Below are 55,933 nucleotides of genomic sequence, written 5' to 3'. Positions count from 1 at the left end.
TCTCGCCGGGGTCGAGCGCCGGGAGGCCGCTGCGGCGGGCCGCGGCCTCCGGCGACAACGGGTCCGGATATCGGCGCAGCTCGCGCGTCGTCACCTCGGGCCCGGCGAGGCGGACGACGTCCTGCAGGTCACCGGGCTCATCGGGGCGGACACCGGTCTGGGCCGGTTTCAGCACCGCCGCCCGCTGCCCGCCGGCCACCGCCAAGGCCGCGATCGCCGCCGTGGTGATCGTCTTGCCGACCCCGGTCCCGGTCCCCGTCATCACCAGCATGGTCACGACCAATCAAGATAGTGACCCCGGCTGACGGGCGACGACCGGGTCAAGCCGGGCAGAACGCGTCCCCGGCCGGGCGCACCCCCTCGGCGAGGTAACGGGCCACCGCGGCGTTCGCGCAGGCGTTGGTGCCGAACAGGTAGGCGCGGTGCCCGCCCTGGTCGACCGTCAGCAGCTTGGCCCGGTGCCCCAGTGCCGCGCGCATCTCGACGCCGCCCGGGTAGTCGGTGCCGTTGTCGCGCGGGTTCTGCACCATGAGGATCTTCGACGGGCCGCGGTCGGTGATGCGCACCTGCGGTTCGGTCCGCTTCGCCGGCCAGAACGGGAACCGCCGTTCGGGCTACTGCCCGGCGGCGACGAACGTGCGCGCCTCCCCGTCGAGCAGGTGCACGCTCGCCGCCCCGACATCGAAGTACATGCCGGTCAGCTGCAGTTTCCCGGCCGTCTCGGCCGCCGTGACCAGCGGGTACTCCCGCAGGTGCTCGAGCTGTTGCAGAACGTTGCGCAGGGCCAGCCGGTCGGCCTCGCGGGCGGGCCGGACGCCGTCGACGGTGAGCGCGCCGGACCGCTGCGTGCTCGGCCCGACGTGCCGCAACCAGTCGCCCAGCGACCCCTCCGGCGCTCCGTCCGCGACGGCTTTCATTGCGCCGCAGGAGGAATGACCGCAGACGACGATCTCCGACACGCCGAGCACGCCGACCGCGAACTCGATCGACGCGTTCATCGACGGGTCGGCTTGCCCGGGTGGGACGAGGTTTCCGATGTTGCGGATGGTGAAGAGGTCTCCGGGCCCGCTCGTGGTGATGAGATTGGGCACGATGCGAGAATCGCCGCACGTGATGAACAGCGTGCGCGGCCGCTGGCCGTCCGCGAGCCCGGACAGCGTGTCCTTGAGCAGCGGCGCGGCCCGGCGGTGGAACTCCGTGGCCCCGCGGCGGGTCTGCTGGGCCGGGATGTCGACCCCTTCCGCCGCCTGCCACTCCGACCAGGGTGCGAGCCAGCGCGGCACGGCGCTGCTCGCGGCGAGCCGGGACCGCGTCGGGCGGCCCGCCTTGCCTTCGCCGAACCAGGGGTGGCCGACCTCGTCGATCTCCACCGTGCCGCCGGCGCGCTCGTGCGCCTGCTGCCAGGTGTGCAGGCTTTCGAACGCGGCGTGGTCGAGGTAGTCGACGACCAGCTCCAGCCGCACGGTGACACCGCCGGGGATGCTCCCGAGCACCTTCGACAGCCGCGGCACCGACAGGAACGTCAGGACGCCTTCGACGACGACGCGCCAGTCGTCGCCCTCCCGTCCTGTGCTTTCCCTTTCGATGTGGATGCCCGACCAGACCGTGCGGCGCAGCATCAGCACCAGCGCCAGCCCGATGCCCGCCAGCACGCCGGTGAGCAGGTCGAACACGACGACCCCGGCGAGGGTGAGCAGGTACACCGGCAGGTCGCCGTGGGCCAGCACGGTCTTCATGTGCCCGGGGTTGACCAGCTTCGCGCCGACGTGCACCAGCAGCCCGGCCAGCGCGGCCAAGGGGATGCTCTGGATCAGCCCGGCGAGCAGGACGACGAACAGCAGCACCCAGACGCCGTGCAGCACCGCCGACGCCCGGGACTTCGCCCCGGCGGTGACGTTGGTGGAGCTGCGGACGATGACGCCGGTGACGGGCAGGCCGCCCAGCGCACCGGAGAGCATGTTGGCCGCGCCCTGGCCGACCAGCTCGCGGTCGAGCTTGGCGCGCGGCCCGGTGTGCATGCGGTCGACCGCGACCGCCGAGAGCAGGCTCTCGACGCTGGCGATCAGCGCGATCGTGACGACGGCGAGCGCGAACCCGCTCCAGCCGCCGTCCGGCAGCTGCGGGACGAGGTGGATGTTCAGCAGGTCCCCGGGCAGTTCGACGCGCGGGAGCGTCATCCCGAACGCGACCGACACCACCGTGGCGACCGCGATCGCGGCGAGCGGACCCGGCACCTTGCGGACGGCTGCCGGCAGCTTCGGCCAGATCAGCAGCAGGGCGATGGTGAGCAGGCCGACGATGGTGGCGGCGCCGTGGTGGGCGACGATCTGGGCGGGCAGCTCGGCGACGTTCTTCATCGCGGAGCTTTGCGCCTTGCCGCCGAGGATGACGTGCAACTGGCCGAGCACGATCGTGACGCCGATGCCGGCCAGCATGCCGTGCACGATCGCCGGCGAGATGGCCAGCGCGGCGCGGGCGATGCGGCTCAGCCCCAGCAAGATCTGCAGCGCGCCGGCGGCGACGGTGATCGCGCAGGTGACGGCCCAGCCGAACGTCTGGATGGTTTCGGCCATGACCACGGTCAGGCCGGCGGCGGGCCCGCTGACTTGCAGCACGGAGCCGCCGAGCGCGCCGGCGACGATGCCGCCGACGACGGCGGCGACCAGCCCGGCGGCGACCGGGGCGCCCGAAGCGAGGGCGATGCCCAGGGACAGGGGGACAGCTACGAGGAAGACGACCAGTGAGGCCGGCAGGTCGTGTCGGAGCACGGCGAGGGGTCTCATGATCACCATGCAACCGGAAATCGAGTGAAATGTCCGCTATGCACCACCCGTTCGAGTGAATAACTGGCGATATTTCACCCTTTTGTCACAAATCGGACATGTCGTTAACGCACCCGTAACACCCCGCCGCCTGTCGCTTGACAGTTGAATCCGGGACTATATAAGGGTTTCCCGGCCACGAAGCGCGGGCGAGCGACACCTCCCGAAGAGAGGTACGTAGCCGATCGAACGCGGAGCGTGATCTGGCTCTCGTCCGGCTGAAAGCGCTTCCCCCGGGCGACGTCATGAGGGGCACCCTCATGGACTTCACAGCCATGAGGGTGCCCCTCATGGCTAATGCTCCAGCGCCCCCGCGGGGACGAACCCGCGCGCGGCGTCGTCCAAAAGGGACACCTGCGCGGCGCCGACGTCGAAGTACATCCCGGTGAGCCGCAGCGCGCCCCGCGCCAGTGCCTCGGCGACCACCGGGTAGCCGCGCAGGGTTTCCAGCTGCTGCACGACGTTCTGCAGCGCGAGCTGGTCGGCCTCGGCGGCCGGCCGTTCGCCGCCGAGCAGCAGCGGTGCCTCGCGGCTGCGGCGCCGGAGCGTCGCTTCGCCGTGGCGCAGCCAGCTGCCGAGCTGGTCGAGCCCGTCCGGGGCCCGGCCGAGCAGCGCCTTCATCGCGCCGCAGGAGGAATGCCCGCACACCACGATCTCGGCGACCTCGAGCACACCGACGGCGTACTCGATCGCCGCACCGACCGACGAGTCGGTGCCCTCGGCCGGCGGCACCAGGTTGCCGATGTTCCGCACGGTGAACAGGTCCCCCGGCCCGCTGGTGGTGATCAGGTTCGGCACGATCCGCGCGTCACCGCAGGTGATGAACAGCGTGTGCGGCTGCTGGCCGTGCGCCAGCCCGTCCCACGTCTCGCGCAGCAGTGGCGCGGTGCGGCGCTGGAACTCCGAAGCGCCACGGCACAGCAGCGAGCTGGCGGTGCGCTGGGCGGGCACCGCGACGTGCTCGGCCTGCCACTGCGACCACGGCGCGAGCCACCGCGGCACGACGCGCGCGGCGACGCTGCGGCGCACGGTCGGCTCCCCCGAGCGGCCGCGTTCGAACCACGGGTGCCCGATCTCGTCGACCGTGACGCACCCGGCGTGCGCCTGCTGCCAGCCGCGCAGGCAGTCGAACGCGGCGTGGTCGAGGTAGTCGACGAGCAGCTCGAGGGTGACCTCGGCGTGCGGTGGCACGCCGGCGAGCACGCGGGTCAGCCGCGGCACGGACAGGAACGTCAGCGCGCCTTCGATGACGACGCGGTGGCGGTCACCGTCCTTCTCGACGTGAATCCCGGAAAAGATCATCCGCCGCAGCATCATCGCCAGGGCCAGCAGGATCCCCGCCGCGACGCCGGTGAGCAGGTTGACGGCCACGGCACCGGCCAGGGTGACGGCGTAGACGGGCAGGTCGCCGTGGCGCCGGACCTCCTTCAACGCCGGGAGGTTGACCAGCTTCATCCCGACGTACACCAGCAGCGCGGCCAGCGCGGCGAGGGGGATCAGCCGCAGCACGCCGGTGAGCAGCAGGCAGGCGGCGAGGATCCAGGCGCAATGCAGGATCGCCGACGCCCGGGTGCGCGCGCCGGCCTCGAAGTTGGTCATGCTGCGCACGATGACCCCGGTGACGGGGAACCCGCCGAGCGCGCCGGCGGCGACGTTCGCCGCCCCTTGCCCGATCAGCTCGCGGTCGAGGTCGGTGCGCGGGCCGCCGCGGAGCTTGTCCACCGAGACGGCGGACAGCAGGCTCTCCAGGCCGGCGATGAGCGCGATGGTGAGGGCGGCGGCGGCGAAGCTGCCCCAGCCGCCGTCCGGCAGCCGCGGGACGATGTGCAGGGCCGGCAGCCCGGCGGGGAGGTCGACGCGCGGCAGGTTCATGCCGGTCGCGACGGACAGGCCGGTGGCCAGCGCGACGGCGGCCAGCGGCGCGGGCACGCGGCGGACGGCGTTCGGCAGCCGCGGCCAGGCCAGCAGGACGCCGAGGGTGACGATGCCGACGAGCACGGCCTGGTCGTGGTGCGTGGCGATCTGCGCCGGCAGGGCCAGCACGTTCGCCAGTGCGGAGCCCTGCGCCGAGCCGCCGAGGACGACGTGCAGCTGGCCCAGCACGAGGGTGGCGCCGATGCCGGCGAGCAGGCCGTGCACGATCGCCGGCGAGACGGCGAGCGCGGCGCGGGCGGCCTTGGTGAGGCCGAAGAGGATCTGGAGCAGGCCCGCGGCGACGGTGATCGCGCAGGTGACGGGCCAGCCGTGGGTGGCGATCGTGTCGGCCAGTACCACGGTGAGGGCAGCGGAGGGGCCGCTGACCTGCAGCGGCGATCCGCCGAGGAGGCTCGCGACCAGCCCGCCGACGACGGCGGAGATCAGGCCGGAGAGCAGCGGTGCCCCGGCGGCGAAGGCCACGCCGAGGGACAGGGGGACGGCGACGAGGAAGACGACTATCGATGCGAGGAAATCGTGCTTGAGGTTCTCCCGGTGCTCGGAGTGCTTCGGGGGTCCGGTGTCGTGTTCGCCACGAACGATCTCGATCATGGGGGCAGGATCGCCGAAAGCGCGCGAAAAGTCCGCTACGCAAGCATTTCTCGCGTTCGCCCGGGCACAGGGTGGACCGGTCCACCGGCCCCATCACACTTACCGCCTCCGCCGTTCGCGTGGTTTCGATCTTCCGTTGCCACGCAGCGCGACGATGAGGGATCTTCGGGTCTCGGTGTGCCGGTGGTCACACCCGATGTGCTGAATTCAGGCCTTTTCCGCGACCGCGAGCATCGCCCGGGTGATCACGTCGAGGTCGTCGTCAGTCGAAACGTACGGCGGCATGGCGTAGACGAGGTCCCGGAACGGCCGCAGCCAAGCACCGTGCGCGGTGACGACGTCGGTCGCGGTGGCCATGTCGACGGGGTGGTCGAGCTGCAGCACGCCGATCCCGCCCAGCACCCGCACGTCGGTGACCGCGGGCAGGTCGTGCGCCGGGGCGAGGCCGTCGAGCAGCGCCTTCTCGATCCGGGTGATGTCGCCGCGCCAGCTGCCGTCGGCGAGCAGGCCGAGGGAGGCGTTGGCGACGGCCGAGGCGAGCGGGTTGCCCATGAAGGTCGGGCCGTGCGCGAGAACGGGCAGTTCGCCGCGAGCGATGCCCTCGGCAACGGCCGGGGTGCACAGGGCGGCGGCCATGCTCAGGTAGCCACCGGTGAGCGCCTTGCCGACGCACATGACGTCGGGCGTGACGCCCGCGTGCTCGGCGGCGAACAGCGCACCGGTGCGGCCGAAGCCGGTGGCGATCTCGTCGAAGACGAGCAGCACGTCGTGCGCTTCGGTGATTTCCCGGAGGGCACGCAGGTAGCCGGGGTGGTGGAACCGCATCCCGCCGGCGCCCTGCACGACGGGTTCGACGATCACCGCGGCGAGTTCGTCCTCGTGCCGCTCGATCTCCGCGGCCAGTATGTCCACATAGGACGGATCGGGTGGCGTGTCGAACCCGGACGGCGGCGCGGGCACGAAGATCTGTTCGGGCAGGACACCACGCCACAGCGAGTGCATGCCGCCTTCGGGGTCGCAGACGCTCATCGGGGTCAAGGTGTCCCCGTGGTAGCCGCCGCGCCAGGTGAGCAGCCGCCGTTTCCGGGGAAGCCCGCGAGAACGGTGGTACTGCAGGCACATCTTCGCGGCGACCTCGACCGAGACGGAACCGGAGTCGCAGAGGAAGACGTGCTCGAGGCCGTCGGGGCTGAGGTCGGCGAGCGTCTTGGCGAGGGTGATGGCGGGCTCGTGGGTGAGGCCGCCGAACATGACGTGGCTCATCCGCCCGGCTTGCGCGGCGAGGGCGGCATCGAGCACCGGGTGCCGGTAGCCGTGGATGGCCGACCACCACGAGGACATCCCGTCGACGAGCTCCCGCCCGTCGGCCAGCTTCAGCCGGACCCCGCTCGCCTCGGTGACCAGCAACGAAGGCACCTTCGCCGGCATCGGCGCGTAGGGGTGCCAGACGTGCTGGGCATCGAGGGCGAGCAGGTCGGCGGAGTCCATCCTCGAATTAAAACAGTGGCGCGAAGCGCCTCCGCTGAGGGTGGTGGCGGGGAGGAAGGCGGAGCCTACGACACCGCCTCGGCCGGGTTTCCGCCCCTCGGCGGCGAGGTGGGACCGACCTGCCGCAGCCTCTCCCCCGACCGTCCCTGGCCCTGGCCCACCTCACAACCGGACCGGCAGCACCTCCAAGCCGTGCACCAGCGAACTCGTCCGGTAGACCAGCTCATCCGCCTTGGCGTCCAGCGCGATGTCCGGGAACCGCGCCAGCAACCCGCCGAGCGCGATCTCCGCCTCGAGCCGGGCCAGCGGCGCCCCCACGCAGTAGTGGATCCCGTGCCCGAACGCCAGGTGCCCGCCGGCCGCGCGGGTGATGTCCAGCTTGTCCGGCTCCGGGTAGCGCTCCGCGTCACGGTTCGCGCCCAGCAGCGAGACCAGCACGAACTCGCCCTCCGGGATCGTCACCCCGGCCACCTCCACCGGTTCCGCCGTGAACCGCAGCGTCGCCAGGTGGATCGGGCCGTCGAAACGCAGGAACTCCTCGACCGCGCCCGGCAGCAGCGCCGGCTCCGCACGCAGCCGGGCCAGCTGCTCCGGCTCGCGCAGCAGCGCCAGCACGCCGTTGGCGATCAGGTTGACCGTCGTCTCGTGCCCCGCCACCAGCAGCAGGAACGCCATCGAGACCAGCTCGGGCTCGGACAGCGAATCGCCGTCGTCGCTCGCGTGGACCAGGTCCGACAGCAGGTCCTCGGCCGGCTCGGCGCGCTTCTGGGCGATCAGCTCCGTCAGGTAGGCGAACATGCTCGCCGCCGCAGCCTGCATCCGCTCCGGGTGCACCGCCGCACTCAGCAGCGTCTTCGACCAGCCGGAGAACTCCGAGCGGTCCTCCTCCCGGACGCCGAGCAGCTCGCAGATCACCGTGATCGGCAGCGGCGCGGCGAACGACGCCACCAGGTCGGCCCGCTCCTGCCCGGCCAGCGCGTCGAGCAGCTCCCCGGTGATTTCCTCGACCCGCGGCCGCAGCCGCGCCACCGTCCGCGCGGTGAACGCTTTGTTGACCAGTTTCCGCAGCCGCGTGTGGTCCGGCTGGTCCGAGTTGAGCATGTGCTGGCTGAGGTCCTGCCCGAAGCCGCTCATCTGGGCCTCCGGCGGCAGCTTCACCTCGAACAGCTCCCGGATGCCCTGACTGTTCTTCCGCAGCCGCGGATCGGCCAGCAGCGCCCGTGCCTCCGCGAACCCGGTGACCAGGTAACACGGCAGCCCCCGCGGTGGCAGCCGCACCCGGCGCACCGGGCCGCCCCCGCGCAGCAGTTCCGAGAACAGGTGCGCATCCTGGGCGAAGTCCTCCGCCACCTCGACGATCTCGTCGGTCGTCACGTCAGCCCCCAAACTCCCGGCGTCAGCGTTCGGCGAGTGCCGCCACGACGCGCTCGGTCACGTCCTGCCAGTATGCCCGTTGTTCCTCGCGTTCTTCCGCGCCCGCAAGCCATTCCTGGTGGAAGCGCAGCGTCGTCTTCGCCCCCGAGCCGCTCAGCCGCACCTGCACCGTCGAGTCGTGGTCCCAGTCGCTCGGCCGCCACGTGAGCCGCACCCGGTCGCCGTCGACGAAGCTGCGGATCTCGCCGACCGTGCCGTTCGCCGTCTCGTACTCCGTGCCCGCTTCCGTCGGCAGCTCGACACCGGGGCCGAGCCAGATCGCGACGCCGTCCCGGCTGACCAGGAAGTCCCACACCGCCCCGGCCGGGTACGGCAGGGTCCGCGAAACACCGATGTTCCACCCGACATCGGCCGTCTTCCCCGTTGAAGAAGTCATGTCCTCATCCTCGCACCGGGGTACGACAAAACCGGCGGGCGGTCCGGGTGGAGGATGGCGACCCGTGCGCTACCGCCCGATCTCCCCCACCGTCCTCGCCGGCGAACTCACCGATCGCATCGACGCGCTCACCGCGCCGCGGATCGTGGTGGCCGTCGACGGCGCCGCGGGCGCCACCGGAACCGCGGAACTCGCCGACGCCCTGGTCGATCCGCTGCGCCTGCGCGGCCGCGCGGCCCTGCGCGTGTCGGCCCGCGACTTCCTCCGCCCCGCCTCCCTGCGCTTCGAGCACGGCCGCACGAACCCCGACGCCCGCTACACCGACTGGCTCGACCTCGGCGCCCTCCGCCGCGAAGTCCTGGAGCCGCTGAAGGGGTCCGGCGAGGTCCTGCCGTCGCTGTGGGACGCCGAACGCGACCGGGCGACCCGCGCCGGGCGGGTGCCGCTGCCCGAAGGCGCCGTCGTGCTCCTCGACGGCGAACTGCTGCTCGGCGCCGGGCTGGCCTTCGACCTGGCCGTGCACCTGTGGCTCTCCCCCGCCGCCCTGCGCCGCCGCGTGCCGGACGGCTGGGCCGTCCCGGCCTACGAACGCTACGAGGACGAGGTGAACCCGAGCTCGCTGGCCGACGTCGTCGTGCGCGTCGATGATCCCCGGCACCCGGCGCTGTACACGCCTTAACGGACGACGGCCACCGGATCGCCGTCCAGCAGGCCGGACAGCCGCCCCGCCATGACGTCCCAGCGCCAGGTCGCCGTCACCCACTCCCGCCCGGCCTGGCCCATCCGGCGCGCGCGCACCGGGTCGGCCAGCAGGCTGGCCAGGGTCTCGCTCAGCTGGACGACGTCCCGGCCCTCGACGACGTGCCCGGTGACCTCGTCGAGCACCGCCTCGGGCGCGCCGCCGGAGTTGCCGGCGACCACCGGCAGGCCGGTCGCCGAAGCCTCCAGGTAGACGATGCCGAGCCCCTCGACGTCGAGACCCTTGCCACGGGTGCGCGCGGGCATCGCGAAGACGTCACCCGCGGTGTAGTGCGCGGGCAGCTCGGCCCACGGCACCGACCCGGTGAGCACGACGTCGCGTTCCAGGCCCAGCCCGGTGACCAGCTCGGTGAGCTGCTTGCGGTACGGGCCGCCGCCGACGAGCAGCAGCGCCGCGTCCGGAACGCGCTCGCGGATCGACGGGAGCGCGCGGATCAGCTGGTCCTGGCCCTTGCGCGGGACCAGCCGCGACACGCAGACGACGGTCGGCCGGTCGCCGAGGCCGTGCCGGGCGCGGATCTCCGCCCGCGCGGCCGGATCCGGCCGGAACACCTCGGTGTCGACCCCGGACGGCAGCAGCTCCAGCCCGGCCATCGCGCCGAACGCCGCGGCGAAGCGGCCGCGGGTGTACCGGCTGACGTAGGTGACGACGTCGGCGGTGTCGCCGATGCGCCGCAGCGCCTGCCGCGAAGCCGGGAGCATCGACCAGCCGACCTCGTGGCCGTGCGTCGACGCGACGACGCGGCGCGCACCGGCCCGGCGCAGGGAGTGCCCCAGCAGCGCCAGCGGCGCCGCGGCCCCGAACCAGACGGCTTCGCAGTCCCGCGCGCGCATGATCTGCTTCGCCCGGCGGAGCACGTCCGGCGTCGGCAGCATCAGCGACGTCGGGTGCCGGACGACCTCGAACGGCGCCTCGGCGTCGAACTCCTCGTGCGACCCCGTCCGCGACTCCCACGAAGGCGCGTAGACGACCAGGTCGTCCGCCGGCAGCCGGGTGGCGAGGGAGTTCAGGTAGTTCTGGATCCCCCCGGGCCGGGGCGGGAAGTCGTTGGTCACGAGCAGGGTCTTGAGCACGCCCCAGAGGCTAACGGCGAAGGGGCGGCACCGCGTGTGCGGTACCGCCCCTTCGAATCGACGCAGCTGCGAAATCACGACGTCGGGCGTCGCGCTCCCGAGTACTGGCTCTGCAGCGGCGAGATCTTCACGACGTCACCGGTGTCGGGCGCGTGCACCATCTTGCCGTCGCCGATGTACATGCCGACGTGCGAAACGGGCGAGTAGAAGAACACGAGGTCGCCCGGCTGGAGCTGGTCCCGCGGCACCGCGGCACCGAAGGTGGACTGCTCGCGGCTGGTCCGCGGGATGGTCACCCCGGCCTGTCCGTAGGCCCACGACGTCAGGCCCGAGCAGTCGAACGTGCCCGGCCCGGTGGCGCCGTACTTGTACGGGCTGCCGAGCTTGCTCAGCGCGGCGGTCACGGCCGCCTGCGCGGCCGCCGTGGGCGCCTGGATGTTGGTGGGTGCGGACCCACCGCGGTCCTTCTGGGCGGCCTTGTCCGAGGCGCTGAGGTTCTTGTTGGCCGCGTCGAGCTGGTCGATCTGGTCCTGCAGGTTCTTCTTCTTGGCCTCGATGTCCTGGGTCAGCTTGAGCGCCGCGTCGCGCGCGTCCTGCGAGCGCTTCGTGGCGTCGCCGGCCTTGGCTGCGGCGTCGAGGGCCTGCTGGACGGCACCGGTGAGGTTGCCCATCGCGGCGTTCTTGCCGGTCGCGATGACCTCGAGCGCCGAAGAGCGGTCGAGGAAGTCCTGGGTGGACGTGCCCGCCAGCAGCGCCGACAGCTTGTTCAGCTGGACACCGCTGGTGAAGGACGCACCGGCGAACTTGTCGACCTCGGTCTGGTACTTCTTCTGGCCTTCGGACGCCTTGGTGGCCTCTGCCTTCGCGGCGGTGAGGTCACCGTTGGCCTTGTCGAGTTCGCCCTGCTTCTTGGCCAGGTCGTCTTTGGCCGAAAGCAGGTCCTCGTTGAGCTTCTCGGCCTGGGCCGCGAGGTCGCGGTACTTGGCGAGGGCGTCGGAACCGGCGGGCGGGGTCTGGAGAACGGGGACGGGGGCGGCGGTGGCCGTCGGCTGGGCCACGGTGACGAGGGTGATCACCGAGGCCGCGGCGAGGGCACCTGAAACCACGCGCCTGAGGGAATGCGACTGCACGGTCGCGCGGGTCTCCTTTGGTCTCGGCCGCCGAGGGGGACCGGGGCAAGAAGAGGTCGGGGATTTCCTCTTCTCCGCTGTCCCCGCCACCACGCGCCCGAACCGTGCGCTTTTGACATGCACGAGCCGCAACAGGTGAAGCACGCGGTGGTGGTTCCGGTTCCCAGCTTCCCGACAAAGCTGCGTCCGGCGGCGATCTCGCGTCGCCGCCTACATCGACGGCCGGGGGCCACGAGATCTCGGACAGGTTACGAAAAGACCGCCACCACGTCCACCACCTCTCCGCCAAAAACTCTGCGTGACGCCGCTGAACACCATCGGACCAGGGCGGGAAGAAACATGTGATGGGCGTTACACGCTGGGGTTTCTCCGCAGCGCTTTTCGGCTACCGACCGTTCACCGATTCAATCGACCATTCGGCGCGCCGCCACGAAACGGTGGAAATCAGGCGGTGCGCCGGATCGGTTCTTCGACCAGCCGCAGGTGTGGCACCATCCCGGCTTCGGCCAGCGCGTCGACCGCGCGCCGCTCGTCGGCGTCCCACACCACCGCGGGTGGCGCGCCGAGCAGGACGCTCACCACGCAGTCGTGGCACGAGATACCGCGCACCACGCACCGGTCGCAATCGACCACCAGGTTCTCCATGTCCGAAACGGCGATGTGCGAGACGTCCACTCCGGACAGCTCGGGGGTGTCGCTCATGTGGTCCTCCTCACGTCGGAACTGACTTGGGGAGGACGGTAGGCGCCACCACCGACAATTTTCGGCGGTCAGACCCTCGACAGGCGGCTGACCAGCACCGATGACGGCGCCGGGTGGGCGCCGCGACCCCGCACGGAGTCCGCGACCGCCCGGTCGGACGTCGCGACGACCATGGGCCGCCCCGCCGGCTCGGCCGCGACGAGGTTGCGGATGACGTCGTCGGCGAGCACCCCGCGGTCGGAGAACAGCACCCGCACCCCGCGCGGCACCGAGGCGGGGACGGAGAGCACGCCGGCGCCGTCGAACACCACGGTGACCTCGGCGGACGTGCGCGCGGCCAGCGCGGACAGCTGGTGGATCAGCCGGTCGCGCTGGTCGGCGAGGGCGAGCTCCGGGTAACCGGTCTTGGTGACGTTGTAGCCGTCGACGATCAGGTGCACGTTGGGCAGCGCGAGGTAGCGGTCCAGGGTGGACACGTCGGCGATCTTGCCGCCCTGCCCGATACCGGAGCTGGCGCCGCGGACCATGTCCGCCGGGCGGGCACCGCGCGCGCCGAGGGCGAGCTCGCGGCGCAGGCCGGTGACGGCGCCGTCGATGGTGTCGATGAGCAGGGCGAGCCGCACCTCGTCGGCCTGGCGGGCCTCGCGCGCGGACTGGCGGGCGATCTCGGCGTCGGCGACCGCGCGCTCGGCACGGGCACGTTCCCCGGCGACGCGCTGGCGTTCGCGCCCGAGCTGGGTGGTGAGGGCGGCGATCTCGGCGTTGCGGGCGGCGGAACCGCGTTCGGCGTCGGCCGACGCCTCTTCGGCCGAGTCCCTGGCCTGGCGCAGCTGGACGCCTTGTTCGCGGAGACGCTTCAGGAGCTTCTCGACTTCGCCCTCGCGCTCGCCCCGGACGTTTTCGGCGGCTTGTTTCGCCTCGGCGAGCTCGGCGCGGACCTGGGCGAGCTCGGCTTCGAGCCGCTGGGTGCGGGCGAGGGCGGCGTCGCGTTCGGCGCGCAGGGCGTTTTCCTCGGCGTTCCGGGCGACCAGGCGGACGCGCCCGGCGGCCCCGGACTCGCCGAGCAGGACCGCGGCGGCCGCCGCGGCGACGGAGTCGACGGCGTTGGGGTCGAGCGCGTCGGTGCGGTGCTCGCGCAGCCATTCGATGACGGCGGTCCGGAACTGGGACGAGTCGCCGAGGGCCGCGAGCAGGGCGGCGCCGCCGAGCTTGGCGCGCTTGGCCGGGGCGAACTTGGCGACCGGCCGCAGCTGGCGGGGCACGTCGGTGGCGGGCAGCTTGGCGACGGCGGCCGCGGCGAGCTCGGCGATGCGGTCGCGCACCGGTTCGGGCAGCGCGGGCCAGGTGGCGGGTTCGGGATGTCCGGCCTGGTCAGCGGGCTCCTCGGCCGGCTCGGGGCGCGACGCGACGCCCGAGGGACCCACGGGGTCCCCCGGCGGCTCCGGCACGAGCGGCTGCGGGTGCATTGGTCCAGGGTAGGCCCCGCCCCTGCATCCCGCCCCGCGCGCCACACGGACCGTCTCCGGATGCCCCGGGCACCGCGCCTGTCATGGCACCGAGCACTGCGCCCGTCAAAAACTGTCGGGGGTGGCACCTAGAGTCCCGCCCATGCGTTCGGTCCAGGCTCAGCTCGCTTTCGACGAGCTCGGAACTCCCTTGCGGGACACCACTTTCGTCGTCTTCGACCTCGAGACGACCGGGGCCCCGCCAGGGCCGTCGGGGATCACCGAGATCGGGGCGGTGAAGGTGCGCGCGGGCGAGGTGCTGGGCGAGTTCGCGACGCTGGTGAACCCGGGCGCGCCGATCCCGCCGCAGATCGTCTCACTGACCGGGATCACGCAGGCCATGGTCTACGACGCGCCGCCGATCGAGGAGGTGCTGCCGGCGTTCCTGGAGTTCATCGGCGGTGCGGTGCTGGTGGCGCACAACTCGGGCTTCGACACGTCCCACATGCGGGCGGCGTGCGAGGGGCACGGGTACGTGTGGCCGAAGCCGACGGTGGTGTGCACGGTCCGGCTGGCGCGGCGGGTGGTGCCGCGGGACGAGGTCGGGCGGTACAACCTGACCGCGCTGGCGCTGCTGTTCGGGGCGAGGACGCGCCCGACGCACCGGGCGCTGGACGACGCGCGGGCGACGGTGGACGTCCTGCACGGCCTGCTGGAGCGGGTCGGGAACCTGGGCGTGCACTCGCTCGAGGAGCTGATGGGGTACCTGCCGGAGGTGACCGTCGCCCAGCGGGCGAAGCGGCACCTGGCGGCGGACCTGCCGTCGGCACCGGGCGTCTACCTGTTCAAGGGACCGAAGGACGAGGTCCTGTACGTCGGCACGGCGAAGGACCTGCGGCGGCGGGTGCGGACGTACTTCACGGGTTCGGAGAACCGCAGCCGGATCCGGGAGATGGTCGCGCTGGCCGAGCGCGTCGACCACGTCGTGTGCGCGCACGCGCTGGAGGCGGAGGTGCGCGAGCTGCGGCTGATCGGAGCGCACCGGCCCGCGTACAACCGGCGGTCGAAGAACCGGCACCAGGGCTGGTGGATCGGCTTGACGGAGGAGGCGTTCCCCCGGCTCTCGGTGGTCCGCCTGCCGCGGCCGGGCGTGCTCGGCCCGTTCCGCAACCAGGCGGACGCCCGCACGACGGCGGACACCCTGGCCGGGGCATCGGGCCTGCGGACGTGCACGCAGCGGATCTCGCCGCGCTCGGCGAACGGGACCCCGTGCGTGCTGGCGGAGCTGGGACGCTGCGGCGCGCCGTGCGCGGGACGGCAGAGCGTGGCCGAGTACGGCCCGGTGGTCGAGTCGGTGTCGGGGCTGATCGCGGGCCTGGACGGCGGTCCCCTGCACACCGCGGCCGAGCACGTGGAGCGCCTCGCCGCGGGCCGGCACTACGAGCAGGCGGCCCGGCACCGCGACGAGCTGGCGGGGCTGATCCGGGCATTGGGCCGGGCGCACCGGCAGGCATCGCTGGCGTCGATCGGCGAGCTGATCGCGGCGGCCCCGGACGGCGAAGGCGGCTGGGAGCTGTCGGTGATCCGCTACGGCCGCCTGGCGTCCGCGGGCGTGGCCCGGCGCGGGGTGCCGCCGATGCCGGTGGTGGAGGCGCTGGTGGCGTCGGCGGAGACGGTGCTGCCGGACCCGGGCCCGCTCCACGGCGCGCCGCCGGAGGAGGTGGGGGTGCTGCTGCGCTGGCTGGCCCGCCCGGGAGTGAGGCTGGTCCGCACGACCCGCCCGTGGGCCGAACCGGCGGCGGTCGCGGGGTGGCGGGGCTGGCTGGATCTGGTCGCGGACGCCCATTCGCTGGAACACATCCACTGACACCCCCGAACAGCCCCTCCCGCCGGCAAATTCGGGTGCCCCCACTGACCCTCCGGAACGGCCAACTCACTGCCCGCAGTAGCCAACTCGCCGGAAGCATGGGCGAGTTGGCCGTTGCGGTGGATGAGTTGGCCGTTGCGGGCAGTGAGTTGGCCGCTCGCATTCGCCAACAGCACCCTCCAGGGGCGGGCTCGCGTATCTCGAAAGCGACTGGCTGGGTGGGAGGGGTCGCGGTCAGGCGGCTGAGGCGTCGAGGGCGTCCAGCAGCCACGTGTGGGCGAGACCCATCGGCGCCGCCTCACCGCTGACCTCGGCCGCCAAGTGCCAGTACCGGCGCAGGCGCGGGTTGCGGTCCGGTGCCGTCCGGTGGTTCAGCGCGCGGCGGAACGTCGGGCTGTCCCCCGTGCCCAGCGCCGCCGCGTGGGCCGCCACGAAACGGTCCAGCTCCGGCCCTGACGCCGGCCGCGCTCCGGCCGCCAGCCGCGCGCCCGCCAGGACGCACGCCTCGCCCACCTCCGCGTGGAGCGCGCCCAGGTCCGCGATGTGCTCGTGGCCGGCCAGCGTGCTCGCCTTCAGGTCGACCGCCAGCCGGGTGTCCGCCGCCAGCAACACCAGCTCCGCGTACGCCACCACCTGGGCCGTCGTCGGCTGGGGCGGGGGCTCCGGGGCGCTGATGTCCAGGAACATGCGGGCCGTGTCCGGTGGGATCGGGCCCGTGGTCATCGGGCGCCACAGGCGGACCAGCGTCTCGCGCGCCGAATACCCGTCCTGGACCGCGGACAGCAGCTCCAGCCGGGCCGCGCGGTCGACCGGTGGCGCCTCCGAGACCGCTCGGAGCACCGAACGCCGCCAGCTCAGCGCCGCCAGCTCGCGGTCCAGCGCCGTCCGCTCGGCCGCGACGGCGTCGTCGAGGGAACAGCGGCCGGCGAGGACGTCGGTGATCGGGCGCAGGCCGAGCCCGAGCCCGCGCAGCCGGCGCACCAGGGTGAGCCGGTCGATCGCCGCGCGGTCGAAGCGGCGGTGGCCGCCCGCGCTGCGCACCGGCTCCAGGACACCTTCGTCGCAGTAGAACCGGATCGTGCGGACGGGCACGCCGGTCCGGCGCGCCAGCTCGCCGATGCCGAGTGTGTCTCCGGTCACCTTCGGTCGAACCTCCAGCCGGGTGGAATTCCTACGGTACGGCCATGGACAACGCCAGACTCGCCCGAGGACTCCACGAGCACACCGCCGGGTTCGCCGCAGCAGCGGCGGGCGCCGGCCCGGACACGCGGGTGCCCACCTGCCCGGAGTGGCCGCTGCGGGTGCTCACCGGCCACGTCGGGCAGGCCCACCGCTGGGCCGCGAGCATCGTCCGGGACGGGCCGTCGCCGGTCCCGGACCCGTTCGACGCCGACCCCGGCTCGCCTGACAAGTGGGCCGACTGGCTGCGTGAAGGCGCCGTAGACCTCGAAGAGGCCGTGCGGGCCGCCGGTGACACTCCGGTGTGGACGTTCTTCGGCCCCCAGCCGGCCCGGTTCTGGCTGCGCCGGATGCTGCACGACACCACGGTCCACCACGCCGACGCGGCCCTGGCCACCGGCCGCGGGTTCACCGTGGCGCCGGACCTCGCCGCCGACGCGATCACCGAGTGGCTGGAGCTGCTCTGCGACCCGGTCACGGCGAGCCTCAAACCGGACTTCGCCGAGCTGCGCGGCACCGGCCAGACCCTCCGGCTGGCCCCGGACGCCGGCCCCGGCTGGCTGATCACCCGCGCCCCCGGCGGCGTCCGGTGGACGCGGGAACCCGCGGCCGCGGACGTGACGCTGGCCGGTCCCGTCGAGGACCTCCTGCTCGTGCTGACCCGCCGCCTGCCCCTGGACCGCCTCGCCGTCACCGGCGACGAAGCGCTGGCCGGGCACTGGCTGGCCCACACCGCGGCGTAGGGCTCACTAGGATCGCGGGCGACACCCGCAGACGAGTCTTGGAGGACCCAGGTGATCACCGCGATCGTGTTGATCCAGGTAGAGGCGGACGCGATCCCGGACGCGGCACAGGCGATCGCCGACATCGAGGGTGTCGGCGAGGTCTACTCGTGCGCCGGGGACGTCGACCTCATCGCCACCGTGAAGGTGTCCACGCACGAGGAACTGGCCGACCTGATCCCCGGCCGGATCGGGAAGGTGCCGGGCGTGCTGGACACCGTCACGCACATCGCGTTCCGGTCCTACAGCCGCACCGACACCGAATCGGCCTTCTCGATCGGCGTGGAGGACTAGCGCCCCAAGGCGGCCTTGGTTGCGTCTCACGCACCGAAGGCGGCCTTGGTTGCGTCTCACGCACCGAAGGCCGCCTTGGGGCGCTGGGGGCCGGGCTCACCCGCGACGAAGGCCACCTCCGCACGGAGGTGGCCTTCGTCGTTCGGTAGAGCTAGTGGTCCGACTGCTTCGCGGCCGACGCCGTCTCGGCGGAGTCGAACTCGCCGTGCTGGCCGTTCTCGGCTCCGGAGTGCCCGTTGCCGTTGGCCCGCTCCAGCGCGGCGGTCTCGTCGGCCGGGTCCGGCGACCAGAACGTGCCCGGCACCGCGTGCCCGGCCGAGCCCAGCTTGTTCATCTTCTTCGGCACCGACGCGCCCTGGTACTCGAGCGGGAGCGCGTGGCCGTGGCTGTCCACGCCGGCCAGCGGCTGGTGGATCTCGATGAACTCACCGTGCGGCAGCCGCTTGATGATGCCCGTCTCGACGCCGTGCTCCAGCACCTCGCGGTCGGCCCGCTGCAGGCCCAGGCAGATGCGGTAGGTGAAGTAGTAGGCCAGCGGCGGCACGATCAGGACGCCGATGCGGCCCGCCCACGTCGTCGCGTTCAGGGAGATGTCGAACTGGTCGGCGATGATGTCGTTGAAGCCGGACAGCTCGATGACCATGAAGAAGCCCAGCGCCATCGCGCCCAGCGCCGTACGGACCGGGGCGTCCCGGGGCCGCTGGAGCAGGTTGTGGTGCGCGGTGTCCTTGGACAGCTTCCGCTCGATGAACGGGTAGGCCAGCAGCAGGCCGATCAGGATCGGCATGCCGACCGCGCCCGGGAAGAACACCGCCGGGATCGTGTAGTTCCCGAGGTAGACCTCCCACGCGGGCCAGATCCGGAGCATGCCGTCGGCCCAGGCCATGTACCAGTCGGGCTGCGAACCCGCCGACACCTGTGCCGGGTTGTACGGGCCGAAGTTCCACACCGGGTTGATCTGGAACAGGCCCGACATCAGCGCCAGCACACCCACGACCAGGGTGAAGAACGCCCCGCCCTTGAGCGCGAAGTACGGCATGATCCGGACGCCGACGACGTTGGTCTCCTTGCGGCGCACGCCCGGGAATTGCGTGTGCTTCTGGTACCAGACCAGCGCCAGGTGCGCGCCGACCAGGGCAAGCATGATGCCCGGCAGCAGCAGGATGTGCAGCGTGTACAGGCGCGGGATGATCTGGTCGCCGGGGAACTCCCCGCCGAACAGCGCCCAGTGCAGCCAGGTGCCCATGACCGGCACCGAGAGCACGATGCCCGACAGCGTCGCGCGGATACCGGTACCGGAGAGCAGGTCGTCCGGCAGCGAGTAGCCGAAGAAGCCTTCGAAGCAACCCAGGATCAGCAGCAGGCCACCGATCACCCAGTTCGCCTCACGCGGGCGCCGGAACGCACCGGTGAAGAAGATGCGCAGCATGTGCACGGCCATGGACGCGACGAAGATCAGCGCGGCCCAGTGGTGCAGCTGCCGCATGAACAGGCCGCCGCGGACGTCGAACGAGATGTCCAGCGTCGTGCGGAACGCCTGCGACATCTCCAGGCCCTGCATGTTCTTGAAGCTGCCGTGGTAGACGACCTCCTGCATGGAGGGGTCGAAGAACAGCGTCAGGTACACACCGGTCAGCAGCAGGATGATGAAGCTGTAGAGCGCGATCTCGCCCAGCAGGAAAGACCAGTGGGTCGGGAACACCTTGTTCAGCTGGTGCCGCAGGCCCTTGGCCAGGTGATAACGCTGGTCGGCGTTGTTCGCGGCGTCGCCCAACGCCTTCTCGACAGCGCTCGACCCCTTGGTCGGCGTGGTGAGTGAACTCATGACTTACGCTCCCAAAAGGCCGGACCGATGGCCTCGTTGAAATCGCCTCGCGCGATCAAGTATCCCTCTTCGTCCACCGTGATCGGTAGCTGGGCCAGCGGACGGGTCGCCGGGCCGAAGATCGGCTTGGCGTAGTGGAGCGCGTCGAACTGCGACTGGTGGCACGGGCACAGGATGCGGTTGGTCCGCTGCTCGTACAGGGAGGTCGGGCAGCCGACGTGGCTGCAGATCTTCGTGTACGCGTAGTAGTCGCCGAAGTTGTAGTCCTCCTGGCCGGCCCGCTTGACCACCTTCGCGGCGTCGGTCGGGCGCAGGCGGATCAGCATGACCGGGTTGTCGACGCGGGTCAGTGCCTTGGCCAGCGCCTCCGCGTCGTTCCGCTCGGACTCGCGGAACGGGAAAACCGTCTCCATCGCGCCCGCGTCGAGGTCCTCGGCCTTGACCAGGGAGATCTCGGTCTCCTTGCCGTGCTCCACCTCGACCGGCTTGCCGGTGTTGCGGCGCAGGTAGACCTTCTCGCCGGGGAAGTTCGGCTGCCAGCCGGTGTGCCACAGCGAATCGCGGGTCTCGGTGTCCTTCCACGGGTCCTTGATGAAGGACGCGATCGGCAGCGCCGCGGCCGCGAGGCCGAGCGTGCCGGCACCGGCGATCGCCGAGCGCTTGATCAGCGACCGGCGGGCGATGGTGCTGCGGCTCCCGGCGTCGGCCAGGTGCGCGAGGATCGTCTGGCGGTCGACCTCGGGCGAACCCTCGCCGCCGGCGTCGCTGCGCTGCTGCACCGAGACCTCGGCGGGCACGAACTTCTTCGTGTACAGGATCACGCCGATGCCGAGGCCGAGAATGGCCAGGCCGAGCGTGAGGCCCAGCATCGGGGTGTAGAGGCTGTACCAGAAGTGGCCGCTCTCGTTGTCCGGCGCCTCGTACTTCCACGGCCACCAGATCAGCGAAACGACGAACCCGAGCCCGGCCAGCGTGGACAGGGCGAACCAGAACGCGACCAGGCGTTCGGCCCGCTTCTCCGCGCGGGTGCCCTCCACGGGCCACGGGGTCGGGTACTCGACGATCTCGACGCCGTCGAGCGCCCCGCCCAGCTTGACCAGCTGGTCCCGGTCCATTTCAGCCAGTTCCGCCTCCGTCGGCGGCTTCGGCCCCTCGGCACTCATGCCTTCGATCCAATCCACAACGTCACGCCGATCAGCGCGGCGATCCCGACGATGAAGGCGATGACGCCCTCCGAAGCGGGGCCGACCCCGCCGAGGCCGTTACCACCCGGGTCATTGTTGCCGTCGGACACCGACTTCACGTAGGCGACGATGTCCTTCTTCTCCTCCGGCGACAGCTGCCGGTCGGAGAACTTCGGCATGTTCTGCGGGCCGGTGAGCATGGCCGTGTAGATCTGCTCTTCGCTGGCCGGGTCCAGGTTCGGCGCGTACTTGCCGGCGGACAGCGCGCCGCCGCGGCCGGTGAAGTTGTGGCACGACGCGCAGTTGAGGCGGAACAGCTCGCCACCGCGGGCCGGGTCGTCGCCGCGCAGGGCCTCGCCCTTTTCGGCGGGACGCTGGACGCCGCCGCCGTGCGCCTGGATGTAGGCGCCGACCGCGTCGATCTCGGCCTCGGTCAGCTTCGGCGGCTTCCGCTCGATCTGCGCCTCCTGGCGCGCGGCGGGCATCCGGCCCGAAGAAGTCTGGAAGTACACCGCGGCGTCGCCGATACCGATCAGGCTCGGCCCGCGGTCCTGCACGCCTTCGAGGTTCGCGCCGTGGCACGCGATGCAGGTGTTGTTGTAGACCTGCTCGCCGAGGCGAAGCTGCGCCGGCGTGCCCTGGGCCTGCGCGGTCTGCGGCTCCGGCACGAGCAGGGCGTAGCCGGCGCCGGCGCCCACCAGCGCGATGCCGAGCGCGAGCAGGCCGGCGAACCGCCTCCGCAGCTTCGACCGCGCGCGGTAGCGGCGCTCCGAGGACTTGGTGCTGGTGGTCATCTTGCGGCAACCCTTGCTGTCAGTTCAGGCCGATGGTGAAGGTGGTGGCGGCTGGGGGTGAGCCCCTCACGGCAGGAGGTAGATCACACCGAACAGGCCGACCCACACGATGTCGACGAAGTGCCAGTAGTAGGACACGACGATCGCCGACGTGGCCTGGGCGGGCGTGAACTTGCTCAACTTCGTGCGGATGAGCAGGTACACGAAGGCGATGAGCCCGCCGATGACGTGCAGGCCGTGGAACCCGGTGGCGAGGTAGAAGACCGTGCCGAACGGGCCGGACGGGATCGTCATCCCCTCTTCGACCAGGTTGTGGTACTCGTTGGCCTGGCCACCGACGAAGATCGCGCCCATGATCAACGTGATGATGTACCAGCGGCGCAGCCCGTAGACGTCGCCGCGCTCGGCGGCGAACACGCCGAACTGGCAGGTCAGCGAGGACAGCACCAGGATCACCGTGAACGGGATCGCGTACGCCACGTTGAGCTTGAACTCTTCGCCGTGCAGCGGCGGCGGCCACGCACCGGTGGAGTTCTGCGCCTTGACGGTGAAGAACATCGCGAACAGTCCGGCGAAGAACATCAGCTCGCTGGAAAGCCACACGATGGTGCCGACACTGACCATGTTCGGCCGGTTCAGCGAGTGGACCCGCTGACTGATGGTGGGAGCTGCCGTTGTCACGCGTCGCATTATGTCCTCTCGCACCACCGCTCCGCCGGGTGGGTCCACGGCGGGTCGTCTGCGTAACCGATCACACCGGATGCCCGGGAAGGTGAGAGCTACTCATGGGTTTACTCGACCGCCTGCTTGACCTGGTCAAGAAGCGGGAAACGCCCGGTCTGAGCACCGACGCGCCCGGCTTGAAGATCGTCGCCGAGGCCTTCGACCCGGTCGTCGCGGACTCCGCCGTACTCGCCGGTTCACCCGCATGGGTCAGCACGGCACCGGCCGTCCTGCGGCACCACCTCCTGCTCCCGCCGGACCGGCTCGCCGAGGCGGCGTCGATCCTCGCCCAGGACGGCTATGAGCTGCGTGAACAGTCCGCGTCGGAGGGGCCGGCGCGCGTGCTCGCGGTCCGCGTCCAGGTGCTCGACGCCCTGCACTGCGCCCAGGAACGGGCCCGGATGGCGGGCCTGGCACAGCGGCTGGGTGGTGACGCGCTGGGCTGGGACGCGCTCCAGCCGGAGCCGACCGCGTGATGTCGGTCTCTGCCGATACGATCGGCAGGGTTCCTGTGGTGACGAGACGGAGGCGTGCCTGATGGGCGAGCGGTCGATGCGGGTCCTGGTGTTCAGCCACAAGGCGGAGGTGCGCGAGGCGATCGTGAACGCGGTCGGCCGGCGGCCCGCCGCCGATCTGGCGCGCGTGGACTACGTCGAGGCGGCCGGCATCGCGGACGTGCTGTCCGAGGTGGACGCGGGCCACGTCGACCTGGCGATCCTCGACGGCGAGGCGCAGCCGACCGGCGGTATCGGCCTCTGCCGCCAGCTGAAGAGTGAAATCACCGACTGCCCTCCGATCGTGATCGCCGTGCGGCGCAAGGACGACCGGTGGCTGGCGACCTGGTCGCAGGCGGACGCCGTGCTGGTGCACCCGCTGGACCCGCTGACCGCCGCGGAGACCGTCGCCGACGTGCTGCGCGCGCGACGGGTCGCCGTCGTGAACGGCTGAGCCCGGTGACCACCCCGGTCCCCCGCACCTGGCCAACCCTGCTCAAGCAGCTCGTCGCGGGCGTCGACCTCTCCGCGGAGGACACGGCGTGGGCGATGGACCAGATCATGAGCGGCGCGGCGAGCCCGGCCCGGATCGCCGGGTTCGCGGTCGCGCTGCGCGCCAAGGGCGAGACGCCCGAGGAGATCGCCGGCATGGCGGCCACGATGCTGGCGCACGCCAAGCGGGTCGAGCTGGACCGCGCGGCCGTCGACATCGTCGGCACCGGCGGCGACGGCTCCAACTCGGTGAACATCTCGACGATGGCGACGATCGTCACGGCGGCGGCCGGCGCGCCGGTCGCCAAGCACGGCAACCGCAGCGCGTCGTCGAAGTCCGGCGCGGCGGACGTCCTCGAGGCGCTCGGCGTCCGGATCAGCCTGCCGCCGGAGGATGTCCGGCGCAGTCTCGACGAGGTCGGCATCGGGTTCTTCCTCGCCTCGGCGTTCCACCCGGCGCTGCGTCACGCCGGCCCGGTGCGCAGCGAGCTCGGCATCCCGACGACGTTCAACCTGCTCGGCCCGCTGACCAACCCGGCCCAGCCGGGCGCGGCGCTGATCGGCTGTGCGTACCCGGACAAGACGCGGGTGCTGGCGGAGACGTTCGCCCGCCGCGGCACCCGGGCCCTGGTGGTCCGCGGCGACGACGGCCTCGACGAGATCACCACGACGACGACGTCGACCGTGTGGGTGGTCGCCGACGGCACGGTCACCGAGCGCAGCTTCGACCCGGCGTCCGTGGGCATCGCCCGCGCGACGGCAGAGGACCTGCGCGGCGGCGACGCGGCAGCGAACGCGGCGGTGGTCCGCGACCTGGTGGGCGGCAAGCCGGGCCCGGTCCGCGACGCGGTCCTGCTCAACGCGGCGGCGGCTTTGGCGGCCTTCACGGGCTTCTCGGCGTCCCTCGAGGATGATCTGCGGACGGGTCTGACGCGGGCGGCCGAGGCGATCGATTCGGGAGCCGCGGCCACGATGCTGGACCGCTGGATCGCCTTCAGCTGACCTTCACCCGCTGCTCTTCGGTCCGGCGGCTGCGCTGCGGTGCCAGCGCGGCCGCCAGGACCGCGAGCATGCCCAGCCCTTCGAGCCAGCTCGGACGGTGGCCGTAGAACGCGATGTCCACCAGCACCGCCACGACCGGGTAGACGTAGGACAGCAGCGCCACCGTCGTGGTCGGCAGCTTGCCGATGCTCGCGTAGATCAGCACGTACATCAGGGCCGTGTGCACCGTGCCCAGCAGCACCAGCCAGAGCAGTCCCGACGTCGTCGACGGCAGCGGCGTGATCAGCAGCGCGGGCGCCAGCACCAGCGCGCCGACGGTCGTCTGCACGGCGGCCAGGAGGTGCGGGCGGATGTGCTTCAGCTGCTTCGCGACGAAGGACGCTCCGGCGTAGAGGAGCGCCGCGCCGAGCGCCAGCACGATCCCCGCCAGTTGCACGGGTTTGCCGTCCTCGCCGTGGGCCGACAGCGAGATCAACGCCACCCCGCCGAACGCGATCCCGGCCCGGGCCAGGTGGCTCTTGGCGACCTTCTCGCCGAGGAACGCCGCCGCCAGGCCGACCAGGATCAGCGGCTGGGTGTGGTAGACGACCGTGCTGACCGAGATCGACGACAGCGCGTACGAGGCGAACAGCAGCACCCAGTTGCCGACCAGGAACAGCCCGCCCAGCACGGCGAGGCCGAGGTCGCGGCGGGACGGCCGCCAGGACTGCAGCCAGCCGCGGGAGAGGCACCAGAGCACGAGCAGCGCGCCGCCGACGAAGCAGCGGGCGAAGGCCACGGCGGGTGCGGCCGCGCCGCTCTCGAGGACGACGGCGCCGATCGTGCCGGACATCGCCATCGCCGCGGACCACTGGAGCAGAGGGCGGGTTTCCGAGTTCGTCATGCCGACCACGTTCGTCTCGTGGGCGGCGATCAACCAGTGTCAGAGATGACAACGGCCGCAAAACTTGTGACACACTGGCCGCCATGGACGTCAACCGGGTCGCCGTGCTGCTCGCCGACCGCGTTTCGCCGTTCGAGCTGGGCGTCGCGTGCGAGGTGTTCGGCACCGACCGCAGCGCCGACGGCATCGAGGGCTGGGACTTCGCCGTCTGCTCACCGGGCGGATCCGGGGTCTCCAGCTGGTCCGGCTTCGGGCTGTCGGGCCTGCGGGACCTCGACTTCGCGGCGTCGGCGGACCTGCTGATCGTGCCGACGTGCGCGCCACGGACCGCGCCGCCGCCCGAACCGGTGCTGGACGTCCTGCGCGACGCCGCCGGGCGGGGCGCGTGGGTGGCGGGGTTCTGCGCGGGCGTGTTCTCGCTGGGGTACGCGGGGCTGCTCGACGGCCGCCGCTGCACGGTCCACTGGGTGTACGAGGCGGAGTTCCGGCAGCGGTTCCCGGCCGCCGAGGTGGATCCGCAGGCCCTCTACGCCGACGACGGCGGCATCCTGACCAGCGCGGGCACGGTCGCGGCGGTTGACCTGTGCCTGCACCTGGTCCGCCGGCTGCGCGGCGTCGCGGCGGCCACCACGCTGGCCCGGCGGATGGTGGCGGCCCCGCACCGCGCCGGCGGCCAGGCGCAGTTCGTCCAGGCACCCGTGCCGGCGACGGCGGCGGCCGACGACGCCGTGGTCGCGGAGGCCCTGGAGTGGGTGGAGCGGCGGCTGGACCAGCCGTTCACGGTGGCGGAGCTGGCCCGCCGCAGCGGCCTGGGCGAGCGGACGTTCCTGCGCCGCTTCTCGGCGGCGACGGGCACCACCCCGCACCGCTGGCTGACCGAGCGTCGCCTGGACCGAGCTCAGGCCCTGCTGGAGGAGGGTGGCTTGTCGGTGGAGGACATCGCGACGGCGTGCGGCTACGCCTCGGCGGCGGCGCTACGGCACCAGTTCAGCCGGCTGCGGGGCACGAGCCCCTCCTCCTACCGCACAGCCTTCCGCGGCTGAGCACCCTGCCGCACCGGTCGTGAGTGAGAAACAGTGTTCTAACACTGTTTCTCACTCACGACGAGCCGCGGCAGACACGAAACCGGCCGCCACGCGGGTGCGCGGCGGCCGGTCCGGAAAGTGGAGCTCAGTCGTGCGACGGGCCCGTGTGGTACTCGAACACCAGGCCGCCGATCGTGATGAGCAGCGCGACCAGCGCGATGACCAGCAGCCAGATGTGGAAGAACGCCAGCGCCACGGCCGCGAGCGCCGCGGTGGCCGCCATGCTGATCGGCCAGTAGCTGCCCGGGCTGAAGAAGCCCAGCTCGCCGGCGCCGTCACTGATCTCAGCGTCCTCGCGGTCTTCCGGACGTGGCTCGATGCGACGGGAGACGAACTGCATGTAGCTGCCCGCGAGGAACGCGAGACCGCCGGTCAGGAACAGCGAGACGATGCCCACCGGCTCGGGGCCGTGGGTCGCGGCCAGTGCGGTCCACACCCAGTACACGGCCGCCATGAACACGGCGAAGATCGCCACGATGAAGAAGATGCGGGCTTCGACCTTCATGGTCTCTTTCCTACTCCTGTTATCCGCTTTCCGGGGGTCCGGGTGGCGGAGCCCCCGGCCGGGGCGAAGCCCCGATGTTGCAGCTGGACGTCAGTTGGACGCGGTGCGTGCCGTGCGGTCGGTGTTGAACGGCTGGGTCGTCACCGCGTGCGGGGTGCACAGCTCGCCGCAGTTCATCTTCGCCAGCGCCTCGGCCGCGGTGAACGCCTGGCCCGTCGCCGGGTTCGTCTGCTTGCGCAGCGCGATGTACTGGTCGTACTTGTCCACCGACAGCGCACGGACCTCGAAGTTCATTACCGAGTGGTAGGTGCCGCACAGCTCCGCGCACCGGCCGACGAAGGAGCCTTCGCGGTCGATCTTGTTCTGGAAGGAGCTGTCCTGGTTGTTCTTCTCCGGGTTCGGCATGACGTCCCGCTTGAAGTGGAACTCCGGCACCCAGAAGGAGTGGATGACGTCCGTGGAGACCAGGTCGTACTGGATGGTCTTGCCGACCGGGAGCACCAGCAGCGGGATCTCGCCGGACGAGCCGACGGTGCTGACCTGCTGGCCGTCCGCCCGCTTCGCGCTCTCGTCCTCGTACTTGAACTCCCAGTTCCACTGGAAGGCCACGACCTGGACCTTGACGTCCGGGTTCGGGATCTTGTCCAGGACCTTCGACTCCGTCGTCGCGGTGAAGAAGAACAGGACGCAGACCATGATCGTCGGGACGACGACCGTGAACAGCTCGAGCGGGATGTTGTACTGGAACTGCCGGGGCAGCTCCTCCGGCTCGCCGTCGGCAGTCTTCTTCTTGCGGTGGAACGTCGCGGTCCAGAAGATCAGCGCCCACACGATGACCCCGACGACCAGGGCCGCGACCACGGTCCAGGTCCAGAGGTTCCGCATCTCGGTGGCCTGCTGCGTGACACCGACCGGCCAGCCGAACCGCAGGATCTCGTCGCCGGAGCAGCCCGTCGCGGTCAGCGCGACCAGCACGGCCAGCGCGGCGACCCGCGCGGTCCGCTTCCCCAGGGTGCGCTCGGGTTGTCCCACTGCGCCTCGCCCTTTCACCCAGAGCCTCCTACGACCGATCTTTGTGACAGCCGGACTCTAGCCGAGTTGGCCCATCCTGCTGACCAAGGGGTAACCATCGACGTGCGTGTTACTCGCCACCTGGCTCCCGGCATACTGAAGCCTTCCCCAGCCCGGTGAAGACCCTGAAGGTGTGTGAGTACCCGTGTGCGGCCTGCTTGGACTGATCTGCGCGACCGAGACCGGCGCGGCGAACGCGCGTGACGCCGTCGGCGCGGCCATGCGCTGCCAGCGCCACCGCGGCCCCGACGAGCAGGACACCTGGGCCGACGCCGAGGTCGTCTACGGCTTCAACCGGCTCGCCTTCATCGACGTCGAGCACGCGCACCAGCCGCTGGTCTGGGGCCCGCCCGAGGCGCCGGGCCGCTACACCATGAACTTCAACGGGGAGATCTACAACTACCTGGAGCTGCGGGCGGAGCTCGCCGAGAAGCACGGCGCGAAGTTCGAGACCGAGGGTGACGGCGAGGCCATCGTCGCCGGCTTCCACTACCTCGGCGCGGACTGGGTGCAGCGCCTGCGCGGGATGTTCGCCTTCATGATCTGGGACTCCCAGGAGAAGCGGGTCTTCGGCGCGCGCGACCCGTTCGGCATCAAGCCGCTGTTCTACTCGGCCGGCCCCGGCGGGGTGGCTTTCTCCAGCGAGAAGAAGAGCCTGCTGGAGCTGTCGGACACCCTCGGCGTCGCGCAGGAGCTGGACCGGAAGGCCCTGCAGCACTACCTGGTGCTGCAGTACGTGCCCGAGCCCGAGTCGCTGCACACGGCGATCCGGCGCGTCGAGTCCGGCACCTCGTTCGAGGTGGTGCCCGGCGGTGAGGTGAAGTTCACCCGCTACTTCCACCCGCAGTTCACCGCGAAGCCGGTGACCACGCAGGCCGAAGCCGAAGCGCTGCACCAGCGGATCGCCGATGTGATGCGCGACTCGGTCGGCAAGCACATGATCTCCGACCCGGACGTCACCGTCGGCGCGTTCCTCTCGGGCGGCATCGACTCCACGGCCACCGCCACGCTGGCCAAGGAGCACAACCCGAACCTGATCGCGTTCACCACCGGGTTCGAGCGCGAGGGCTACTCCGAGGTCGACGTCGCCGCCGAGTCGGCCGCCGCGATCGGCGTCAAGCACGTGGTCCGCACGGTGTCGGCCGACGAGATGATGGAGGCGCTGCCGCTCATCGTCTGGTACCTCGACGACCCGGTGGCCGACCCGGCGCTGGTCCCGCTGTGGTTCATCGCCCGCGAGGCCCGCAAGCACGTCAAGGCGGTGCTGTCCGGCGAAGGCGCGGACGAGCTGTTCGGCGGCTACACGATCTACGGCGAGCCGATCTCGCTGGCGCCGTTCGAGAAGATCCCCGGCGGCATGCGGAAGCTGATCGGCAAGGTGTCGACGAAGATCCCCGAGGGCACCCGCGGCAAGGACCTGCTGCGCCGCGGCGCGCTGCCGCTGGAGGACCGCTACTACGGCAACGCCCGCAACTTCCGCGACGACCAGCTGCGCAACGTGCTTCGCACTTATCAGGAGGGCGTCGGCTTCAAGGACGTCACGGCGCCCTGGTACGACGTCTCGCGCGGCTGGGACCCGGTGGCCCGCATGCAGCACGTCGATCTCTACACGTGGCTGCGCGGCGACATCCTGGTCAAGGCCGACAAGGTGACGATGGCGAACTCGCTGGAGCTGCGGGTGCCGTTCCTCGACGCCGAGGTGTTCAAGGTCGCGGCGTCGATCCCGCTGGACCAGAAGCTGGCGCACGGGACGACGAAGTACGCGCTGCGCCAGGCCCTGGCGAAGATCATCCCGGCGCACGTGCTGAACCGCCGCAAGCTCGGCTTCCCGGTCCCGATCCGGCTGTGGCTGCGCAACGAGATGTACGACTGGGCGAAGGGGATCATCAGCGACTCGAAGACCGAGGAGCTGCTGGACAAGAAGGCGATCCTGGCGCTGCTGGAGGAGCACAAGGCGGGCCAGCTGGACCGCAGCCGCCAGCTGTGGGCGCTGATCGTGTTCATGCTGTGGCACGGCATCTTCGTCGAGCACCGGATCAAGCCCGAGATCCCGGAGCCGGTCTACCCGGTCAAGCTCTGAGGTCTGCCGCAGCCGGTCGTGAGTGGTAATTAGGGTTCTAACCCGAATTACCACTCACGACGAGCCGCGGCAGACTGGTTACCGGGGGCGGTTGGGCTTCTTCGGCAGCAGGTCGTAGAGCCCCTTGCGGGAGCCGTTGTCGTTGACGTTTCGGGCGACCGCGACATCGGAGATGAAGTCCTCGAAGACGAACTCCTCGTCGGCCGGGACCACCGCCGGTGCCGCGTTCTCCGCCAGGTGGCCGTCCAGCGTCTCCGCGATCTCCCGGAAGGACAGCGCCTGCAACGTCTCGGGCGCGTAGGTCGTCACCGGGACGCCGTGCGCCGCCGCCTCGTTCATCACCACGCCCAGCGGCAGGTGCGACAGCATCGGGATGCCGAAGTCGTACATCTCCTGCAGCGCCGCGGCCGCGTAGTGCGAGATCGGCCGCCGGTACAGGCTCGGCACCAGGCCGAACCACGACAGCGGCTGCCGCCCGACGGTCTGCTCGACGTACCGGACCTGGTCGGCCAGCAGCCGCAGCGCGCGGATGCTCGTCTTGTCCGGCTGGACCGGGACCAGGATGCCGTGCGAGGCCGCCAGCGCGTTGTTCGTCAGCACGTCCAGCGCGGGCGGGCAGTCGATGACGCAGTGGTCGTAGTTGGCGAACTGGATGACCCGCGCGAGCTGCCAGCCGGGGACGCGGAACGAGTCGAGCCGCCGGATCAGGTCGAACATCCCCGGCGACGTCGGCACGACGTCGAGCGCGCCGCCCTTGCCGAGGTTGCTGCGCGGGTGCGGGACGACGATCTCCTCGATCGGGCCCTTCCACGTCTTGGCCAGCGCTTTCGCCAGGCTCGGCCGGTCCGGGGGCACCTCGGACAACCCGAGCATCTCGGTCGTCGCGTGGCCCTGCGGGTCGAGGTCGACCAGGAGCACCCGGCGGCCCCGTTCGGCCAGTGCGGCCGCGGTGCCGACGCTCAGTGAGGTCTTGCCGACCCCGCCTTTCTGGTTGACCACCGAGGTGATCTGCATGCCGGAGCGCTCCTCAAGTCGGTCGTTCCGCGAAGGTTATTGGATGCGGGCCCGTTGTGGGTGGCTATCCGCCCCCGGCCTGTCGCGGCCGGACCATCAGCGCCTGCGCGCCGGTGGCCACCGGGCCGCCGGCGTCGTGCAGGATGCTCGTCGCCGTGCCGATGCCGTGCCTGCCGACCAGGGTGACCGCGTCGAGGCCGATCCACTCCCCTTCCGGCACCTGCCGCAGGTGCACGGTGAGCTCGGAGTTGATGAACCACCACTGCCGCGGGTCGAGGTAGTTGGACACGCCGTTGCCGGAGTCGGCGACGGCGAACAGCCGCTGCAGGCCGCTCGGCTCCTCGCCGTCGACCAGCGGGACGCGCTGGCGGGCCCAGACGGCCGCCGGGCCGGGGACGTCCATACCGCCGCGCACCGCGCGCCACTCGACCGCGTCGAGGTAGCCGCCCTGCCAGCCTTCCGGCCACGGCGACTCGTCGACGCTGTCCGGCCCGGGCAGCCGCGGCCCGGCGTCGGTGCCGACCTCGCCGGTGTCCGACGATGCGATCCGCCAGGCCGACGCCCGCGCCACGACCCGCTCGGCGCTCGCCAGCTCGGCCTGCAGCAGCTCGACCGACCGGCCGGGCCGGTCGATCCGGGCCCGCACGGTCAGCTCGGCGACCGGTGCCGGGCCGAGGATCTCGACGGTCACGCGCGCCAGCTCGGCCGGATGGGCGCTTTCGACGTTTTCGAGAGCACGCACGAGCAACGCCGACGGCGGGCCGAAGTGCTGGGCGTCCGGGGTCCACGGGCCGGCCGTGTGCGCGGTCGCGGAGAACCGGCCTTCGCCGAGCGGGACGTAGAAGGCGTCGGCCATCAGTCGGCCCGGTCCAGCGGCGTCTCGTCGCCCGCGTCGGGCTCCGGCCAGCCGGGGTACGCGGGTGGGGTGCCGCCGTACTCGGGGCAGTGCGCCTGGTGGTCGCACCAGTTGCACAGCTTGGTCTTGTTCGCCCGGAAGTCGCCGGTCTTGCCCGCCTTGAGGATGGCCTGCCAGATGGCTTCCAGCGTGCGCTCGAAGCGCAGCAGCTCGGCTTCGTCGGGGGTGTAGGCCAGCGACTGGCCGTCGGTGAGGTACATGAGCTTCAGCTGGCGGGGCACGATCCCGCGCAGCCGCCACAGCACCACGGCGTAGAACTTCATCTGGAACATCGCCTTGGCCTCGCCGATCTCGCGCGGCGCGGCGCCGGTCTTGTAGTCGACGACCCGGATCTCGCCGGTCGGCGCGACGTCGACGCGGTCGATGTAGCCGCGCAGCAGGACGCCGGAGCCGAGCTCGATCTCGACGTGCAGCTCGCAGGCCTCGGGTTCGAGCCGCCGCGGGTCCTCGAGTCCGAAGTAGGCGTCGAGGAGCTTTTCGGCCGACCGGAGCCATTCCGCGTGTTCTTCGGGCTTTTCGCCGTCGAACAGCTCGGTCCACTCCGGACGGTCCGCGGACAGGTCCGTCCACGCCGGACCGAGGAGCTCCCGCGCCTGCGCGGGGACGCGCTCGGCGGCGGGGAGGGCGAAGAGCCGTTCCAGGACGGAGTGGACGAGCGTGCCGCGCAGCTGGGCCTTGGTGGGGACCTCCGGCAGCCGGTCGACCGCGCGGAACCGGTAGAGCAGCGGGCACTGCTTGAAGTCGCTGGCCCTCGACGGCGACAGCGCGGGCCGCCGCCGCACCTCGGTGGCGACCGCGGATGCTGGGGTGTCGGTGGTGACGGTGTCGGCGTCGGGCATGGGCAGAGCGTAACGCCGGGGTCCGACAGTTCCGGCGACCGCAACGCCCGCCACCCCCCGCGGTCCCGAGCGCCCCAATGTGGCGTTCGGTGCGTCTGACGGTGCTGTTGGCTTATTCGGGCGGGTGTGCTGCGGCCGGCTCGGTGGCGAGGGGATCGCCCGGACCGGCCAACTCGCCACCCGGTCCGGCCAACTCGCCACCCGGTCCGGCCAACTCGCCACCCGGTCCGGCCAACTCGCCACCCGGACCGGCCAACTCGCCCGGGTTCTCCGGCGTGTTGGCCGTTGCAGCCGCTGAGTTGGCCGCTCCGGTCGGCGAGTTGGCCGCTCCGGTGGGCACGAACCCGAATTCGCCAACAGCATCGTCTGACGCACCCAATGTGGCGTTCGGTGCGCTGGACGCACCCAATGCCACATTGGGGCGCATCTCGCCACGCGACACCGGTGGGGCCGGATCACCCGCTACCCACACCCGGGGCTCTAGGCTCTGCGCATGGCCGCGACCAGTGAGCAAGGCACCGGGGGGACCCGGCAGGCCGTCCGCTCGGACGGTGGCCTCGTGCTGTTCCGGGTCGCCGGGGTGCCGGTGCTGCTGGCACCCTCCTGGTGGGTCGGCTCGCTGATCGTCGTCGTGCTGTACGCGCCACTGGTCGGGCGGCTGCTCCCGGACGCCTCGGCCACGACGTCGTGGCTGCTGGCCGGCGCGTTCGCGCTGTTGCTGGGCCTGTCCGTGCTCGCCCACGAACTCGGGCACTGCCTGGTCGCGCTGCGGCTGGGGATCCCGGTGCGGCGGCTGCGCCTGTTCCTCCTCGGCGGCCTGTCCGAAGTGGCCCGCACCCCCAAGCGCCCGGGCGACGAAGGCATGGTCGCCGCGGCCGGGCCCGCCGTGTCGCTGCTGCTCGGCGGCTTCTGCGGCCTGCTGATGTTCGCCGTCCCCCCGGACGGTGCGGTCTGGCTCCTGGTCGCCGAGTGCGCGGTGGCCAACCTCGCCGTCGGCGTGTTCAACCTGCTGCCCGGGCTGCCGCTGGACGGCGGCCGGCTGGTCCGCGCCGGCGTCTGGGCGGTCACCGGCATCCGCGCCAAGGGCACGCGCGCGGCGGTCGCCGGCGGCGGGGTCGTCGCCGCGGGGCTGCTGATCTGGGCCCTGTGGGGCCTGGCGACCGCGAGCCCGGACCGCTGGCTGCGGCTGGGTGTCTGCGTCGTGACGGCGTGGTTCGTGATCCTCGGCGCCCGCTCCGAGCTGGCCGCCGAAGCGCGCCGCACCTGGCCGGAAGGCCTGGTTCTCGCCGAGCTCGTCCGGCCGGTGCTGCAGCTGCCCGCCGAGAGCCCGGTGTCCGACGCGCTGGCCGCGTCGGCCGGCCGGGGCGTGGTCCTGGTCCGCGCCGACGGCGTGGCGGCCGGGCTCCTGGACGTCGGCGAAGCCGAGCGGCTCGCGAGCTCCTCGCCGCACGCGCCGGCCGAGTTCGCGGCCGAGCCGATCCGCGCCGAGACCGTGCTGCTGGCGTCGGAGCCGGGGGAGGACGTCGTCGAGCGGGTCCGCGAAACCGCGGCGTGGCAGTTCCTGGTCGTCGACGACGAGGGCCGCCCGGCGGGCGTGCTGCGCCGGGACGACCTGCGGGCCGCGCTGAACCGCCGTACCCGCTGAGTCGCCGGCCCGCGCGGCCTGCGAAGATCTGGCGTCGGCCAAACGGGTTACCAATCCGGCCAAAAGCAGGCCGGTCCCCGAGCGGTAAGCAACCGTCGCCACGAAAGCCGTCCGGCCGTGACTGTGGTCGGATTGGTGACGAACGGCGCAGTCAGCAGGAGGAAGTGTTGTCGGTCAGCGGACCGTTTAGCGCGGGTGATCGGGTGCAGTTGACCGACTCGAAGGGGCGTCACTACACCCTCACGCTGGCCGCCGGTGGTGAGTACCACACCCACCGCGGTGCCCTGGCCCACGACGACCTGATCGGCCGTCCCGAAGGCTCGGTGGTGACGTCCGCGGGCGGGTCGACCTACCTCGCGCTGCGCCCCCTGCTGCCGGACTACGTGCTCTCGATGCCCCGCGGCGCCCAGGTGATCTACCCGAAGGACGCGGCGCAGATCGTGATGTGGGGCGACATCTTCCCCGGCGCGCGCGTGCTCGAGGCGGGCGCCGGCTCCGGCGCGCTGACGTGCTCGCTGCTGCGCGCGGTCGGCCCGGCCGGGCAGGTGCACTCGTACGAGATCCGCGACGACCACGCCGAACACGCCGAGCGCAACGTGGTGAAGTTCTTCGGCGAGAAGCCGGCCAACTGGTCGCTCACGGTGGCCGACCTGGCGTCACACGAGGGCGAGGTCGACCGGGTCGTGCTCGACATGCTGGCGCCGTGGGACCAACTGCCGAACGTGGCCGCCAACCTGGTGCCGGGTGGCGTGCTGACGGTCTACGTCGCGACCGTGACGCAGCTGTCGCGCGTCACGGAGTCGCTGCGCGAGCAGCAGTGCTGGACCGAGCCCGAGTCGTGGGAGACGCTGATGCGCCCGTGGCACGTGGTGGGCCTGGCGGTCCGCCCGGACCACCGGATGGTGGCGCACACGGCGTTCCTGCTGACGGCGCGCCGGCTGGCGGACGGGACCGTGTCCCCGCGCGTGTCGCGCCGGCCGAGCAAGGGCAAGGGCTGAGGGAGTGCCGCCGCGCCGGAAGGCCGGATTCGCGGCGGCCGCGGCCGTGGTGGCCGTCCTGGTGGTGCTGTGCGTGGGCTTCGCGCCGTCGTGGCTGGTCGGCCACGCACCGGGCTTGGGGGTGGCGGACCGGCTGAAGGCCGTGAACGACGTCCGCGCCACGCTCCTGCAGGCGCTCGGGGGTCTCCTGGCGCTGGCCGGGGTCGGGCTGGGTGCCGTCCTCACCTCCCGGCAGCTGCTGCTCAACCGCGAGAGCCGGTCGATCGACCTGTTCACCAAGGCGATCGAGCAGCTGGGTGCCGACCGGGAGCCGACCCGGCAGGGCGCCGTCTACGCGCTGGAGCAGCTGGCGGAGCTCGATCCCCGGTACCGCGGGCACGTCCACGCGCTGCTCACGTCGTTCATCTGCGCCCGGGCGCCGTGGCGGGGTGAAGCGACGCCGCGCCGCGAAGGTGGTCCGGCCGACGACGTCTCGGCCGCGCTCGCCGCGCTGGGCCGCGGCGGGATGATCGAACCGGGCGCGGCGTCCGAGCTGGAACGCGTCGACCTGCGCGACGCCGACCTGACCGGCCTCGCCATCCCGCGGGTCTGTTTCGCCGGGGCGAACCTGGAGGGCGCGGTGCTGCGGAACGCGCACCTCGCCGGCGCGACCCTGACCGGCACGCTGCTGCGGGACGCGGATCTGCGCGGGGCCGACCTCACCGCGGCCGATCTGGAGGGCACGGACGTGACCGGTGCCGTCGCCGACGCCACCACCCGCTGGCCCGACGGGTTCACGCCCCGGCCTTAGTGGTGGTCACCACCCAGCGGTCGCCACTCGGGTAGCGACCACTCAGCCCGGCACGCACCAGCGGCCGTTCTCCTTGTGCAGCGGGAAGGGCGTGTCCTTGACCCCGCCCGCCGCTTCGACGTGCACCTTTGCCGTCGCCGACTCGCCGCGCAGCTCCGGGGGCGCCAGCAGCTTCGCGGTGACCGGGCCGGCCGCGTCCCACATCCGCTGCAGGCCCGCGAGCGCCTCCGCGGTCTGCGGGCGGCACGTCAGCTTCCCGAACGCCGCCGAGTCGTGGCGGGCGATCGCGTCCACGATCGCCCGCGCCAGGACCGCCACCGCCGCCGTGTCGGCCTCGTCGGGGGCCGAGGGTGTCGTCGGGCGGGGCGGCGGCGAAGGCGTGGCCGACGCCGGGGGCGGGGAGCCGGCCGGGGCGACGAGCAGCAGCCCCAGGACCACGCCCGCCCCGGCCACGCCGACCAGGACCAGCCCGGCGGCCAACGCGCGGTTCACCGACGCCGGGTGCTCACGAGCCGTCCGCCTGGACGTTGGACAGGCACCAGAGCCCGGATTCCTTCTGCGCCGACATCGTGCCGACCTTGGTCTTGCTGCCGTCGGTGGCGGAGTAGCGGACGGTGGCCTTGTCGCCGGTCTCCTGCGGCGTGCCGGTCAGCTTCACGGTGACCTTCGGGATGTCGCCGGTGGTGCCCTCGTAGACGCTGCGGCAGATGGTGTCGCCGAGCGCGTTCTCGTCACTCGCGTTGTAGGCCACGAGGGTCGCGTCGAACAGCTCCTGGGAGCTGGCCTTGCCGCCGGGGGCGGGGCCGCCCGCGGGCTTGCTGCTCTTCGACGTCGGGCTGGTCGGCGCGGTGCTCTTGGGCTTCGGGGTGGACGCCTTCGGCGCCGTCGTCGGCGCCACCGGGCTGCTGCTGCTCGCGGGCGGTGCGGCGGCCGGCTGGTCGTCGCCGCTGGTGAGGACCAGCGCGGTCGCCCCGCCGCCGACGACGACCACCGCGGCCGCCGCGATGCCGACGATCAGGCCGGTTTTCTTCTTCTTGGGCGGGGGCGCCTCGCCGAAGCCGCCGCCGTACTGGTCGTAGCCGCCGAAAGCCTGGGGCGGCTGGCCCCACTGGTCCTGCTGCGGATAGCCCTGCTGGGGCTGAGGGCCCGTCTGCGGCGGGTAACCGCCCTGGCCGGGGTGCCCGTACTGCTGGGTCCCGTCGTATCCGCCCTGCCCGTACTGCTGGGTCCCGTCGTATCCGCCCTGCCCGTACTGCTGGGTGGGGTCGTACCCGCCGCCCTGGCCGTGCTGCTGGGTCCCGTCGTAGCCGGGCTGGCCGTACTGCTGCGTGCCGTCGTACCCGCCGCCCTGGCCGTACTGCTGGCCACCGCCGTAACCGGGCTGGGGCTGGGGGCCGCTCTGGGGGTAGCCGCCCTGCTGCGGCTGGCCGTACGGCCCGGGCTGCTGCCCGTAGCCGCCGGGCTGCTGGCCGTAGCCGCCCGGTTGCTGCGGCGGGTAGGTCATGACGGGTGCCCCCTAGCGTTCCTTCGGTAGCGCCCGGCCGTCGAGGCCGGTACAGCGTCGCCCGATGCTAGCCACCGGGCCGGGCCGGCGCGCGGTTAGGGCGGAACTGGCCGGAATTGCCCGGATCCGCGCGAGGGTTGGGCGTCCCGCGGCCGGGGTACTCCCGACGTGCTTGCTTCATCTCAGCCCGGACGGACTTGCGACACACCGGCGCCGCGGCACCGAAATGGCCGCTTGCGCTGCGGGAATGTCCGTGCTGGGGGTGGTCGGCAAACCGCGACGCGCCGATCTTGTGATCCGGAAAGGGCTTTTCTTGTCGGTGATCGCCGGTACCGTGGAATGAAAAGCACTCCGAGGAGGTGCCCGATGCATCATGACCTTCCCGGAGGTCGGCGCGAGGAGGCCGACCCTTCAGCAACATCCGGAGCTGGGACGACGGCAGACGAGCAGGCTCGGCAGATCCGTTTTCTCGAGGAAGAAGTGGCGCTGCTGCGCCGCAAACTGACGGACTCGCCACGGCAGAACCGCGTTCTCGAACAGCGGCTCGCCGAGGCCTCGGAAAGGGTGAGCCAGCTCACCGAACGCAACACCAAACTGGTCGAAACCCTGCGCGAAGCGCGAGGACAGCTCCTCGCCCTCCGCGAGGAGGTCGACAGGCTGGCCCAGCCACCGTCCGGGTACGGCGTCTTCGTCGAGGCCTACGAGGACAACACGGTGGACGTCTTCACGGCCGGCCGGAAGATGCGGGTGTCGGTCTCACCCGCGGTCGAGCTCGCGTCGTTGCGCCGCGGTCAGGCGCTTCGGCTCAACGAGGCGCTCACCGTGGTCGAGGCCGGCGGCTTCGAACGCATCGGCGAGGTCTGTGCGTTGCGCGAGGTGCTCGCCGCCGACGTCGAGGGCGGCAGCCGTCGTGCGCTGGTGGTCGGGCACGCGGACGAAGAGCGGGTGGTCCTGCTCTCCGATCTGCTGGCCGAGCAGCCGCTCAAGCCGGGCGACTCGCTCCTGGTCGACTCCAAGGCCGGGTACGCGTACGAGCGCGTGCCGAAGGCGGAGGTCGAGGACCTGGTGCTGGAGGAGGTGCCCGACGTCCGCTACGAGGACATCGGTGGCCTCACCCGGCAGATCGAGCAGATCAGGGACGCGGTCGAGCTGCCGTTCCTGCACGCCGACCTGTACCAGGAGTACCAGCTGCGACCGCCCAAGGGCGTACTGCTCTACGGCCCGCCGGGCTGCGGCAAGACGCTCATCGCCAAGGCGGTGGCGAACTCGCTGGCCAAGAAGGTGGCCGCGGCGCGGGGCGACAACGAGGACGGGAAGTCCTACTTCCTGAACATCAAGGGTCCCGAGCTGCTCAACAAGTTCGTCGGGGAGACCGAGCGGCACATCCGCCTGATCTTCCAGCGAGCGCGGGAGAAGGCCTCCGAGGGCACCCCGGTGATCGTGTTCTTCGACGAGATGGACTCGATCTTCCGGACCCGTGGTTCGGGCGTGTCGTCCGACGTCGAGACCACGATCGTGCCCCAGCTGCTGTCGGAGATCGACGGTGTCGAAGGCCTGGAGAACGTCATCGTCATCGGCGCCTCCAACCGCGAGGACATGATCGACCCGGCGATCCTGCGGCCGGGCCGGCTCGACGTCAAGATCAAGATCGAGCGTCCGGACGCCGAAGGCGCGAAGGACATCTTCTCCAAGTACCTGGCCGAAGGCCTGCCGATCCACGCCGACGACCTCGCCGAGTTCGGCGGCGACGCCAAGGCGACGTTCGACGCGATGATCCAGCACACCGTCGAGCGGATGTACGAGGAGAGCGACGAGAACCGGTTCCTCGAGGTGACCTACGCCAACGGGGACAAGGAAGTCCTGTACTTCCGCGACTTCAACTCGGGCGCGATGATCCAGAACATCGTCGACCGGGCGAAGAAGTCGGCGATCAAGTCGGTGCTGGAGACCAAGCAGCCCGGTCTCCGCGTGCAGCACCTGCTCGACGCGATCGTCGACGAGTTCGCGGAGAACGAGGACCTGCCCAACACCACCAACCCGGACGACTGGGCCCGGATCTCCGGCAAGAAGGGCGAGCGGATCGTCTACATCCGCACGCTCGTCACCGGCAAGAACCAGGACTCGGGGCGGGCGATCGACACCGCCACGAACACCGGTCAGTACCTGTAGTTCGAACGCGCGATGGGGCGGTTGCCGAAGCAACCGCCCCGCCGGCTGAGGCGGGTGGGGTCTGCTTGCGGAAAGCGCAAGCCGGCCCCACCCGTCTCGTGTTTTTTGGGGTGCACCCCCCAAACCCCGCCCGAGGGCAAGCCCCCGGACCCCCGGCCGGGTCACTTCGCGTCGGCGAGCTCGGCTCCGGCCCTGGTCGAGCGGCGACGGCGCAGCTTCCCGTGGGCGGCGAGGATCCCCAGCACCACCAGCAGCGCCCCGGCCGGCTGGTTCCAGCTCACCGGTTCACCGAGCACGAGCACGCCGAGCAGCACGCCGACCACCGGCGTCAAGTACGTCACCGCGGAGGCGTTGGCCGCGCCCCAGGCGGCGATGATCCGGGTGTTCCAGGCGTACGCGATGCCCGTGCCGAAGACGCCGAGGGCGATCATGCTCGCCACCACCGGCACGGTCAGGTGCACCGGCGTCGCCGCGATCGCCGGGGTCAGCAGGCCCAGGATCACCGTCGCCGACGCCGTCTGCCCGAACGCGACGACCACCGGATCCGTCCCACGAGGTGAGACGAACCGGCGCAGGTACACGAAACACGCGCCGTAGCACGTCGTCGCGCCGAGGCAGGCCAGCTGGGCCGTCAGCTGGTGGGACACGTCGATGCCGTGCCACACCCCGACGATCGTGAGCACGCCGGCGAACCCGAGCAGCAGGCCGAGCACCCGGGGCGGGGTGAACCGCTCCTCCGGCAGCGCCGCGGCCGCCAGCAGCATCGTGACCAGCGGCGTCGTCGCGTTGAAGATGCTGGCCAGCCCGGACGAAATGTACTGCTCCGCCCACGAGAACAGCAGGAACGGCACGACGCACAGCAACACCGACACGGCCGCGAGGTGCCCCCACAACACGGGATCACGGGGCAGCGGCCGCCGGCGCACCAGCAGGATCACGGCCAGCGCCAGCGCACCCAGCGCGACGCGGGCGAGCGCGACCTGGCCGGGGGAGAGCCCGCCGAGACCCACCTTGATGAATAGGAAACTCGCACCCCACACCACGGCCAGCAGCGCGAACCGCACCGTGACCCCGAACTCCGCCCATCGCATGGCCCGCAGTCAAACCGCCGGACCGGCCGCGAAGCCAGTGGTTTTCCGACGCCGCGTTGGGTATAACGACCTATACCATGGCGCAGGAATGGCAGGCGGCGGTCGAGTACGTCGAGGCCCGCACCGAGGGGCCGCCGGTGCCGGCGGGCCTGGACGTCACGATCCACTTCCACCCGGACCGGCCGGCGGGGTCCGTGCCGTTGCTGCGGCACTGGCTGACCGACGGTGTCTACCGCTCGCAGTTCGAGACCGGTACGGGCAACGGCGGCCTGACCGCACACCCCGGCGGGGACCGGTGGCGCTGGGAGCACCGGATGTTCGGCGGTGTCTACGACGAGCTGCCGCCGTCGGCCCGCCCGAAGTACGGCTCGCTCAACCGCCGCCGCCGTACGGCCGGTGGCTCGATCCGGTTCGGGTCGGCCCACTTCCGGCTCAAGCGGGAAGTGCTGAGGCGCACGACGTTCTGCTACCCGGACAGCTTCAGGGAGCCGGCCCACTTCGGCACGGTGACGCACATGCCGCTGATCCCGCTCGTCGATGCCGACGCTCCCGACGAGCTCGACGACTACATCGAGGCCCACGTGCACGGCCCGCTCCGGCTGCCCGACGACGTCGCCGCGCTCGTCCTGGACCCGTCCTTCCGCGGCACCGACGTCGAGGCGGCGGCAGCGGAGTTCCCGATCCCGACATACTGGCACCACGGGTTCCGGCTCTCGGTGACGGAACTCGCCCGGCACGCGGACTACCGCGGCGAGGACGTCGTGCGGGCCGGCGAGGACATCGCCGAGGACGGGTGGCTGGACGCCCGTGTCATCGGTGACGCCGTCCGCGCCGACCGGCACGATCCCCAGGTGCTCAAGCGGGTGTGGCACTGCACCGCGCGGTTCGGCCTACGCGGGTAGCAGCGCCTCGGTCAGCCGGCGCCAGTGCGGCATCGCCGAGGTGCCCGGCTCGACGCCGATCACCTGGATGCCGATGTGGTCCGCGCCCGCCTCCAGGTGCGCGCTCAGCTTCGCGGTGATGGTCTCGAGGTCGCCCCAGAACACGAGGTCGTCGACGAGCCGGTCGCTGCCGCGGTCGATGTCCTCTTCGGTGTAGCCGAGCCGGAGGAACTTGGCGATGTTGTACGGCGTGGTGAGGTACGGGTGCAGGTGCTTGCGGGCGACCTCGCGCGCCCTGGCCGCGTCCGTCTCGAACAGCACCGCGTGCTCGACGCCCAGGAACGGCTCCGCGCCGAGGATCTCCCGCGCCTGGGCCGTGTGCTCCGGCGTCACGTGGTAGGTGTGCGCGCCGGCCGACCGGTCGCGGGCCAGCTCCAGCATCTTCGGGCCGTAGGCGGCGAGGATCCGGCGCACCGGCGAGCGCGGTGCCGGGTTGACCTTCGGGTCGGCGTCCAGGGCGTCGAGGTAGTCGTTCATCGCCCGGAGCGGCTTCGCGCCGGGCTTTCCGGCGCCGAAGCCGAGCCCGAGCAGGTGGCGGTCCGGGTAGGCGTCGGCCAGCAGGACCGCCGCGCCGCGGGTCCACTGCGCCTCGCGGGACCAGATCTGCGCGATGCCGTTCACGACGGTGAGGCGTTCGGTGGCCGACAGCAGGAACCCGGCGTGCGTCAGGGCCTCGCGTCCTTCGCTCTCCGGGATCCAGATCGCCGGCCAGCCGAGTTCTTCCAGCTCCTGCACCGAGTCCCGGATCAGGCCGGCCGGCTGGTCCTCGAAGTCGAACGTCCAGATCCCGTAGCGGCCGAGCCGCAGGTTCTTGATCATGCTCATAGATCGAAGTATTGCGGATCTTCGATATGAAGAGACGAAGGGGGTGGTGCAGCGGGGGAGCAGCTGGTCAGAGGGTGTGGCCGAGGGTGGCGACGAGCTCGGCGATCCGGGCTTCGTCCCGCTTGTAGTGCGTCCACTTCCCGACGCGGGTCGCCCGGACCAGCCCGGCGCGCTGCAGCTCCGCCATGTACGCCGACACGGTCGACTGCGCCAGCCCGGTCTTCTCCTGGATGTGGGTCACGCACACGCCGACCTCGACCGGATCGGCGATGGCCCGCTCGACCGGTCTCTGCTCGTCGAAGAAGTGCCGCACCGGCTCCCGAAGCCACCGCAACACCTGCAGCCGCACCGGATTCGCGAGCGCCTTGAACACGTCGAGCAGCTGCTCGACGTGCGGTTCGGGACCGGATCCGGGTTCGATGTGCGCAGTCATGGGCTTCGAGATCAGCATAACCGCACCCGGCGTGTGCTCCCCGGTCCCGCGCGTATAACGACCTATACTCAGCGCCGTGACCGAAGAAACCCGGCCCCGCGCACCCATCACCGAAGCCGACGTCCTGGCCTGGCTGGAGACGACGGCGGCCGCCGTCGAAGCGGGGGAGGTGCCCGCCCAGGAACTCATCGACATGCTCGGCGAGCTGCGCCGCGCGTCCGCGGCCTGCGCCGACGCCTCGGACTGGCTGCTGCTCGCGGCCCGTGAAGGCGGCGCCAGCCTGCGGCAGATCGCCCCCGTCTTCGGCAAGGGCTACGTCCGCGCCCCGGCCGCGCGCCTCGAAAAGCTGCACCGCCAGGCACAGACCGCGGGTCAGTGGCTGGCCATCCTGCGGCACAAGCAGACCGCATGAGCGCGCGCGTGGACCGCATCGCCCTCGGCCTGGCGGCACTGGGCCGTCCCGCCTACATCAACCTGGGCCGGGGCGGGGCGCTGCCGCCGGTGCGGGACGTCGCTTCGATGCGCGCGGCGACGTTCGCGGTCCTCGACGACGCGTACGCCGCGGGCGTCCGGCACGTCGACGTCGCCCGGTCCTACGGGCGTTCCGAGGAGTTCCTGGCCGGTTGGCTGGCCGAGCGCGGGCACCTGGACGTCGAGATCTCGAGCAAGTGGGGCTACGCCTACGTCGGGGAGTGGCGGCTGGACGCCGACGTCCACGAGGTGAAGGAGCATTCGGCGGTCCGGTTCGCGACGCAGTGGGCGGAAACCCTGGCGCTGCTGGGCGATCGGGTCGGGCTCTACCAGGTGCATTCGCTCACTGTGGACAGTCCGCTCTTCACCGACGAGCCGTTGCTCGAGGCGCTCGCGGAGTTGTCCGCGAACGGGGTCGCGGTCGGGTTTTCGACGTCCGGGCCGGCCCAGGCGGAGGCGATCGAGCGGGCGTTCGCGCTGGAGGTGGCCGGGCGGCCGGTGTTCTCGGCGGTGCAGTCGACGTGGAACGTCCTGGAACCGTCCGCGGGGCCGGCCCTGGCCGCGGCGCACGCGGCGGGGAACCGCGTACTGGTCAAGGAAACCCTGGCCAACGGCAGGCTGGTGGTCGAAGCGCCGGCCGCGGTCCGCGAGATCGCCGCCGCACACGGGACCGGGCCGGACGCGGTCTCGGTGGCGGCGGTGCTGGCGAACGACTGGGCCGGCCGGGCGGTCATCGGCCCGGCGAGCCCGGCGCAGCTGGCGGCGAACCTGCGCGCCACCACGCTTTCCCTGAGCACGACGGAGGTGGCCGTGCTGGCCGGCGTGGCGGAGGATCCGGAGGAGTACTGGCGACACCGGTCCTCGTTGCGGTGGGACTGAGGCGCTGCACTACTCTGCGCAGGCACGAGAACCGGATGACAGGAGTCGAGGTGCGTCATCGGCAGGCGATCGCGTTGGCCGCGGTCGCGTTGGTCGGCCTCACCGGCTGCGACGGGCCCGACCCGAACAACCTCGAGACGTACTACGACGATCCGGTGACCACGTCGGCGCCGGTCCACGCGGAACCGCGGGTGAGTCAGGCTCAGGCCGCGCCGGAGAAACCGGCGGTCCCCGATCTCGGGCCGCTCGCGGAGCGGGCGCTGCTGACCGACGCCGATGTCGCGGAAGAAGGCGTCGAGCCGGCTTCCGGCGAGGTCTCGGGGTGCCTGGCGGATGGGCCGTCGGTGGGCAGCCGGACAGCGACCTGGCGCTACCCCGGCGCGTCGCTGCTGAGCCACCGTGTCCTCGCGTTCCCGGACCGGTCGGCCGCCCAGGCCGTCGCGGAGACCGAGTGCGCGGGCAAGACGGTGAGCGTCCCGGTCCAGCCCGGGGTCGAGCTGCAGCGTGCCTGGCGCGACGGCAAGACCTGCACGGTGATGCTGGCCAAGGGAAGCCTGGTGTCCGAGCTGACGGTCTCGGCGAGCACGGAGGCCCGGGCGGTCGACGCGGCGAAGCGGCTGCTGCCCGCGATGACGGCGAAGCTCACCGCTCAGCAGTAGCGGCGGAACCATTCCTGGACGCCTTCGCGGCCATCGGGGATGAACGGCAGCGCGGGGGCCGGGTCGTCGATCCAGGCCCGCAGCTCTTCCAGCGGGATCCAGCGACCTTCGGCGATCTCTTCGGCCTGGTGGCGGATCGGGCCGTCCCAGCGGACTTCGAAGGCGAAGTTGTGGCAGCGGTTGCGGCCGTCGTCGTAGACCTTGGTGAACAGGGGCACGGGTTCCACTCCCTGGACGCCGAGTTCTTCGGCGAGTTCGCGGCGGGCGCACTCGGCCGGGGTCTCGCCCGCGGCGACCACCCCTCCGGCCCAGCAGTCCCAGGTGGAGGGGAACACGTCCTTACCGGGCGTGCGCAGATGCACGTAGACCGCGGTCCCGTCACCCGAACGGACCAGGACGACGCCGGCGGCGTGCCACAGCGCATCGGCGCGGACGCGGGCGCGGCTGGTTTCGCCGACCACCGCGCCGGCCTGGTCATAGAGGGCAACGAGTTCGTCACTGCCTGGCATGGGTGCATCGTTCCACTAGGACGACCCCGTAGGGTGGTGACATGCGGCGGATCATGGGAACCGAAGTCGAGTACGGCATCTCCGTGCCGGGCGACGCGACGGCGAACCCGGTACTCACCTCCACCCAGGTCGTGCTGGCCTACGCGGCGGCGGCCGACATCCCGCGCGCCCGGCGGGCGCGGTGGGACTACGAGGTGGAGAGCCCGTTGCGGGACGCGCGCGGGTTCGACCTGACCGGCCCGAGCGGGCCGGGGCACGACCCGGACGTCGAGGACCTGGGCGCGGCGAACGTCATCCTGACCAACGGGGCGCGGCTGTACGTCGACCACGCGCACCCGGAGTACTCGGCGCCCGAGGTGACGAACGCGCGGGACGCGGTCATCTGGGACAAGGCGGGCGAGCGGGTGATGGAGGAGGCGGCGATGAAGGCCGCTTCCGTGCCGGGCCAGCCGCGGCTGCAGCTGTACAAGAACAACGTCGACGGCAAGGGCGCGAGCTACGGCACGCACGAGAACTACCTGATGGCGCGGTCGACGCCGTTCACCGCGGTGATCGCGGGGCTGACGCCGTTCTTCGTGTCGCGGCAGGTGGTGACCGGCTCGGGCCGGCTCGGGATCGGCCAGCAGAGTGAAGAGGCCGGGTTCCAGCTCTCCCAGCGTGCGGACTACATCGAGGTCGAGGTCGGCCTGGAGACCACCCTCAAGCGCGGGATCATCAACACCCGCGACGAGCCGCACGCGGACGCGGACAAGTACCGGCGGCTGCACGTCATCATCGGCGACGCGAACATGTCGGAGTACTCGACGTACCTGAAGGTCGGGACGACGGCCCTGGTGCTGGACCTGATCGAATCCGGCATCCGGTTCGACGACCTGAAGCTGGACGAGCCGGTCAAGGCGGTGCACCAGATCAGCCACGACCCGACGCTGAAGACGCAGGTCGCGCTGGCCAACGGCAAGAAGTACACCGGGCTGGACCTGCAGTTCGCCTACCACGAGATCGCTTCCCAGAACCTCGAGCGCACGGAGGCCGACGAGGCCTCGAAGGAGGTCCTGCGGGTCTGGGGCGAGGTGCTGGACGCGCTGGCCCGCGACCCGCAGGAGTGCGCGGACCGGCTGGACTGGCCGGCCAAGCTGCGGCTGCTGGAGGGCTACCGGCAGCGGGACAACCTGGCCTGGGGCGCGCCGCGGCTGCGGCTGGTCGACCTGCAGTATTCGGACGTCCGGCTGGCGAAGGGCCTGTACAACCGGCTCGTCACGCGCGGGTCCATGAAGCGCCTGGTTTCGGAGGAAGAGGTGCTGGCCGCGGTGACGACGCCCCCGTCGGACACCCGGGCCTACTTCCGCGGCCGGGCGCTGGAGAAGTACGCGACGTCGATCGCGGCGGCTTCGTGGGATTCGGTCATCTTCGACGTGGGCAAGGAGTCGTTGGTGCGGATCCCGACCTTGGAGCCGCTGCGGGGGACGAAGGCGCACGTCGGCAAGTTGCTGGACAACGCGGCGACGGCGGAGGAGCTCGTGGAGGCGCTCACCGGTTCGGACTAGGCGGGACGCACCAGCGATCGCGGCGTGACCCCGAATGTCGGGGCCGCTGGGTAGGCTAGGAAACATCAGCCAGACCGGGAGGCGAGATGGCCCAGGAAAAGATCGAAAAGCACGGCGGTGGTGACTCCGACGAGGAGTTCGACGACACCGGCGCGGCGGGTCAGGAGCGGCGCGAGAAGCTCGGCGAGGACGTCGACACGATCCTCGACGAGATCGACGACGTGCTCGAGGAGAACGCCGAGGACTTCGTCCGGGCCTACGTGCAGAAGGGCGGCGAATAGCCGCTCGGAGGGCACTGCGCCCTTGCCGACCGTTCAGCCGGCGGCCGGGGCTCCGCGTGGCGTCCTCGCCCGCGCGGGGCTCTGGTCCCTCTGGCCCGCACAGATGGGATTTTTGAGCACGTATGGACAACACCAGGGGCATCTCGGGTCCCGCGCTGCCTGCGACGTACTTCTCCTCGGCGACGTCGTCGTTTTCGGATTTCCTGCGCGTGCAGGCGCCGGAGCTGCTGCCCGAACGGCGCGTGGCGCCGGGAGTGGCGGAGCTGGGCATCCCGCACGGGACGACGATCGTCGCGTGCACGTTCGCGAGCGGCGTGCTGATCGCCGGTGACCGGCGGGCGACGTCGGGCAACCTGATCGCGAGCCGCGACATCGAAAAGGTGCACGTCACCGACGAGTACTCGGCGGTCGGCATCGCGGGCACGGCGGGGCTGGCCGTGGAGATGGTGCGGCTGTACGCGGTCGAGCTGGCGCACTACGAAAAGATCGAGGGCGTTTCGCTGTCGCTGGACGGCAAGACGAACAAGCTGGCCGGGATGGTCAAGGCGAACCTCGAGATGGCGATGGCCGGGCTCGCGGCGATCCCGTTGTTCGTGGGGTACGACCTGGAGGCCGAGGACGCCAAGCACGCCGGGCGGATCGTGTCGTACGACGCCGCGGGCGGGCGCTACGAGGAGCACGGCGGCTACGCGGGCATCGGCTCGGGTTCGCTGTTCGCGAAATCGGCGTTGAAGAAGCTGCACGACCCGGACGCCGACGTCGAGGGCGCGGTGCGGGTCGCGGTGGAGGCGCTGTACGACGCGGCGGACGACGACACCGCCTCGGGCGGCCCGGACCTGGTGCGGCGCATCTTCCCGAGCGTCGTGACGATCACCGCCGAGCACGGCGCCGTCCAACTGCCGGAGTCGGAGACGGCGGCGGTCGCGGAGGCCGTGGTGGCGGGCCGGACCGAGCGCCAGCAGCGCCGGCTGTCCTGACCGGAGCCGGACCAGTGAACGTTGGAACACCGAAAGACCTGGAGCGCACACCGTGACGATGCCGTTGTATGCCTCTCCCGAACAGCTGATGCGGGAGCGTTCCGAGCTGGCGCGCAAGGGCATCGCGCGCGGCCGGAGCGTGGTGGTGCTGAAGTACGCGGGCGGCGTGCTGTTCGTGGCGGAGAACCCGTCGGCGACGTTGCACAAGGTCTCCGAGATCTACGACCGGATCGGCTTCGCCGCGGTCGGGCGCTACAGCGAGTTCGAGAACCTGCGCGTGGCGGGCATCCGGCACGCGGACCTCAAGGGCTACCAGTACGACCGGCGTGACGTGAGCGCGCGGGCATTGGCGAACGCGTACGCGGCGACGCTGGGCAGCATCTTCACCGAGCAGCTGAAGCCGTTCGAGGTGGAGGTCTGCGTCGCGGAGGTCGCCGCAAGCGCGGCGGAGGACCAGCTGTACCGCCTGACCTACGACGGCTCGATCTTCGACGAGCCCCAGTACGTCGTGATGGGCGGCCAGAACGAGAAGATCGCGGCCAAGCTGAAGGAGACGTTCGAGGACGGCCTGGACCTCCAGGCGGCCCTGGGCGTGGCGGTGGCGGCCCTGCGCACCCCAACCCAGCCGCCGGCGGCATCGACTTCGGCGGGCTCGTCGTCCTCGGCGACCGCTTCGTCGTCGAACAGCAACGGCGAGGCCGACCCGATCAAACTGGAGGTGGCGGTCCTGGACCGCGACCGCCCACGCCGCTCGTTCCGCCGCCTGACCGGAGCAGCGCTGGACACGCTCCTCCCGGTCCCGGACCCCCAGGGCGAGGAGCCGGAGGCCAAGCCGGACAGCGAGTGAGTTCGTGAACGGAAGCGGGGCGTGGCCAGGCGGGCCACGCCCCGCTTCCATTGTTTCGCCCACCCGCCACCCGCCACCCGCCACCCGCCACCCGCCACCCGCCACCCGCCACCCGCCACCGGGCGACGGCGAGCAGGTCCGGTAGCGGCACCAAACGAACGCCAACCGCCGGCCACACCCCCCTGCCGACCACCACCCCGGCAGAGGCACCACCCGGCCAAAAACCCGCCCGAGACCCCACCCTCACGAAGTAGCCGGAGACGTCCGAAAGTTCTGATCCGCAAAGGCCAGCAGGTACGGCAGCGTCGCCCGGGCCGTGTGCCAGGTGTGGTTGAAGCCGCGTTCGGCGTGCACGACCGCCTCCTGGCCCCGAGCGTGCAGGGCGTCGGCGATCCGGCGGGCCGTCGATACATCGGTCGGTGCGCCGGTGCCGACCGCGAGCATCACCGAGATCGGTGCGGGGAACTGCATCGTCGGCAGGTAGCGGCGGGGCGTGTTGGCGGCGATGACCGCGCGGTTGCCGTTGAGGATGCCGACCGAGTCGTTGAGGTCGTCGTAGGGCAGCGCGATCACCAGCGTGGCGAACTCGTCGACGTGGTGCAGGCCGATGTTGAGCGCGCCGAAACCGCCGCCGGACATGCCGCCCAGTGCCCGGTGGGCGCGGTCGGCCAGGGTGCGGTAGCGCTGGTCGACGGCCGGGACGACGGTGCCGGCCAGGTAGCTCTCCAGTTGGGGGCCGCCGGTCACGTTCAGGCACTCCCAGTCGGTGCTGGGGTTCCCGGCGGTCATGTCGACGCTGACCACGATCATCGGCGCGATGACGTTGGCCTGCTGCAGCGCCAGGAGCGTGCCGGGGGCGTCGCCGGAGGTGAGCCAGTCGCGGGGACCCCCGAAGGGGTAGCCGTGGATCAGGTAGACGACCGGGTAGCGGCGGGTGGGGGCGCTGTCGTACCCGGGCGGGAGGATGACGTAGTTGCTGCCCGACGGGATCCCGTGAGCGGGATCGGGGAGGTTGACGACGTCGATCCGCTGCCCGGCGGCCGCGGTGCCCGCGCCGGGGCGGGGGGCGGACGACGGCGAATCCGAAGCTGAATCCGAAGCCGATCCCGAGGACGGTTCGGGGGCCTCGCTGCCGTCGTCGAGCAGGCGGCCGGCGAAGTTGACGACACCGGGGCCCCGCTGGAGGAGCCGGGCCAGGTCGTCGGAGGTGCGGACGTACCCGACGTAGCTGTTGAGCGCGGTGATCGCCGCCAGCAGCAGGAGCACGCCGCACGCCGTGAACCCCCAGCGCCGGACGCGGCGGCGGTACCAGAGCGCGACCACGACGGCGAGGACCGCGACGGCGGCTGAGGCGAAGGCGAGCCAGATGAGCGGCGATTCGAGCGGTCCCAGTTCGCGGGCGCGCGCGGTGACGTCACCCGGCAGCACCGGGTCGCTCGCGGCCCGGTGGATGATGCTCGCCAGGCCGTGCCCGTCCATCGAATCCCCGCTCGTCCCCTGGCCGCGGGCAGGTGGGCCCGCAACTCGATCACGAAATTAGCCGGGGGAGGCTGTGGGTTCGTTGAGAGAAGGTAAAGCAACCTTCAGAGGCGGTAGAGCGTCAGGGCCCGGGGACGCGACCGGAAGCGGAACCGGTTGCCGAGCGGGCCGACCTCGCCGTCGGTGGCGACGCGGCGGTTGCCGTCGAGCAGCTCGACGTCCAGTTCGGGCAGGTCGAGCTCCTGGTAGACGTGGCTGGCGGCGAGGCTGCGGGTGATCATCGCCAGCAGGAACCGGGCGCGGGAGTAGGGCAGGTCGGCGCGCAGGTAGCGGATGTCGAGCAGACCGGTGTCGAGCGCGGGCCGCCGGCTCGGGGCGAACCCTTTCGGCGCGTACGTGCCGTTGCCGACGAACAGCAGCCAGACCTGCGTCCGCTTGCCGTTGAGCCGGACGGTCAGCGGCTTGGCGTGCCGCAGCGTCCTGGCCAGCGCGATCGCCGCTGAAGGCCACTTCGGGTGCTTCTCCTGCAGCTTCTCGCGCAGCCGGACCATCTCGGGGTAGCCGCCGAGACTGGCGGTGTTGACGAACCAGCGGTGGGCCTGCTCGCCGGCGCCGTCGATCTCGACTTCGCCCAGGTCGACGCGGACCGCGTTGCCGACCTCGGTCGCGGCGTCGGCATCGGGCATGGAGTTGACGCCGACGTCGCGGGCGAAGTGGTTGAGCGTCCCCGCCGGGACCAGGGCGAGCGGCAGGCCGCGTTCGGCGGCGACCGAGGCCACCGCCGCGACGGTGCCGTCCCCGCCCGCGACGGCCAGCGCGCGGACCGTGCCGCGGGCGTCGATCTCGGCTTCGAGCTGGGTGCGCAGGTCCTGCTTCGGGTCCGGGTAGAGCAGCGTGGCCTTCGGCCAGGCGAACTTGACGTCCTCGGTCGGGTCCTGGCCCGCGACCCCGGAGTTCGGGTTGACGACCGCGAGCATGTCCTCGCCGTCGACCATCTCGGGGGCGTCCGCGTCGTGGGCCGTGCGGCCCGGGACGTCGTCGTGCAGCGGCCACCAGTGCCGGGTGGCCAGGCCGACGCCGACGCCGATACCCAGCCCGACGCCGACGTCGGAGGGCCAGTGCACGCCGGTGTGGACCCGCGAATAGGCCACGGCCAGCGCCAGCGGGGCCACGACGAGCCCGGCTCGCGGCGACTCCATCGCCACCGCCGTCGCGAAGGCGGCCGCGGACGCGGAGTGGCCGGACGGGAAGGATGAGGACGTGGGCCGTTTCCGCAGGCGGCGGCGCATCGGCGTCTCTTCCTCGGCCGGGCGGCGGCGGGGGAACAGGGGCTTGCCGATGAGGTTGGCCGCGGCGCTGGCCCCGGCGATCGCGACGACTCCGCGCAGCGCGCCCCGCCGGGTCGCGCCCTTGCGGGTGGCGAGCAGCGCGGCGACGCCCCACCACAGGCGGGACTTGTTCGCCGATCTCGACAGCGTCATCAGAGCGTCGTCGGCCTTCGAGGCGGGCAGCGATGCACTGCGTCGCATCAGGGCGCGATCGGTCCGGCCGACCTGCCGGAAGGCCCGGATGAGCTGGTGAGACAAGGAGTCCGCCTTCCACGTGACGTCAAGAGCTGTGCTCCAATCGTGCCTGATTCGGGGAGATTTCACCGTCTGTGGCGTACTGGGGGCGTGTCGACGCCCGAACGGCGCACCGTCGGAGGGGGTCCAGCGCCTACTCTGGTGGAATGCAGCGGCGGATCTTTGGCATCGAGACCGAGTTCGGGGTCACGTGCACCTTCCACGGACAACGCAGGCTCTCGCCCGACGAGGTGGCGCGTTACCTCTTCCGGCGGGTCGTGTCCTGGGGACGCTCATCGAACGTCTTCCTGTCGAACGGCTCCCGGCTCTACCTGGACGTCGGCTCGCACCCCGAGTACGCGACGGCCGAGTGTGACGACCTGGTCCAGCTCGTCACGCACGACAAGGCCGGTGAGCGGATCCTCGAGGACCTGCTGGTCGACGCCGAAAGGCGGCTCGCCGACGAGGGCATCGGCGGCGACATCTTCCTGTTCAAGAACAACACCGACTCGGCGGGCAACTCCTACGGCTGTCACGAGAACTACCTGGTGACCCGCGCGGGCGAGTTCTCCCGGATCGCGGACGTGCTGCTCCCGTTCCTGGTGACCCGCCAGCTCATCTGCGGCGCCGGCAAGGTGCTGCAGACCCCACGCGGCGCGGTCTACTGCCTCTCCCAGCGTGCGGAGCACATCTGGGAGGGCGTCTCCAGCGCCACGACCCGTTCGCGGCCGATCATCAACACCCGCGACGAGCCGCACGCCGACGCCGAGCGCTACCGGCGGCTGCACGTCATCGTGGGCGACTCGAACATGGCCGAGCCGACGACCATGCTCAAGGTCGGCTCGGCGAACCTGGTGCTCGAGATGATCGAGGCCGGCGTCCAGTTCCGCGACTTCACCCTCGACAACCCGATCCGGGCGATCCGCGAGATCAGCCACGACCTCACCGGCCGCCGCCAGGTGCGGCTGGCGGGCGGGCGCGAGGCCTCGGCGCTGGACATCCAGCGCGAGTACTACGCCCGCGCGGTCCAGCACATCAAGGACAACGGCACGACCGCGGCGAACGAGCGCGTCATCGAGCTGTGGGGCCGGGCGCTGGACGCGGTCGAGCAGCAGGACTTCGGCAAGATCGACACCGAGATCGACTGGGCGATCAAGCACCGGCTGGTCGAGCGCTACCGGAACAAGCACGACCTGGACCTGTCCAGCCCGCGGATCGCCCAGATCGACCTGGCCTACCACGACATCCGCCGCGGCCGGGGCATCTTCGACCTGCTCCAGCGCAAGGCCCTGGTCCGCCGGGTCACCGACGACGGCGAGATCGAGGCCGCCAAGGACACCCCGCCCCAGACGACCCGGGCCAAGCTGCGCGGCGACTTCATCGCCGCCGCCCAGGCCGCCGGCCGCGACTTCACCGTCGACTGGGTGCACCTGAAGCTGAACGACCAGGCCCAGCGCACGGTCCTGTGCAAGGACCCGTTCCGCTCGGTCGACGAGCGGGTGGAACGCCTGATCAGCTCGCTCTAGCCCGATGTTCGTGAAGGCCACCTTGAGGAACTTGAAGTTCCTCAAGGTGGCCTTCACGAAACTTGAGCACGCGACGAAAGTCGGGGCGGGGGTGCGGCAGGATCGCGGCATGCGTGTCGTGCTGCTCGTGTTCGCCCTGCTCGTTTCGGTCGCGGTTCCGGCGTCGGCGGGGGAGCGCCCGCCGACGTGGGAGCTGAAGCCCACCGGTGTCACCGCCCAGTTCCGCGGGCTGTCCGCGGTCAGCGCGCAGGTGGCGTGGGTCAGCGGCACGCAGGGCACCGTCCTGCGCACGGTCGACGGGGGCCGCACCTGGGCCTCGGTCGGGCCGCCGGGGACCGGGACGCTGCAGTTCCGCGACATCGAGGCGTTCGACGCCGACCACGCCGTGATCCTCTCCATCGGGCCCGGCACCGACTCCCGCGTCTACCGGACCGACGACGGCGGCGCGCACTGGCGCCAGACGTTCCAGAACACCGACGCGGCGGCGTTCTACGACTGCCTCGCCTTCTTCGACCCGTGGCGCGGCCTGGCGATGAGCGACCCGGTCGACGGCCGGTTCCGGGTCCAGGCCACCTTCGACGGCGGCCGCAGCTGGCGCCCGGTCCCCGACAGCGGCTTCCCGCCCGCGCTGCCCGGCGAGGCCGGGTTCGCGGCCAGCGGCCAGTGCGTCACGACGGCCGGGCCGTTCGACGCCTGGCTGGCCACGGGCGGCGGCGCGACCGCCCGCGTCCTGCACTCCGGCGACGGCGGCCGGCACTGGACGGCGTCGGATACGCCGTTGCCCAGCAGCCCGTCGGCGGGCGTGTTCGCCCTGGCCTTCCGCACGCCGTCCCAGGGCGTCGCGATCGGCGGCGATTTCGCGGCTCCGGACGCGCCCGGCCCGGCCGTCGCGCTGACCCGGGACCGCGGCCGGACCTGGACGACCCCGGGCCGGTACCCGGCCGGCTACCGCTCGGGCCTGGCCTGGCGGGGTGGGACGGTGCTGGCGGTCGGCCCGGGCGGCAGCGACCACAGCCCGGACGGCGGCCGGCACTGGACGTCGTTCGGCACCGGAAGCTTCGACAGCGTCGACTGCGCCGGGGCCGCCTGCTGGGCCAGTGGTGCCCAGGGGCGGGTCGCCCGGCTCCGCTAGAGCACCTGGCCGGTCGGGCGGACCAGGATCTCGTTGACGTCCACCGAGGGCGGCTGCTGGAGCGCGTAGAGCACCGCGCGGGCGACGTCGTCCGGCTCCAGCCTGGGCTTCTTGCGCTGTTCCTCGGTGAGGATGTCCGTGTCGGTGATGCCGGGGTTGATCAGCGTGACCCGCACGCCGGTGCCGACGGCTTCCTCGCGGATGGCGCCGGCCATACCGGTCACCGCCCACTTGGTCGCGGAGTAGAGGCTCCCGTTGCGGATGTACCGGCCGGCGACCGAGCCGGTGATGAGCAGGTGGCCGGCGGTTTCCTTGAGCGCGGGGAGCGTGGCCCGGGCGGTGTAGGCCGCGCCGAGGACGTTGGTGCGGACCATCTCGTCCCAGGCCCGAGGATCGGGATCGTCGGTGCCGAAGAAGGACGTCCCGACGCCGATGCCGGCGTTGGCGAAGGCGGCATCGAGCCGCCCGAACCGTTCGACGGTTTCGGCGACGGCACCGGAGATGCCCGCCCAGTCGGCGACGTCGGCGGCGAGGGCAATGGCTGTTCCGTCGCCGAGTTCGGCCGCCAGGGCCGCGACGGATTCGGCGTTGCGGGCGACAAGGGCGACCTTGAAGCCGGACGCGGCGGCCAGGCGTGCGGTCGCGGCGCCGAGGCCGCGGGAGGCGCCGGTGACGAGGAGAACACGATCATTCATGTGCTCCAGGCTAGGGAGGGTTCCCCGGATCTCAAGCGCCCCAATGTGGCCTTGGTTGCGTCTGACGCACCGAAGGCCGCTTGGGTTCATGGGGTGGTTGCAACACCGATGGTTGGAGGGTGTTGTGGCTGGTCGGGTAGGTCGGGTGCCGTTGTTGCGGGATGTGCGGGTGCGGTTTTGGGAGCAGGTGC

53 protein-coding genes and 1 pseudogene (1 of these 54 cut by a window edge) are annotated in these 55,933 nt (G+C 71.6%); 23 read left to right on the top strand and 31 right to left on the bottom strand.

The window, feature by feature from the left end; all coding sequences use genetic code 11:
• The 7 genes and pseudogenes from bioD to ACLJQF_RS14730 form a co-directional block, all read right to left on the bottom strand.
• On the bottom strand, positions 1-271 hold the 5' end (the start) of the coding sequence (gene bioD, locus ACLJQF_RS14760) for a dethiobiotin synthase (RefSeq protein WP_410609675.1). The gene continues 449 nt to the left of window position 1, outside the view; 271 of the gene's 720 nt are visible here — the first part of the coding sequence; the start codon lies at positions 269-271; the stop codon falls past the left edge of the window.
• 49 nt (positions 272-320) lie between these two features.
• A pseudogene (locus ACLJQF_RS14755) lies at positions 321-584 on the bottom strand (alpha/beta hydrolase); the annotation flags it as partial.
• A gap of 30 nt (positions 585-614) precedes the next feature.
• Positions 615-2,792 (bottom strand): SulP family inorganic anion transporter, encoded by a 2,178-nt coding sequence (locus tag ACLJQF_RS14750; RefSeq protein ID WP_410609112.1) that lies wholly within the window; start codon positions 2,790-2,792, stop codon positions 615-617.
• Positions 2,793-3,116: 324 nt separating this feature from the next.
• Complete coding sequence (locus ACLJQF_RS14745) at positions 3,117-5,348, bottom strand: bifunctional SulP family inorganic anion transporter/carbonic anhydrase (protein ID WP_410609110.1); 2,232 nt, start codon at positions 5,346-5,348, stop codon at positions 3,117-3,119.
• A gap of 207 nt (positions 5,349-5,555) precedes the next feature.
• Positions 5,556-6,836: an adenosylmethionine--8-amino-7-oxononanoate transaminase gene (locus ACLJQF_RS14740; protein WP_410609109.1), complete on the bottom strand. Its 1,281-nt coding sequence runs from the start codon at positions 6,834-6,836 to the stop codon at positions 5,556-5,558.
• A 162-nt stretch (positions 6,837-6,998) separates the two neighbouring features.
• The gene (locus tag ACLJQF_RS14735) at positions 6,999-8,210 is read right to left on the bottom strand and encodes a cytochrome P450 family protein (protein ID WP_410609107.1); all 1,212 of its coding nucleotides are present in this window, start codon (positions 8,208-8,210) and stop codon (positions 6,999-7,001) included.
• A 22-nt stretch (positions 8,211-8,232) separates the two neighbouring features.
• Positions 8,233-8,646, bottom strand: coding sequence for an SRPBCC family protein (locus ACLJQF_RS14730; RefSeq protein ID WP_410609106.1), 414 nt, complete (start codon positions 8,644-8,646; stop codon positions 8,233-8,235).
• 64 nt (positions 8,647-8,710) lie between these two features.
• Between ACLJQF_RS14730 and ACLJQF_RS14725 the strand changes: the two genes are divergently transcribed.
• Positions 8,711-9,325 carry a uridine kinase gene (locus tag ACLJQF_RS14725; protein ID WP_410609104.1) on the top strand — a complete coding sequence of 205 codons (615 nt, stop codon included), beginning with the start codon at positions 8,711-8,713 and terminating at the stop codon, positions 9,323-9,325.
• Here the strand turns inward: ACLJQF_RS14725 and ACLJQF_RS14720 are convergent.
• From ACLJQF_RS14720 to ACLJQF_RS14705, 4 genes are all read right to left on the bottom strand, one after another.
• Positions 9,322-10,479 (bottom strand): glycosyltransferase family 4 protein, encoded by a 1,158-nt coding sequence (locus ACLJQF_RS14720; RefSeq protein WP_410609102.1) that lies wholly within the window; start codon positions 10,477-10,479, stop codon positions 9,322-9,324. The genes ACLJQF_RS14725 and ACLJQF_RS14720 overlap by 4 nt on opposite strands.
• 74 nt (positions 10,480-10,553) lie before the next feature.
• Positions 10,554-11,609, bottom strand: coding sequence for a C40 family peptidase (locus tag ACLJQF_RS14715; protein WP_410609100.1), 1,056 nt, complete (start codon positions 11,607-11,609; stop codon positions 10,554-10,556).
• Positions 11,610-12,053: 444 nt separating this feature from the next.
• Complete coding sequence (locus tag ACLJQF_RS14710) at positions 12,054-12,311, bottom strand: hypothetical protein (protein ID WP_410609099.1); 258 nt, start codon at positions 12,309-12,311, stop codon at positions 12,054-12,056.
• A gap of 68 nt (positions 12,312-12,379) precedes the next feature.
• On the bottom strand, positions 12,380-13,777 hold the full coding sequence (locus tag ACLJQF_RS14705) for an NYN domain-containing protein (protein ID WP_410609098.1): 1,398 nt from the start codon (positions 13,775-13,777) through the stop codon (positions 12,380-12,382).
• Between the two features lie 142 nt (positions 13,778-13,919).
• Here ACLJQF_RS14705 and ACLJQF_RS14700 point away from each other — a divergent pair, with 142 nt between their 5' ends.
• Complete coding sequence (locus ACLJQF_RS14700) at positions 13,920-15,623, top strand: DEDD exonuclease domain-containing protein (protein ID WP_410609097.1); 1,704 nt, start codon at positions 13,920-13,922, stop codon at positions 15,621-15,623.
• Between the two features lie 234 nt (positions 15,624-15,857).
• Here the strand turns inward: ACLJQF_RS14700 and ACLJQF_RS14695 are convergent, their stop codons facing one another.
• Entirely contained in the window at positions 15,858-16,763 is a 906-nt protein-coding gene (locus ACLJQF_RS14695) for a MerR family transcriptional regulator (RefSeq protein WP_410609095.1), read from the bottom strand.
• A 44-nt stretch (positions 16,764-16,807) separates the two neighbouring features.
• Between ACLJQF_RS14695 and ACLJQF_RS14690 the strand changes: the two genes are divergently transcribed.
• Positions 16,808-17,545: a maleylpyruvate isomerase family mycothiol-dependent enzyme gene (locus ACLJQF_RS14690; protein ID WP_410609094.1), complete on the top strand. Its 738-nt coding sequence runs from the start codon at positions 16,808-16,810 to the stop codon at positions 17,543-17,545.
• Positions 17,546-17,596: 51 nt separating this feature from the next.
• The gene (locus tag ACLJQF_RS14685) at positions 17,597-17,878 is read left to right on the top strand and encodes an Lrp/AsnC family transcriptional regulator (RefSeq protein WP_410609093.1); all 282 of its coding nucleotides are present in this window, start codon (positions 17,597-17,599) and stop codon (positions 17,876-17,878) included.
• Between the two features lie 151 nt (positions 17,879-18,029).
• Here the strand turns inward: ACLJQF_RS14685 and ACLJQF_RS14680 are convergent, their stop codons facing one another.
• From ACLJQF_RS14680 to ACLJQF_RS14665, 4 genes are all read right to left on the bottom strand, one after another.
• Positions 18,030-19,703 carry a cytochrome b gene (locus ACLJQF_RS14680; protein ID WP_410609091.1) on the bottom strand — a complete coding sequence of 558 codons (1,674 nt, stop codon included), beginning with the start codon at positions 19,701-19,703 and terminating at the stop codon, positions 18,030-18,032.
• Positions 19,700-20,866 (bottom strand): ubiquinol-cytochrome c reductase iron-sulfur subunit, encoded by a 1,167-nt coding sequence (locus ACLJQF_RS14675; protein WP_410609089.1) that lies wholly within the window; start codon positions 20,864-20,866, stop codon positions 19,700-19,702. The genes ACLJQF_RS14680 and ACLJQF_RS14675 overlap by 4 nt, the downstream gene beginning before the upstream one ends.
• The gene (locus tag ACLJQF_RS14670) at positions 20,863-21,681 is read right to left on the bottom strand and encodes a c-type cytochrome (RefSeq protein WP_410609088.1); all 819 of its coding nucleotides are present in this window, start codon (positions 21,679-21,681) and stop codon (positions 20,863-20,865) included. The genes ACLJQF_RS14675 and ACLJQF_RS14670 overlap by 4 nt, the downstream gene beginning before the upstream one ends.
• Before the next feature lie 66 nt (positions 21,682-21,747).
• Positions 21,748-22,371, bottom strand: a complete 624-nt coding sequence (locus ACLJQF_RS14665) for a heme-copper oxidase subunit III (protein WP_410609087.1) — start codon at positions 22,369-22,371, stop codon at positions 21,748-21,750.
• A gap of 95 nt (positions 22,372-22,466) precedes the next feature.
• Between ACLJQF_RS14665 and ACLJQF_RS14660 the strand changes: the two genes are divergently transcribed.
• The 3 genes from ACLJQF_RS14660 to trpD all read left to right on the top strand — a co-directional run bounded on the left by ACLJQF_RS14660 (position 22,467) and on the right by trpD (position 24,392).
• A complete protein-coding gene (locus ACLJQF_RS14660) occupies positions 22,467-22,880 on the top strand; it encodes a hypothetical protein (RefSeq protein ID WP_410609086.1) in 414 nt (137 codons plus the stop codon).
• Positions 22,881-22,941: 61 nt separating this feature from the next.
• Positions 22,942-23,352, top strand: coding sequence for a hypothetical protein (locus tag ACLJQF_RS14655; RefSeq protein WP_410609084.1), 411 nt, complete (start codon positions 22,942-22,944; stop codon positions 23,350-23,352).
• 5 nt (positions 23,353-23,357) lie between these two features.
• Positions 23,358-24,392: an anthranilate phosphoribosyltransferase gene (gene trpD / locus ACLJQF_RS14650; protein WP_410609082.1), complete on the top strand. Its 1,035-nt coding sequence runs from the start codon at positions 23,358-23,360 to the stop codon at positions 24,390-24,392.
• Here the strand turns inward: trpD and ACLJQF_RS14645 are convergent.
• Positions 24,385-25,275, bottom strand: a complete 891-nt coding sequence (locus ACLJQF_RS14645) for a DMT family transporter (protein WP_410609081.1) — start codon at positions 25,273-25,275, stop codon at positions 24,385-24,387. The two genes, trpD and ACLJQF_RS14645, sit on opposite strands and share 8 nt — an antisense overlap.
• A gap of 83 nt (positions 25,276-25,358) precedes the next feature.
• Here ACLJQF_RS14645 and ACLJQF_RS14640 point away from each other — a divergent pair, with 83 nt between their 5' ends.
• Positions 25,359-26,318 (top strand): GlxA family transcriptional regulator, encoded by a 960-nt coding sequence (locus ACLJQF_RS14640; RefSeq protein WP_410609079.1) that lies wholly within the window; start codon positions 25,359-25,361, stop codon positions 26,316-26,318.
• A 127-nt stretch (positions 26,319-26,445) separates the two neighbouring features.
• Here the strand turns inward: ACLJQF_RS14640 and ACLJQF_RS14635 are convergent, their stop codons facing one another.
• The gene (locus tag ACLJQF_RS14635) at positions 26,446-26,865 is read right to left on the bottom strand and encodes a cytochrome c oxidase subunit 4 (protein ID WP_410609078.1); all 420 of its coding nucleotides are present in this window, start codon (positions 26,863-26,865) and stop codon (positions 26,446-26,448) included.
• Positions 26,866-26,955: 90 nt separating this feature from the next.
• Positions 26,956-27,897 (bottom strand): cytochrome c oxidase subunit II, encoded by a 942-nt coding sequence (locus ACLJQF_RS14630; protein WP_410609076.1) that lies wholly within the window; start codon positions 27,895-27,897, stop codon positions 26,956-26,958.
• 184 nt (positions 27,898-28,081) lie between these two features.
• Here ACLJQF_RS14630 and asnB point away from each other — a divergent pair, with 184 nt between their 5' ends.
• Positions 28,082-30,016, top strand: coding sequence for an asparagine synthase (glutamine-hydrolyzing) (asnB, locus tag ACLJQF_RS14625; protein WP_410609075.1), 1,935 nt, complete (start codon positions 28,082-28,084; stop codon positions 30,014-30,016).
• 78 nt (positions 30,017-30,094) lie between these two features.
• On the opposite strand, the gene ACLJQF_RS14620 is transcribed toward asnB, so the two are convergent.
• The 3 genes from ACLJQF_RS14620 to ACLJQF_RS14610 form a co-directional block, all read right to left on the bottom strand.
• Positions 30,095-31,030 carry a ParA family protein gene (locus tag ACLJQF_RS14620; RefSeq protein WP_410609073.1) on the bottom strand — a complete coding sequence of 312 codons (936 nt, stop codon included), beginning with the start codon at positions 31,028-31,030 and terminating at the stop codon, positions 30,095-30,097.
• A gap of 64 nt (positions 31,031-31,094) precedes the next feature.
• Positions 31,095-31,886 carry a thioesterase family protein gene (locus ACLJQF_RS14615; protein WP_410609072.1) on the bottom strand — a complete coding sequence of 264 codons (792 nt, stop codon included), beginning with the start codon at positions 31,884-31,886 and terminating at the stop codon, positions 31,095-31,097.
• Positions 31,886-32,785: a RecB family exonuclease gene (locus ACLJQF_RS14610; RefSeq protein ID WP_410609070.1), complete on the bottom strand. Its 900-nt coding sequence runs from the start codon at positions 32,783-32,785 to the stop codon at positions 31,886-31,888. The genes ACLJQF_RS14615 and ACLJQF_RS14610 overlap by 1 nt, the downstream gene beginning before the upstream one ends.
• A gap of 493 nt (positions 32,786-33,278) precedes the next feature.
• On the opposite strand from ACLJQF_RS14610, the gene ACLJQF_RS14605 reads away from it, so the two are divergent.
• The 3 genes from ACLJQF_RS14605 (at position 33,279) to ACLJQF_RS14595 (ending at position 36,218) form a co-directional block, all read left to right on the top strand.
• Complete coding sequence (locus ACLJQF_RS14605; RefSeq protein WP_410609069.1) at positions 33,279-34,430, top strand: site-2 protease family protein; 1,152 nt, start codon at positions 33,279-33,281, stop codon at positions 34,428-34,430.
• A 167-nt stretch (positions 34,431-34,597) separates the two neighbouring features.
• On the top strand, positions 34,598-35,428 hold the full coding sequence (locus ACLJQF_RS14600; RefSeq protein ID WP_410609067.1) for a tRNA (adenine-N1)-methyltransferase: 831 nt from the start codon (positions 34,598-34,600) through the stop codon (positions 35,426-35,428).
• Positions 35,429-35,432: 4 nt separating this feature from the next.
• Positions 35,433-36,218, top strand: a complete 786-nt coding sequence (locus tag ACLJQF_RS14595) for a pentapeptide repeat-containing protein (protein ID WP_410609066.1) — start codon at positions 35,433-35,435, stop codon at positions 36,216-36,218.
• Positions 36,219-36,260: 42 nt separating this feature from the next.
• Here ACLJQF_RS14595 and ACLJQF_RS14590 read toward each other — a convergent pair whose 3' ends face one another.
• Both ACLJQF_RS14590 and ACLJQF_RS14585 read right to left on the bottom strand, forming a co-directional pair.
• Positions 36,261-36,710, bottom strand: coding sequence for a hypothetical protein (locus tag ACLJQF_RS14590; protein WP_410609065.1), 450 nt, complete (start codon positions 36,708-36,710; stop codon positions 36,261-36,263).
• A gap of 13 nt (positions 36,711-36,723) precedes the next feature.
• Positions 36,724-37,722, bottom strand: coding sequence for a hypothetical protein (locus tag ACLJQF_RS14585; protein WP_410609064.1), 999 nt, complete (start codon positions 37,720-37,722; stop codon positions 36,724-36,726).
• A gap of 366 nt (positions 37,723-38,088) precedes the next feature.
• Here ACLJQF_RS14585 and arc point away from each other — a divergent pair, with 366 nt between their 5' ends.
• Positions 38,089-39,891 carry a proteasome ATPase gene (arc, locus tag ACLJQF_RS14580; RefSeq protein ID WP_410609062.1) on the top strand — a complete coding sequence of 601 codons (1,803 nt, stop codon included), beginning with the start codon at positions 38,089-38,091 and terminating at the stop codon, positions 39,889-39,891.
• A gap of 161 nt (positions 39,892-40,052) precedes the next feature.
• Here the strand turns inward: arc and ACLJQF_RS14575 are convergent, their stop codons facing one another.
• Complete coding sequence (locus tag ACLJQF_RS14575) at positions 40,053-40,982, bottom strand: DMT family transporter (RefSeq protein ID WP_410609061.1); 930 nt, start codon at positions 40,980-40,982, stop codon at positions 40,053-40,055.
• Positions 40,983-41,059: 77 nt separating this feature from the next.
• Between ACLJQF_RS14575 and ACLJQF_RS14570 the strand changes: the two genes are divergently transcribed.
• Positions 41,060-41,884, top strand: a complete 825-nt coding sequence (locus tag ACLJQF_RS14570) for a DUF3626 domain-containing protein (protein ID WP_410609059.1) — start codon at positions 41,060-41,062, stop codon at positions 41,882-41,884.
• On the opposite strand, the gene ACLJQF_RS14565 is transcribed toward ACLJQF_RS14570, so the two are convergent.
• Both ACLJQF_RS14565 and ACLJQF_RS14560 read right to left on the bottom strand, forming a co-directional pair.
• Positions 41,873-42,748, bottom strand: coding sequence for a TIGR03620 family F420-dependent LLM class oxidoreductase (locus tag ACLJQF_RS14565; RefSeq protein ID WP_410609058.1), 876 nt, complete (start codon positions 42,746-42,748; stop codon positions 41,873-41,875). The genes ACLJQF_RS14570 and ACLJQF_RS14565 overlap by 12 nt on opposite strands.
• 67 nt (positions 42,749-42,815) lie before the next feature.
• Entirely contained in the window at positions 42,816-43,181 is a 366-nt protein-coding gene (locus ACLJQF_RS14560) for an ArsR/SmtB family transcription factor (RefSeq protein WP_410609057.1), read from the bottom strand.
• Between the two features lie 76 nt (positions 43,182-43,257).
• On the opposite strand from ACLJQF_RS14560, the gene ACLJQF_RS14555 reads away from it, so the two are divergent.
• The 3 genes from ACLJQF_RS14555 to ACLJQF_RS14545 are packed head-to-tail and all read left to right on the top strand — an operon-like array spanning position 43,258 to position 45,190.
• On the top strand, positions 43,258-43,593 hold the full coding sequence (locus ACLJQF_RS14555) for a hypothetical protein (protein ID WP_410609056.1): 336 nt from the start codon (positions 43,258-43,260) through the stop codon (positions 43,591-43,593).
• Positions 43,590-44,531: an aldo/keto reductase gene (locus ACLJQF_RS14550; protein WP_410609054.1), complete on the top strand. Its 942-nt coding sequence runs from the start codon at positions 43,590-43,592 to the stop codon at positions 44,529-44,531. Before ACLJQF_RS14555 ends, ACLJQF_RS14550 begins: the two co-directional genes overlap by 4 nt.
• A gap of 50 nt (positions 44,532-44,581) precedes the next feature.
• A complete protein-coding gene (locus ACLJQF_RS14545; RefSeq protein ID WP_410609053.1) occupies positions 44,582-45,190 on the top strand; it encodes a hypothetical protein in 609 nt (202 codons plus the stop codon).
• Here the strand turns inward: ACLJQF_RS14545 and ACLJQF_RS14540 are convergent.
• Positions 45,181-45,699, bottom strand: coding sequence for an NUDIX domain-containing protein (locus tag ACLJQF_RS14540; protein ID WP_410609052.1), 519 nt, complete (start codon positions 45,697-45,699; stop codon positions 45,181-45,183). The two genes, ACLJQF_RS14545 and ACLJQF_RS14540, sit on opposite strands and share 10 nt — an antisense overlap.
• Before the next feature lie 41 nt (positions 45,700-45,740).
• Here ACLJQF_RS14540 and dop point away from each other — a divergent pair, with 41 nt between their 5' ends.
• From dop to prcA, 4 genes are all read left to right on the top strand, one after another.
• Positions 45,741-47,243 carry a depupylase/deamidase Dop gene (gene dop / locus ACLJQF_RS14535; protein ID WP_410609051.1) on the top strand — a complete coding sequence of 501 codons (1,503 nt, stop codon included), beginning with the start codon at positions 45,741-45,743 and terminating at the stop codon, positions 47,241-47,243.
• An 86-nt stretch (positions 47,244-47,329) separates the two neighbouring features.
• Entirely contained in the window at positions 47,330-47,524 is a 195-nt protein-coding gene (locus tag ACLJQF_RS14530) for a ubiquitin-like protein Pup (RefSeq protein ID WP_013226725.1), read from the top strand.
• 122 nt (positions 47,525-47,646) lie between these two features.
• A complete protein-coding gene (gene prcB / locus ACLJQF_RS14525) occupies positions 47,647-48,501 on the top strand; it encodes a proteasome subunit beta (protein ID WP_410609049.1) in 855 nt (284 codons plus the stop codon).
• Between the two features lie 52 nt (positions 48,502-48,553).
• Positions 48,554-49,348, top strand: a complete 795-nt coding sequence (prcA, locus tag ACLJQF_RS14520; protein ID WP_410609048.1) for a proteasome subunit alpha — start codon at positions 48,554-48,556, stop codon at positions 49,346-49,348.
• Between the two features lie 243 nt (positions 49,349-49,591).
• On the opposite strand, the gene ACLJQF_RS14515 is transcribed toward prcA, so the two are convergent.
• Both ACLJQF_RS14515 and ACLJQF_RS14510 read right to left on the bottom strand, forming a co-directional pair.
• Positions 49,592-50,827: an alpha/beta hydrolase gene (locus ACLJQF_RS14515; RefSeq protein WP_410609047.1), complete on the bottom strand. Its 1,236-nt coding sequence runs from the start codon at positions 50,825-50,827 to the stop codon at positions 49,592-49,594.
• A 104-nt stretch (positions 50,828-50,931) separates the two neighbouring features.
• Positions 50,932-52,413, bottom strand: a complete 1,482-nt coding sequence (locus ACLJQF_RS14510) for a bifunctional phosphatase PAP2/diacylglycerol kinase family protein (protein ID WP_410609045.1) — start codon at positions 52,411-52,413, stop codon at positions 50,932-50,934.
• 143 nt (positions 52,414-52,556) lie between these two features.
• On the opposite strand from ACLJQF_RS14510, the gene pafA reads away from it, so the two are divergent.
• Both pafA and ACLJQF_RS14500 read left to right on the top strand, forming a co-directional pair.
• Positions 52,557-53,915: a Pup--protein ligase gene (gene pafA, locus ACLJQF_RS14505; RefSeq protein WP_410609044.1), complete on the top strand. Its 1,359-nt coding sequence runs from the start codon at positions 52,557-52,559 to the stop codon at positions 53,913-53,915.
• A 109-nt stretch (positions 53,916-54,024) separates the two neighbouring features.
• The gene (locus ACLJQF_RS14500) at positions 54,025-55,047 is read left to right on the top strand and encodes a WD40/YVTN/BNR-like repeat-containing protein (protein ID WP_410609042.1); all 1,023 of its coding nucleotides are present in this window, start codon (positions 54,025-54,027) and stop codon (positions 55,045-55,047) included.
• On the opposite strand, the gene ACLJQF_RS14495 is transcribed toward ACLJQF_RS14500, so the two are convergent.
• Entirely contained in the window at positions 55,044-55,742 is a 699-nt protein-coding gene (locus ACLJQF_RS14495) for an SDR family oxidoreductase (protein ID WP_410609041.1), read from the bottom strand. The genes ACLJQF_RS14500 and ACLJQF_RS14495 overlap by 4 nt on opposite strands.
• Positions 55,743-55,933: the final 191 nt, after the last annotated feature.

Source organism: Amycolatopsis sp. lyj-109 (genome assembly GCF_046548995.1).
Classification (GTDB): domain Bacteria; phylum Actinomycetota; class Actinomycetes; order Mycobacteriales; family Pseudonocardiaceae; genus Amycolatopsis.
Note: the sequence above shows the minus strand (reverse complement) of the source record. Positions and strands in the feature narration are given on the sequence as shown.

Coding starts and splice junctions, on each gene's coding strand:
- ACLJQF_RS14585 (WP_410609064.1), bottom strand. CDS start 37,722: ATGACCTACCCGCCGCAGCAACCGGGCGGCTACGGCCAGCAGCCCGGC.
- ACLJQF_RS14560 (WP_410609057.1), bottom strand. CDS start 43,181: ATGACTGCGCACATCGAACCCGGATCCGGTCCCGAACCGCACGTCGAG.
- ACLJQF_RS14670 (WP_410609088.1), bottom strand. CDS start 21,681: ATGACCACCAGCACCAAGTCCTCGGAGCGCCGCTACCGCGCGCGGTCG.
- ACLJQF_RS14515 (WP_410609047.1), bottom strand. CDS start 50,827: ATGGACGGGCACGGCCTGGCGAGCATCATCCACCGGGCCGCGAGCGAC.
- arc (WP_410609062.1), top strand. CDS start 38,089: ATGCATCATGACCTTCCCGGAGGTCGGCGCGAGGAGGCCGACCCTTCA.
- ACLJQF_RS14530 (WP_013226725.1), top strand. CDS start 47,330: ATGGCCCAGGAAAAGATCGAAAAGCACGGCGGTGGTGACTCCGACGAG.
- ACLJQF_RS14745 (WP_410609110.1), bottom strand. CDS start 5,348: ATGATCGAGATCGTTCGTGGCGAACACGACACCGGACCCCCGAAGCAC.
- ACLJQF_RS14620 (WP_410609073.1), bottom strand. CDS start 31,030: ATGCAGATCACCTCGGTGGTCAACCAGAAAGGCGGGGTCGGCAAGACC.
- ACLJQF_RS14565 (WP_410609058.1), bottom strand. CDS start 42,748: ATGAGCATGATCAAGAACCTGCGGCTCGGCCGCTACGGGATCTGGACG.
- ACLJQF_RS14740 (WP_410609109.1), bottom strand. CDS start 6,836: ATGGACTCCGCCGACCTGCTCGCCCTCGATGCCCAGCACGTCTGGCAC.
- ACLJQF_RS14495 (WP_410609041.1), bottom strand. CDS start 55,742: ATGAATGATCGTGTTCTCCTCGTCACCGGCGCCTCCCGCGGCCTCGGC.
- pafA (WP_410609044.1), top strand. CDS start 52,557: ATGCAGCGGCGGATCTTTGGCATCGAGACCGAGTTCGGGGTCACGTGC.
- ACLJQF_RS14690 (WP_410609094.1), top strand. CDS start 16,808: ATGGACAACGCCAGACTCGCCCGAGGACTCCACGAGCACACCGCCGGG.
- prcB (WP_410609049.1), top strand. CDS start 47,647: ATGGACAACACCAGGGGCATCTCGGGTCCCGCGCTGCCTGCGACGTAC.
- ACLJQF_RS14665 (WP_410609087.1), bottom strand. CDS start 22,371: ATGCGACGCGTGACAACGGCAGCTCCCACCATCAGTCAGCGGGTCCAC.
- ACLJQF_RS14705 (WP_410609098.1), bottom strand. CDS start 13,777: ATGCACCCGCAGCCGCTCGTGCCGGAGCCGCCGGGGGACCCCGTGGGT.
- dop (WP_410609051.1), top strand. CDS start 45,741: ATGCGGCGGATCATGGGAACCGAAGTCGAGTACGGCATCTCCGTGCCG.
- ACLJQF_RS14750 (WP_410609112.1), bottom strand. CDS start 2,792: ATGGTGATCATGAGACCCCTCGCCGTGCTCCGACACGACCTGCCGGCC.
- ACLJQF_RS14610 (WP_410609070.1), bottom strand. CDS start 32,785: ATGCCCGACGCCGACACCGTCACCACCGACACCCCAGCATCCGCGGTC.
- ACLJQF_RS14605 (WP_410609069.1), top strand. CDS start 33,279: ATGGCCGCGACCAGTGAGCAAGGCACCGGGGGGACCCGGCAGGCCGTC.
- ACLJQF_RS14540 (WP_410609052.1), bottom strand. CDS start 45,699: ATGCCAGGCAGTGACGAACTCGTTGCCCTCTATGACCAGGCCGGCGCG.
- ACLJQF_RS14660 (WP_410609086.1), top strand. CDS start 22,467: ATGGGTTTACTCGACCGCCTGCTTGACCTGGTCAAGAAGCGGGAAACG.
- ACLJQF_RS14675 (WP_410609089.1), bottom strand. CDS start 20,866: ATGAGTGCCGAGGGGCCGAAGCCGCCGACGGAGGCGGAACTGGCTGAA.
- ACLJQF_RS14570 (WP_410609059.1), top strand. CDS start 41,060: ATGGCGCAGGAATGGCAGGCGGCGGTCGAGTACGTCGAGGCCCGCACC.
- ACLJQF_RS14500 (WP_410609042.1), top strand. CDS start 54,025: ATGCGTGTCGTGCTGCTCGTGTTCGCCCTGCTCGTTTCGGTCGCGGTT.
- ACLJQF_RS14655 (WP_410609084.1), top strand. CDS start 22,942: ATGGGCGAGCGGTCGATGCGGGTCCTGGTGTTCAGCCACAAGGCGGAG.
- ACLJQF_RS14575 (WP_410609061.1), bottom strand. CDS start 40,982: ATGCGATGGGCGGAGTTCGGGGTCACGGTGCGGTTCGCGCTGCTGGCC.
- ACLJQF_RS14645 (WP_410609081.1), bottom strand. CDS start 25,275: ATGACGAACTCGGAAACCCGCCCTCTGCTCCAGTGGTCCGCGGCGATG.
- ACLJQF_RS14635 (WP_410609078.1), bottom strand. CDS start 26,865: ATGAAGGTCGAAGCCCGCATCTTCTTCATCGTGGCGATCTTCGCCGTG.
- ACLJQF_RS14550 (WP_410609054.1), top strand. CDS start 43,590: ATGAGCGCGCGCGTGGACCGCATCGCCCTCGGCCTGGCGGCACTGGGC.
- ACLJQF_RS14615 (WP_410609072.1), bottom strand. CDS start 31,886: ATGGCCGACGCCTTCTACGTCCCGCTCGGCGAAGGCCGGTTCTCCGCG.
- ACLJQF_RS14730 (WP_410609106.1), bottom strand. CDS start 8,646: ATGACTTCTTCAACGGGGAAGACGGCCGATGTCGGGTGGAACATCGGT.
- ACLJQF_RS14680 (WP_410609091.1), bottom strand. CDS start 19,703: ATGAGTTCACTCACCACGCCGACCAAGGGGTCGAGCGCTGTCGAGAAG.
- ACLJQF_RS14640 (WP_410609079.1), top strand. CDS start 25,359: ATGGACGTCAACCGGGTCGCCGTGCTGCTCGCCGACCGCGTTTCGCCG.
- ACLJQF_RS14700 (WP_410609097.1), top strand. CDS start 13,920: ATGCGTTCGGTCCAGGCTCAGCTCGCTTTCGACGAGCTCGGAACTCCC.
- ACLJQF_RS14710 (WP_410609099.1), bottom strand. CDS start 12,311: ATGAGCGACACCCCCGAGCTGTCCGGAGTGGACGTCTCGCACATCGCC.